Source organism: Hansschlegelia sp. (genome assembly GCF_035538955.1).
Taxonomy (GTDB): domain Bacteria; phylum Pseudomonadota; class Alphaproteobacteria; order Rhizobiales; family Methylopilaceae; genus Methylopila.
The window spans coordinates 1-56,207 of record NZ_DATLJK010000002.1; the positions used below are offsets into that span (position 1 = coordinate 1).

Annotated in this window: 52 protein-coding genes and 1 tRNA gene (1 of these 53 running past the window's edge); 25 read left to right on the forward strand and 28 right to left on the reverse strand. The window is 68.5% G+C overall.

What is annotated here, in order from left to right:
• Positions 1-205 precede the first annotated feature (205 nt).
• Together VM780_RS00430 and pgm are read left to right on the forward strand one after the other, a co-directional pair.
• Complete coding sequence (locus tag VM780_RS00430) at positions 206-733, forward strand: retropepsin-like aspartic protease family protein (protein WP_325443974.1); 528 nt, start codon at positions 206-208, stop codon at positions 731-733.
• Between the two features lie 68 nt (positions 734-801).
• Positions 802-2,451 carry a phosphoglucomutase (alpha-D-glucose-1,6-bisphosphate-dependent) gene (gene pgm, locus VM780_RS00435; protein WP_325443976.1) on the forward strand — a complete coding sequence of 550 codons (1,650 nt, stop codon included), beginning with the start codon at positions 802-804 and terminating at the stop codon, positions 2,449-2,451.
• A gap of 124 nt (positions 2,452-2,575) precedes the next feature.
• Here pgm and VM780_RS00440 read toward each other — a convergent pair whose 3' ends face one another.
• Entirely contained in the window at positions 2,576-5,773 is a 3,198-nt protein-coding gene (locus tag VM780_RS00440; RefSeq protein ID WP_325443978.1) for a multidrug efflux RND transporter permease subunit, read from the reverse strand.
• A 3-nt stretch (positions 5,774-5,776) separates the two neighbouring features.
• The gene (locus VM780_RS00445) at positions 5,777-6,979 is read right to left on the reverse strand and encodes an efflux RND transporter periplasmic adaptor subunit (RefSeq protein WP_325443980.1); all 1,203 of its coding nucleotides are present in this window, start codon (positions 6,977-6,979) and stop codon (positions 5,777-5,779) included.
• Between the two features lie 295 nt (positions 6,980-7,274).
• On the opposite strand from VM780_RS00445, the gene cysG reads away from it, so the two are divergent.
• The 5 genes from cysG to VM780_RS00470 are packed head-to-tail and all read left to right on the forward strand — an operon-like array spanning position 7,275 to position 12,051.
• Positions 7,275-8,693 carry a siroheme synthase CysG gene (gene cysG, locus VM780_RS00450; protein ID WP_325443982.1) on the forward strand — a complete coding sequence of 473 codons (1,419 nt, stop codon included), beginning with the start codon at positions 7,275-7,277 and terminating at the stop codon, positions 8,691-8,693.
• Positions 8,694-8,703: 10 nt separating this feature from the next.
• Entirely contained in the window at positions 8,704-9,039 is a 336-nt protein-coding gene (locus VM780_RS00455) for a DUF2849 domain-containing protein (protein ID WP_325443984.1), read from the forward strand.
• A gap of 12 nt (positions 9,040-9,051) precedes the next feature.
• Positions 9,052-10,713: a nitrite/sulfite reductase gene (locus VM780_RS00460; RefSeq protein ID WP_325443986.1), complete on the forward strand. Its 1,662-nt coding sequence runs from the start codon at positions 9,052-9,054 to the stop codon at positions 10,711-10,713.
• On the forward strand, positions 10,700-11,467 hold the full coding sequence (locus tag VM780_RS00465) for a phosphoadenylyl-sulfate reductase (protein WP_325443988.1): 768 nt from the start codon (positions 10,700-10,702) through the stop codon (positions 11,465-11,467). The genes VM780_RS00460 and VM780_RS00465 overlap by 14 nt, the downstream gene beginning before the upstream one ends.
• Complete coding sequence (locus VM780_RS00470) at positions 11,464-12,051, forward strand: DUF934 domain-containing protein (RefSeq protein WP_325443990.1); 588 nt, start codon at positions 11,464-11,466, stop codon at positions 12,049-12,051. Before VM780_RS00465 ends, VM780_RS00470 begins: the two co-directional genes overlap by 4 nt.
• 3 nt (positions 12,052-12,054) lie before the next feature.
• On the opposite strand, the gene VM780_RS00475 is transcribed toward VM780_RS00470, so the two are convergent.
• The gene (locus tag VM780_RS00475; protein ID WP_325443992.1) at positions 12,055-13,119 is read right to left on the reverse strand and encodes a dipeptidase; all 1,065 of its coding nucleotides are present in this window, start codon (positions 13,117-13,119) and stop codon (positions 12,055-12,057) included.
• 57 nt (positions 13,120-13,176) lie between these two features.
• A complete protein-coding gene (locus VM780_RS00480; RefSeq protein WP_325443994.1) occupies positions 13,177-14,178 on the reverse strand; it encodes an adenosine kinase in 1,002 nt (333 codons plus the stop codon).
• Positions 14,179-14,280: 102 nt separating this feature from the next.
• On the opposite strand from VM780_RS00480, the gene trpS reads away from it, so the two are divergent.
• Together trpS and VM780_RS00490 are read left to right on the forward strand one after the other, a co-directional pair.
• Positions 14,281-15,321, forward strand: a complete 1,041-nt coding sequence (gene trpS / locus VM780_RS00485) for a tryptophan--tRNA ligase (protein WP_325443996.1) — start codon at positions 14,281-14,283, stop codon at positions 15,319-15,321.
• A 74-nt stretch (positions 15,322-15,395) separates the two neighbouring features.
• Positions 15,396-15,953, forward strand: a complete 558-nt coding sequence (locus VM780_RS00490; protein ID WP_325443998.1) for a NifU family protein — start codon at positions 15,396-15,398, stop codon at positions 15,951-15,953.
• Positions 15,954-15,998: 45 nt separating this feature from the next.
• Here the strand turns inward: VM780_RS00490 and VM780_RS00495 are convergent, their stop codons facing one another.
• On the reverse strand, positions 15,999-16,628 hold the full coding sequence (locus VM780_RS00495) for a CAP domain-containing protein (RefSeq protein WP_325444000.1): 630 nt from the start codon (positions 16,626-16,628) through the stop codon (positions 15,999-16,001).
• A gap of 44 nt (positions 16,629-16,672) precedes the next feature.
• Positions 16,673-19,126, reverse strand: a complete 2,454-nt coding sequence (locus tag VM780_RS00500) for a DUF3772 domain-containing protein (RefSeq protein WP_325444002.1) — start codon at positions 19,124-19,126, stop codon at positions 16,673-16,675.
• Positions 19,127-19,411: 285 nt separating this feature from the next.
• Between VM780_RS00500 and VM780_RS00505 the strand changes: the two genes are divergently transcribed.
• The 9 genes from VM780_RS00505 (at position 19,412) to VM780_RS00545 (ending at position 29,499) form a co-directional block, all read left to right on the forward strand.
• Entirely contained in the window at positions 19,412-21,343 is a 1,932-nt protein-coding gene (locus VM780_RS00505; protein ID WP_325444004.1) for a PAS domain-containing sensor histidine kinase, read from the forward strand.
• Positions 21,340-21,714: a response regulator gene (locus tag VM780_RS00510; protein ID WP_325444006.1), complete on the forward strand. Its 375-nt coding sequence runs from the start codon at positions 21,340-21,342 to the stop codon at positions 21,712-21,714. Before VM780_RS00505 ends, VM780_RS00510 begins: the two co-directional genes overlap by 4 nt.
• A gap of 4 nt (positions 21,715-21,718) precedes the next feature.
• A complete protein-coding gene (locus tag VM780_RS00515) occupies positions 21,719-22,138 on the forward strand; it encodes a VOC family protein (RefSeq protein ID WP_325444008.1) in 420 nt (139 codons plus the stop codon).
• An 83-nt stretch (positions 22,139-22,221) separates the two neighbouring features.
• Positions 22,222-24,015: an acyl-CoA dehydrogenase C-terminal domain-containing protein gene (locus tag VM780_RS00520; protein ID WP_325444010.1), complete on the forward strand. Its 1,794-nt coding sequence runs from the start codon at positions 22,222-22,224 to the stop codon at positions 24,013-24,015.
• 56 nt (positions 24,016-24,071) lie between these two features.
• On the forward strand, positions 24,072-25,280 hold the full coding sequence (locus VM780_RS00525; RefSeq protein ID WP_325444012.1) for an acetyl-CoA C-acetyltransferase: 1,209 nt from the start codon (positions 24,072-24,074) through the stop codon (positions 25,278-25,280).
• Positions 25,281-25,325: 45 nt separating this feature from the next.
• Positions 25,326-27,545: a 3-hydroxyacyl-CoA dehydrogenase NAD-binding domain-containing protein gene (locus tag VM780_RS00530; RefSeq protein ID WP_325444014.1), complete on the forward strand. Its 2,220-nt coding sequence runs from the start codon at positions 25,326-25,328 to the stop codon at positions 27,543-27,545.
• A gap of 96 nt (positions 27,546-27,641) precedes the next feature.
• The gene (locus tag VM780_RS00535) at positions 27,642-28,352 is read left to right on the forward strand and encodes a DUF6030 family protein (protein ID WP_325444016.1); all 711 of its coding nucleotides are present in this window, start codon (positions 27,642-27,644) and stop codon (positions 28,350-28,352) included.
• A gap of 27 nt (positions 28,353-28,379) precedes the next feature.
• Complete coding sequence (locus VM780_RS00540) at positions 28,380-29,003, forward strand: 2-hydroxychromene-2-carboxylate isomerase (protein ID WP_325444018.1); 624 nt, start codon at positions 28,380-28,382, stop codon at positions 29,001-29,003.
• Positions 29,004-29,046: 43 nt separating this feature from the next.
• A complete protein-coding gene (locus VM780_RS00545; RefSeq protein WP_325444020.1) occupies positions 29,047-29,499 on the forward strand; it encodes a hypothetical protein in 453 nt (150 codons plus the stop codon).
• A gap of 4 nt (positions 29,500-29,503) precedes the next feature.
• Here VM780_RS00545 and apaG read toward each other — a convergent pair whose 3' ends face one another.
• Positions 29,504-29,935 (reverse strand): Co2+/Mg2+ efflux protein ApaG, encoded by a 432-nt coding sequence (gene apaG, locus VM780_RS00550; protein ID WP_325444022.1) that lies wholly within the window; start codon positions 29,933-29,935, stop codon positions 29,504-29,506.
• A 302-nt stretch (positions 29,936-30,237) separates the two neighbouring features.
• On the opposite strand from apaG, the gene VM780_RS00555 reads away from it, so the two are divergent.
• From VM780_RS00555 to VM780_RS00565, 3 genes are all read left to right on the forward strand, one after another.
• A complete protein-coding gene (locus tag VM780_RS00555) occupies positions 30,238-31,368 on the forward strand; it encodes a TRAP transporter substrate-binding protein (protein WP_325444155.1) in 1,131 nt (376 codons plus the stop codon).
• Positions 31,369-31,437: 69 nt separating this feature from the next.
• Entirely contained in the window at positions 31,438-32,052 is a 615-nt protein-coding gene (locus tag VM780_RS00560; RefSeq protein WP_325444024.1) for a TRAP transporter small permease subunit, read from the forward strand.
• A 5-nt stretch (positions 32,053-32,057) separates the two neighbouring features.
• Complete coding sequence (locus VM780_RS00565) at positions 32,058-33,386, forward strand: TRAP transporter large permease subunit (RefSeq protein WP_325444157.1); 1,329 nt, start codon at positions 32,058-32,060, stop codon at positions 33,384-33,386.
• Positions 33,387-33,412: 26 nt separating this feature from the next.
• On the opposite strand, the gene VM780_RS00570 is transcribed toward VM780_RS00565, so the two are convergent.
• The 3 genes from VM780_RS00570 to VM780_RS00580 are packed head-to-tail and all read right to left on the reverse strand — an operon-like array spanning position 33,413 to position 36,552.
• Positions 33,413-34,423 carry an Hsp33 family molecular chaperone gene (locus tag VM780_RS00570; protein WP_325444026.1) on the reverse strand — a complete coding sequence of 337 codons (1,011 nt, stop codon included), beginning with the start codon at positions 34,421-34,423 and terminating at the stop codon, positions 33,413-33,415.
• A gap of 9 nt (positions 34,424-34,432) precedes the next feature.
• Entirely contained in the window at positions 34,433-35,365 is a 933-nt protein-coding gene (argF, locus tag VM780_RS00575) for an ornithine carbamoyltransferase (protein ID WP_325444028.1), read from the reverse strand.
• The gene (locus VM780_RS00580) at positions 35,362-36,552 is read right to left on the reverse strand and encodes an aspartate aminotransferase family protein (protein ID WP_325444159.1); all 1,191 of its coding nucleotides are present in this window, start codon (positions 36,550-36,552) and stop codon (positions 35,362-35,364) included. The genes argF and VM780_RS00580 overlap by 4 nt, the downstream gene beginning before the upstream one ends.
• A 431-nt stretch (positions 36,553-36,983) precedes the next feature.
• Here VM780_RS00580 and VM780_RS00585 point away from each other — a divergent pair, with 431 nt between their 5' ends.
• Positions 36,984-37,538: a GcrA family cell cycle regulator gene (locus VM780_RS00585; RefSeq protein WP_325444030.1), complete on the forward strand. Its 555-nt coding sequence runs from the start codon at positions 36,984-36,986 to the stop codon at positions 37,536-37,538.
• A 213-nt stretch (positions 37,539-37,751) separates the two neighbouring features.
• Positions 37,752-37,964 (forward strand): DUF378 domain-containing protein, encoded by a 213-nt coding sequence (locus tag VM780_RS00590; protein ID WP_325444032.1) that lies wholly within the window; start codon positions 37,752-37,754, stop codon positions 37,962-37,964.
• Between the two features lie 37 nt (positions 37,965-38,001).
• Here the strand turns inward: VM780_RS00590 and phoB are convergent, their stop codons facing one another.
• The 7 genes from phoB to VM780_RS00625 form a co-directional block, all read right to left on the reverse strand.
• Entirely contained in the window at positions 38,002-38,703 is a 702-nt protein-coding gene (gene phoB / locus VM780_RS00595; RefSeq protein ID WP_325444034.1) for a phosphate regulon transcriptional regulator PhoB, read from the reverse strand.
• An 11-nt stretch (positions 38,704-38,714) separates the two neighbouring features.
• On the reverse strand, positions 38,715-39,428 hold the full coding sequence (gene phoU / locus VM780_RS00600; protein WP_325444036.1) for a phosphate signaling complex protein PhoU: 714 nt from the start codon (positions 39,426-39,428) through the stop codon (positions 38,715-38,717).
• A 46-nt stretch (positions 39,429-39,474) separates the two neighbouring features.
• Positions 39,475-40,323, reverse strand: a complete 849-nt coding sequence (gene pstB, locus VM780_RS00605) for a phosphate ABC transporter ATP-binding protein PstB (RefSeq protein WP_325444038.1) — start codon at positions 40,321-40,323, stop codon at positions 39,475-39,477.
• On the reverse strand, positions 40,320-41,117 hold the full coding sequence (gene pstA, locus VM780_RS00610; RefSeq protein ID WP_325444040.1) for a phosphate ABC transporter permease PstA: 798 nt from the start codon (positions 41,115-41,117) through the stop codon (positions 40,320-40,322). Before pstA ends, pstB begins: the two co-directional genes overlap by 4 nt.
• Positions 41,118-41,195: 78 nt before the next feature.
• Positions 41,196-42,191: a phosphate ABC transporter permease subunit PstC gene (gene pstC / locus VM780_RS00615; RefSeq protein ID WP_325444042.1), complete on the reverse strand. Its 996-nt coding sequence runs from the start codon at positions 42,189-42,191 to the stop codon at positions 41,196-41,198.
• A gap of 79 nt (positions 42,192-42,270) precedes the next feature.
• Entirely contained in the window at positions 42,271-43,317 is a 1,047-nt protein-coding gene (pstS, locus tag VM780_RS00620; RefSeq protein WP_414652760.1) for a phosphate ABC transporter substrate-binding protein PstS, read from the reverse strand.
• 152 nt (positions 43,318-43,469) lie between these two features.
• Positions 43,470-44,786 carry an ATP-binding protein gene (locus VM780_RS00625; protein ID WP_325444044.1) on the reverse strand — a complete coding sequence of 439 codons (1,317 nt, stop codon included), beginning with the start codon at positions 44,784-44,786 and terminating at the stop codon, positions 43,470-43,472.
• 95 nt (positions 44,787-44,881) lie between these two features.
• On the opposite strand from VM780_RS00625, the gene ppk2 reads away from it, so the two are divergent.
• Positions 44,882-45,865, forward strand: a complete 984-nt coding sequence (ppk2, locus tag VM780_RS00630; protein WP_325444046.1) for a polyphosphate kinase 2 — start codon at positions 44,882-44,884, stop codon at positions 45,863-45,865.
• Here ppk2 and VM780_RS00635 read toward each other — a convergent pair.
• From VM780_RS00635 to VM780_RS00660, 6 genes are all read right to left on the reverse strand, one after another.
• The gene (locus VM780_RS00635) at positions 45,862-46,743 is read right to left on the reverse strand and encodes an NAD(P)-dependent oxidoreductase (protein ID WP_325444048.1); all 882 of its coding nucleotides are present in this window, start codon (positions 46,741-46,743) and stop codon (positions 45,862-45,864) included. The genes ppk2 and VM780_RS00635 overlap by 4 nt on opposite strands.
• Before the next feature lie 102 nt (positions 46,744-46,845).
• Complete coding sequence (locus tag VM780_RS00640; protein WP_325444051.1) at positions 46,846-48,318, reverse strand: M48 family metalloprotease; 1,473 nt, start codon at positions 48,316-48,318, stop codon at positions 46,846-46,848.
• Entirely contained in the window at positions 48,315-49,124 is an 810-nt protein-coding gene (locus tag VM780_RS00645; RefSeq protein WP_325444053.1) for a thermonuclease family protein, read from the reverse strand. The genes VM780_RS00640 and VM780_RS00645 overlap by 4 nt, the downstream gene beginning before the upstream one ends.
• 82 nt (positions 49,125-49,206) lie before the next feature.
• Positions 49,207-50,094, reverse strand: a complete 888-nt coding sequence (locus tag VM780_RS00650) for a cation diffusion facilitator family transporter (protein ID WP_325444055.1) — start codon at positions 50,092-50,094, stop codon at positions 49,207-49,209.
• Positions 50,095-50,276: 182 nt separating this feature from the next.
• The gene (locus VM780_RS00655; RefSeq protein ID WP_325444057.1) at positions 50,277-50,510 is read right to left on the reverse strand and encodes a hypothetical protein; all 234 of its coding nucleotides are present in this window, start codon (positions 50,508-50,510) and stop codon (positions 50,277-50,279) included.
• Between the two features lie 352 nt (positions 50,511-50,862).
• On the reverse strand, positions 50,863-51,303 hold the full coding sequence (locus VM780_RS00660) for an adenylyltransferase/cytidyltransferase family protein (protein ID WP_325444059.1): 441 nt from the start codon (positions 51,301-51,303) through the stop codon (positions 50,863-50,865).
• Between the two features lie 356 nt (positions 51,304-51,659).
• Here VM780_RS00660 and VM780_RS00665 point away from each other — a divergent pair.
• A tRNA-Arg gene (locus tag VM780_RS00665) sits at positions 51,660-51,736 on the forward strand.
• A gap of 94 nt (positions 51,737-51,830) precedes the next feature.
• Here the strand turns inward: VM780_RS00665 and VM780_RS00670 are convergent.
• The 5 genes from VM780_RS00670 to VM780_RS00690 all read right to left on the reverse strand — a co-directional run.
• Complete coding sequence (locus VM780_RS00670) at positions 51,831-53,378, reverse strand: gamma-glutamyltransferase family protein (RefSeq protein WP_325444163.1); 1,548 nt, start codon at positions 53,376-53,378, stop codon at positions 51,831-51,833.
• A 190-nt stretch (positions 53,379-53,568) separates the two neighbouring features.
• Positions 53,569-54,096: a DUF1097 domain-containing protein gene (locus VM780_RS00675; RefSeq protein WP_325444061.1), complete on the reverse strand. Its 528-nt coding sequence runs from the start codon at positions 54,094-54,096 to the stop codon at positions 53,569-53,571.
• A gap of 14 nt (positions 54,097-54,110) precedes the next feature.
• On the reverse strand, positions 54,111-55,403 hold the full coding sequence (locus VM780_RS00680; RefSeq protein ID WP_325444063.1) for an amidohydrolase family protein: 1,293 nt from the start codon (positions 55,401-55,403) through the stop codon (positions 54,111-54,113).
• 138 nt (positions 55,404-55,541) lie between these two features.
• Positions 55,542-56,171: a response regulator transcription factor gene (locus VM780_RS00685; protein ID WP_325444065.1), complete on the reverse strand. Its 630-nt coding sequence runs from the start codon at positions 56,169-56,171 to the stop codon at positions 55,542-55,544.
• Positions 56,168-56,207, reverse strand: the end of a protein-coding gene (locus VM780_RS00690) for a PAS domain-containing sensor histidine kinase (RefSeq protein ID WP_325444067.1). It continues 1,037 nt past the right edge of the window; 40 of the gene's 1,077 nt are visible here — the last part of the coding sequence; its start codon lies off the right edge, out of view; its stop codon occupies positions 56,168-56,170. The genes VM780_RS00685 and VM780_RS00690 overlap by 4 nt, the downstream gene beginning before the upstream one ends.

A 56,207-nucleotide genomic window follows, 5' to 3' on the forward strand; every position in this document is an offset into this window, starting at 1 on the left:
ACTTCACCGGCGTCTCCTCCCCCTACGAACGGCCCGAAAACCCCGACCTCGCCCTCGACACCACCGCCAACACCCCCGAACAACTCGCCGACCACGTCATCAGCCTCATCACCCGAAAAGGCCTCATAGACCCGACTTGACCGCGCCTTCACCACGCTTCCGCCGCGTCGGCGCGCATTAACCGGCGGCCCACGGACCGTGCGGCATGATCCGCACGGACTCCAGGGCGGATGCGGAAGTGATCAAGATCATCCTGCTGGCGGCCTTCGCCGTGATCGGGGCCGTCTACATGGCGTCGGGGCTGACCGCCCTCCGGCAGCCGAACCCGCCCGGCCCGGCCAAGGCCCGGGTTGAGGAGACCGGCGGCGCGGTGACGCTTCAGGCCGATCCCGACGGCCATTTCCGGGTCGACGCCACGATCGGCGGCCGTCGCGTCCCGATGCTGGTTGACACGGGCGCGACCGTGGTGGCGCTCTCCTACGAACAGGGCGAGGCGCTTGGTCTGATCGCCGGCGGGGATCGTTTCGACGCGCGGGTCTCGACCGCGAACGGGGCGGTCGGCGCGAAGCGCGTGGTGCTGCGGGACGTCCGCGTCGGCCCGGTGAGGGTTCCGGATGTCTCGGCTGTGGTGCTCACCCGCGGCGCCATGGACGAAAATCTGCTCGGCATGAGCTTCCTCGGGCGTCTTCGGCGGGTCGAAAGCGCGCGCGACCGGCTCACGCTCGAGCGCTAGAACGGCGACTTGGCGGCCTTGCGGCTCGCCCCATTTCCGCACCGCGTCAGCGTCCAGAGGGGGAATACGTGTCAGCAGATGTGAGTCCGCGCGCAGGCAAGCCGGTCGAGCCCTCGCAGCTCGTCGACGTGCCCGCGCTGGTGACCGCCTACTTCACCGGCCGCCCCGACATGACCGACCCCTCCCAGCGGGTCGCGTTCGGCACCTCGGGGCACCGCGGCACCTCCTTCGCGTCGAATTTCACGGAATCGCACATCGTCGCGGTCGCGCAGGCGATCTGCCTGTACCGCCAGAAGGCTGGGGTCGACGGGCCGATGTTCGTCGGCAAGGACACGCACGCGCTGTCCGAGGCGGCGTTCGCAAGCGCGCTGGAGGTGTTTGCCGCGAACGGCGTCGAAGTCAGGATTTCCGCCAATGCGCGCTTCACGCCGACGCCGGTCGTCTCGCACGCGATCCTGACCCACAACCGCGGCCGTGAGCGCGGACTCGCGGACGGCGTCGTCATCACGCCCTCGCACAATCCGCCCGAGGATGGCGGCTTCAAATACAACCCGCCGAATGGCGGCCCGGCCGGGAGCGACGCCACGGGCTGGATCGAGAAGACGGCGAACGCGCTGATCGAGGACGGGCTGCGCGATGTCCGCCGCATCCCGCTGCGGAAGGCGCTGGCGGCGGACAGCACGCAGCGCCACGACTTCGTCGCCGCTTACGCAGGCGACCTCTCGAATGTTGTGGACATGGAGGCGATCCGCGCGGAGGGCGTACGGATCGGCATTGATCCGCTCGGGGGCTCGAGCCTCGAGTTCTGGGCGCCGATCATCGACCGCTATGGCCTCGACGCCACCATCGTGAACGACGCGGTCGACCCGACCTTCCGGTTCATGACGGCCGACTGGGACGGCAAGGTCCGGATGGACTGTTCCTCGCCTTATGCCATGGCGAAGCTGATCGAGTTGCAGGACCGCTTCGACGTCGCCTTCGCGAACGACCCGGACGCCGACCGCCACGGCATTGTCGCGCCATCCTGCGGGCTGCTGAACTCGAACCATTATCTCGCGGCCGCGATCTCCTACCTTTATGCGCACCGGCCGGACTGGAAAGGCCGGCCGGCGATCGGCAAGACGCTGGTGTCGAGCAGCGTGATCGACCGGCTCGCCGCCTCGCTTGGCCTCGAGGTCAAGGAAGTGCCGGTCGGCTTCAAATGGTTCGTCGACGGGCTGTTCGACGGGACGCTCGGCTTCGCCGGAGAGGAGAGCGCCGGCGCCTCCTTCCTGCGGCGGGACGGCGCCGTCTGGACCACCGACAAGGACGGCATGATCATGGGTCTGCTCGCCGCCGAGATGACCGCGGTGATGGGACGCGATCCGGGCGAAATCTATCACGGGCTGACCGAGCGGCTCGGCTCGCCGCTCTATGGCAGGATCGACGCGCCCGCGACCCCGAAGCAGAAGTCGCTGCTGAAAAGCCTGTCGCCCGATCAGATCGAGGGCGACGAACTGGCGGGCGAGCCGATCCGGGAGCGCCTGACCCGCGCGCCCGGCAATGGCGAACCGATCGGCGGGATCAAGGTCGTGACCGAGAACGGCTGGTTCGCGGCCCGTCCCTCGGGCACTGAAAACGTCAACAAGATCTATGCGGAGAGCTTCCTGGGCCCGGAGCATTTGCGGCGGATCGAGGCCGAGGCGCAGGAAATCGTGGGCCGCGCCCTGAAGGGCTGAGCCGCCGCGGCTTCCACGCTGACCACGGCTCGGACGAAACCGCCGGCGCCGATCAGCTTCCTCAAAAAAAGGAGCGGCGCGCAGAATGCGGCCGCTCCTTTTTCATGACCTGAGGCGGTCCGGATCAGGCCGGATGCGGCGCGGCCTCGCCGCGCGGCTTGTCCTCTCCGGGAGGCGCGCCGTCCTCGCCCGCCTTCTTGCGCCTGAAGCGGTTCACCAGGAGCCGGATGGCGACATAGAACACCGGCGTCAGGAACAGGCCGAGGATCGTCACGCCGACCATGCCGGCGAGCACCGCGGTGCCGATCGCCTGGCGGAGCTCGGAGGCCGCCCCGGTCGCGAAGGCGAGCGGCACCACGCCGAGCGAGAAGGCGAGCGAGGTCATGATGATCGGCCGCAGCCGGTCGCGGCAGGCGTCGATCGCCGCCTGGGCCGGGCTCTCGCCCTCCTCCTCGCGCTGGCGCGCAAACTCCACGATCAGGATGGCGTTCTTCGCCGCAAGTCCGATCAGCACGATGAAGCCGATCTGCGTCAGGATGTTGTTGTCCGACGCCCGGGCATGCACGCCGAGCAGCGCCGCGAGCAGCGACAGCGGCGTGATCAGGATGATCGCGAGCGGCAGAGCCCAGCTCTCATACTGCGCGGCCAGGAACAGGAAGACGAACAGGATCGCGAGGCCGAACACGAAGATGGCCGTGTTGCCGGCGAGCTTCTCCTGATAGGCGAGATCGACCCATTCGAACTGCACGCCCGGCGGCATCGACTGGGCGAACAGGCCTTCCATGTAGGCGATCGCCTGGCCGGTCGAGACTCCGGGCGCGGCGTTCCCCTGCACGGCGATGGCGTTGTAGATATTCTCGCGCTCGACCGTGTACGGCCCGGTCTGGTCGCGGGCCGTGATCAGCGTGCCGAGCGGCACCAACGCGCCGTTCGTCGCCCGCACCTTGAACTGATAGACGTCCGACAGCTTGACGCGGAAAGGCGCGTCGGCCTGGGCGTTGACCTGGAAGGTGCGGCCGAGCGCCGTGAAGTCGTTCACGTAAGCTGTGCCGAGCAGGGTCTGCAACGCGCCGAAGATGCTCTGGATCGGGACGTTCAGCTGCTGCGCCTTGACGCGGTCGATGTCGAGATAGACCTGCGGCGCCCGCGTGTTGAAGGCGGTGAACACGCCGGTCACCTGTCCGCTGGCATTGGCCTTGCCGATCATGCCGTTGACGGCGGCCTCGAGCGCCGGGAAGCCGATGCCGGTGCGGTCCTGGACGTACATCTTGAAGCCGCCACCCTGGCCGATGCCGCGCACCGTCGGCGGCAGGATCGCGATCACGAAGGCGTCCTGGATGGCGCCGAGCCGTTTTTGCGCCTCGGCGAGGATCGCGGGCGCGCGCTGGCTGGCGCCGTGCTTGTTCCGCTCCTCGAAGGCGTCAAAGATGATGAAGCTGGTCGCCGCGTTGGAGGCGGCCGAATAGGTCGCGCCGCTGAAACCCGCGATCGTCACCGCGTTCTTCACGCCCGGGACGCTGCGCGCGATCTTGCTCGCCCGCCGCGCCACCTCGTCGGTCCGCTGCAGGTTCGCGCCTTCCGGGAGCTGAGCGATCAGGATCGCATAGCCCTGGTCGGCCTGCGGGATGAAGCCGCGCGGCACGATCGAGAACATGTAAACCGCGCCGCCGATCAGCACGCCGTAGATCAGCAGGAACACAGCGCGGTGGCCGACGATCCAGCCCACGGTGCGGGAATAGCCGTGCGCGCCGCGGTCGAAATTGCGGTTGAAGAGGTCCGCCGCCCGCTGGCCGAGGCCGCGCCGCCCGCCATGCTGATGCGGCTTGAGCAGGATCGCGCACAGCGCGGGCGACAGCGTCAGCGAGACGATCGCCGACAGCACCGTCGCGGTCGCGATGGTCAAGGCGAACTGCTTGTAGAAGATGCCGGAGATGCCGGGGATGAAGGCGGTGGGCACGAACACCGCGCACAGCACGAGCGCGATCGCGACCACGGCCGTGCCGACCTCGTCCATCGTGGCGTGGGCGGCTTCGCGCGGGGTTTTGCCGAGCGCGATGTTTCGTTCGACGTTCTCGACGACCACGATCGCGTCGTCGACCACGATGCCGATCGCCAGGATCAGGCCGAACAGCGTGAGCAGGTTCAGCGAGAAGCCGAACGCCGACATGACGAAGAAGGTGGCGATCAGCGAGACCGGGATCGCCGCCACCGGCACGATCGCGGCTCGCCAGGATTGCAGGAAGACGAACACCACGATGACGACCAGCGCCACCGCCTCGTAGATCGTCTCCTCGACCGCCTCGATCGACTCGTTGATGAACTCGGTGGGGTTGTACTCGATGCGGTATTCGAGATCGGCCGGGAACGCCTTCTTGAGCGTCTCCATCGCGGCCTTGATCTGTTCGGCGGCCTCGGTGGCGTTGGTGCCGGGCCGCTGGAACACGCCCATGCCGACCGTCGGATCGTCGCCGAGATAGGAGTTCGACGAGTAGGTGCGGGCGGCGAGCTCGACCCGCGCGACGTCGCCGACGCGCAGCAGGCGGCCATCGGAGGTGGCGCGGACGATGATCTGCTTGAACTGCTCCGGGTCCTGGAAACGGCCCTGAGTGGTGACGGTGATCTGGCTGGCCGTTCCGGGCGGCGAAGGCGGCGCGCCGAGCGAACCGCCAGAGACCTGCACGTTCTGCTCCGAGATCGCGGCGACGACGTCGCCGGCCGCCAGCCCGTAGGCCGCGAGCCGGTTGGGGTCGAGCCAGACGCGCAGGGAGAGCTCGCGCTCGCCGAAGATCCGGATGTCGCCGACGCCCTCGATGCGCTTCAGCGCGTCGATCACGTTCACGGACGCGTAGTTCGACATGTAGATCGTGTCGAGCGTCCGCTTCGGGGAGATCAGGTTCACGACCATCAGGAAGTCCGATGACCGCTTGTTGACCTGGACGCCGTTGCGGCGGACCGCCTCAGGCAGGCGGGGATCCGCCTGGCTGACGCGGTTCTGCACCTGAACCTGCGCGATGTCCTGATCGGTGCCCGGCTGGAACGTCACGGTCAGCTGCAGCTGGCCGTCGCCCGTGGCGAGCGAGTTCATGTAGATCATGCCCTCGACGCCGTTGATCTGCTGCTCGAGCGGCGCGGCGACGGTTTCGGCGATCGTCTCGGCGTTGGCGCCGGGATACTGCGCCGACACCGCGATCGTGGGCGGCGCGATCTCGGGATACTGCGCGATCGGCAGACCGAGCAGACCGACGAAGCCCACGATGACGAGCACGATCGAGACGACCGACGCGAAGATCGGCCGGTCGACGAAGAAATGTCCGAACCCCATGGCTTACTTCCCCGCCGCCGGCTTCGCCGCCGGATCCGGAGGGCTGGCTGGCTTGGTCGGATCGACCGTCTGCGGGATCACCTCCGAGCCCGGACGGGCGCGCATCAATCCGTTGACGATGACCTGATCGTCGGGCGACAGGCCGCTCTTGATGACGCGCAGGCCGTCGTCGAGCTGCCCGAGCTCCACCACCTTCGGCGCAACCTTGTTGTCGGGCCCAACCGTCATGACGATCTTGCGGATCTGGTCCGACAGGATGGCCTCGTCGGGCACCAGCAGCGCGTCATAGGGCTTGGACGCCTGCATGCGCAGCCGACCGAAGACTCCCGAGACGAGCGCGCCGTCCTTGTTCGGGATCGTGGCGCGCAGCCGAAGCGTGCCAGTCTGCTGGTCGAGCTGGTTGTCCGCGAAATCGATCCGGCCGTCGATGTTGAACTTGTCGGAGTTCGGCAACGCGATCTTGACCGGAGCGCCGCCATCGGCGTCGTCCACCAGATTGGCGCGGATGTAGCCGACGTAGCGCAGGAAGCTCTGCTCATCGACGTCGAAATAGAAGTAGATCGGCCGCGTGTTGACGATGGTCGTCAGCAGCGTCGCGCCCGCTCCGGCCGAGATCAGATTGCCTTCCGTGACCAGCTTGCGGCCGATGCGCCCGTCAATCGGCGAGCGCACGTCGGTCCACTCGAGATTGAGCTTGGCGGTGGCGAGCGCGGCCAGGGCGGACTGCAGCGAGGCCTGCGCCTCGAGATAAGCCTGGTTGCGCTGCTGCGCGACCTGATCGCTGATGTTGCCCGTCTTGAGCAGATCCTTGGCGCGGTCGACGTCCGCCTTGGTCAGATCGATGCGCGTGCGGGTGGTGGCGACGGTCGCCTGCGCCTGGTCGAGCGCGTTCTGATAGGGCCGCGGATCGATCTTGAAGAGCAGATCGCCCTTCTTGACGTCCGCGCCATCCCGGAACGCGACCTCTATCAACTGGCCGCTCACCTGGGCGCGCACCTCGACGAGGCCGGACGCCTCGAACCGGCCGGTGAACTCGGCTTTGTCCGTGACCTGCCGCTTGATGGGCTTGGCGACGGACACCGGCAGCGGACCGGGCGCTCCCTGCGCCAGGGCCTGCGATCCCGCCGCCGCGCCGCCCGCGACGATCGAAAGCGCCACGATCGCGCGAAAGACGGCCGGGACGGACAGCTCGGAGATGAGGGACATGGGCCACCTGCGCGAAATGACGCGCGCCGCGCACGGCGCACGTGAAGCATCAATTCCGGACGTCCCCGGCCGCAGTTGATAGAGGGCGATGCGCCAAACGGCAACCGGCGAACGCTGGTTCTGCTCAGGACCCGCCTCACCGATGCGTGTGCCCGTACGGACATGCCGCCGACCTGCGTCGGGAGCTCCAAACCGAGACAGCGGCAGCGCTTATGACAGTTTCATTTTGTAATTTATTTCTCCATCGCACTTCCTTATGTGGAATTCAGACGCAGCGTCCTCTCGGAGCGCCCTGTTGCCGCGCCTTTCATCCTTTCCAGCGTTTCACCGCGTCGAGGGCCGCAAGGTCCTGATCGTCGGCTCCGGACCTGCGGCCGCGGCCAAGACGCGCCTTCTGGGCGAGACCTCCGCCCGCATCGTGGTTGTGTCCGGCACGCCCGGCGCGGAGCTGCTCGCCGACGTCGAGCGACTGGACGCGAGCCTGCTCGTGGAGGCCTTCAACCCAGGCCATCTTGAGGGCGCAGCGCTCGCCTTCGCGGCGACCGAGGATGAGGCGGAGGACCGGCGGATCGCCGCGGCCGCGCGGACCGCAGGCGTTCCGGTCAATGTCGTGGACCGGCCGGAGCTCTGCGATTTCATCACCCCCGCGATCGTCAACCGGGCGCCGCTCGCCGTGGCGATCGGCACCGAAGGCGCGGCGCCTGTTCTGGCCCGTCACGTCCGCGCGAAGATCGAAGCGCTGCTCGCGCCTGACCTCGGGCGTCTCGCCGGTCTCGCGGAAGGGCTGCGCGGCACCGTCGCCCGGCTGCTGCCCGCTGGCGAGGCGCGCCGGCGATTCTGGGCGCGGATGTTCGACGGTCCGGTGGCCGCGCGGGCGCTTTCCGGCGACATCGCGGGCGCGCGTTCGGCTGCGATGCGGATGATGGCGGAGGAGCCGGACGCCTCCGGGTTCGTCTGGCTGGTCGGCGCTGGTCCCGGGGCCACGGACCTCCTGACGCTGCGCGCCCAGCGGGTGCTGCAGGAGGCCGACGTCATCGTCTACGACGCCCTGGTTCCCGAGGAAGTCGTCGCCATGGGACGCCGCGACGCCGAGCGCATTTCGGTCGGCAAGCGCAAGGGGCGGCACGAAGTCCCTCAGGCGGAGATTTCCGCGATCCTGGTGCGCGAGGGCAAGGCGGGCCGCCGTGTGGTCCGCCTGAAGAGCGGCGATCCGCTGATCTTCGGCCGCGCCGGTGAGGAGATGGCGGCGCTCGCCGACGCCGGCGTTCCGTATGAGGTGGTTCCGGGCGTGACGGCCGCGTTCGCCGCCGCGGCGTCGGCGCGTGCGCCCCTCACGCTGCGCGGGATCGCGTCGAGCCTGGTGTTCGCGACCGGACACGACGCCGACGGCCGGACCTTGCCGGACTGGGCCGGGCTCGCCCTGCAGGGCGCCACCGTCGCCGTCTATATGGGCCGTTCGGTCGCCGCCGCCGTGGCGGATCGACTGATCGAGGCGGGACTGTCGGCGGAGACGCCGGTCGCCGCCGTCGAGAACGCCGCCCAGGCGGATGAGCGGGTCTTCTTCGGCGATCTCAGCGAATTGTCCATGCTTGCGGCCCGCCCCGACGTCGACGGTCCGGTCCTGATCCTCATCGGCCGCGCTCTCGCGCAGGCTCGCCCGGCGGCCGCCGACGCGCTGTCGCCCAAGGCGCGCCGGACGACAGAAGCCGCCTGAAGGAATTCCCATGTCCGCTCCGATTCAAAAGTCCGGCGCCAAGACCCGGGCCGAGACGCAGGTCGTCACCGCCAATCGGCTCGACGACGGCGTCGTCGTCTATCTCGATCCCTCCGGCGGATGGACCGAACGCCTCGACCGCGCCGCGCCGCTCGCGGGTCCGGCGGCGCTGGCCGCCGGCCTCGACGCCGGCAAGCGCGCTGAAGCCCAGCAGATCGTCGTCGAGTCCTACGCGATCGACGTCGCGCGCGAAGCCGCCGGCCTTCGCCCCCTGCGCCTGAGAGAACAGATCCGCGCCTTCGGTCCGACCGTCCTTCAGGACCCGTCGTCGACCGCCCGCGCCTGAGGAGCCATCCCGATGTATCGCTACGACGAGTTCGACCACGGCTTCGTCAAAGCCCGCGTCGCGCAATTCCGCGACCAGGTCGAGCGCCGCCTCTCCGGCGAGCTCACTGAGGAGCAGTTCAAGCCGTTGCGGCTGATGAACGGCGTCTATCTGCAGCTCCATGCCTACATGCTGCGGATTTCGGTGCCGTACGGCACGCTGTCGTCGCGCCAGATGCGGATGCTCGCCCATATCGCGCGCACTTATGACCGCGGCTACGGCCACTTCACGACCCGCCAGAACATCCAGTTCAACTGGCCGGCCCTGAAGGACATTCCGGCGATCCTGGACGACCTCGCCTCGGTCGAGATGCACGCGCTGCAGTCCTCGGGCAACTGCATCCGCAACGTCACCGCGGACCATTTCGCTGGCGCGGCGGCCGACGAAGTCGCGGATCCGCGCCCTTACGCCGAAATTCTGCGGCAATGGTCCTCCGTCCACCCGGAGTTCTCCTACCTGCCGCGCAAGTTCAAGCTCGCGCTGATCGGCGCCGAGGAGGACCGCGCCGCGATCCAGTTCCACGACATCGGCCTGCAGCTAAAGCGCGACGACGCCGGCGCGCTCGGCTTCGCCGTCTATGTCGGCGGCGGCCAGGGCCGCACCCCGATGATCGCCCACAAGGTCCGCGACTTCCTGCCGGAACAGGATCTGCTCGCCTATGTCGAGGCGATCATGCGCGTCTACAACCTGAACGGGCGTCGGGACAACAAGTACAAGGCGCGGATCAAGATCCTCGTCCATGAGACGGGCGCGGAGGAGATCACCCGGCAGATCGAGGCCGAGTTCCAGGAGGTCCTGAAGACCGACATCCTGCGACTGCCTGAGGAGGAGATCCGTAGGATCGCAGCCTATTTCGCGCCTCCTGCCCTGCCCGACCGGCCGGCGCGCTCGAGCGCGCTCGAGGCCGCGCGCGCCGACAGCCGCGACTTGGCGGAGTTCGTCGACCGCAACGTGACGGCCCACAAGATCTCCGGCTATGGCCTGGTCACCATCTCGCTGAAGCCGGTCGGCGGCGTGCCGGGCGACGCCAGCGACCTCCAGATGGAGGCGATCGCCGACCTCGCGGAGCGCTACTCGCACAGCGAGATCCGGGTCAGCCACGAGCAGAACCTCGTGTTGCCGCATGTCGCGCTCGACGACCTTCCGGCGCTCTATGCCGGCCTCAAAGAGATCGGGCTCGCCGACGGCAATGCGGGGCTCGTGACCGACATCATCTGCTGCCCCGGGCTCGATTACTGCGCGCTCGCCAACGCTCGCTCGATTCCGGTCGCGCAGGAGCTGTCGCGCCGCTTCGGCGCGCCCGAGCGGCAGAAGGAGATCGGCGAGCTCAAGATCAAGATCTCGGGCTGCATCAACGCCTGCGGCCATCACCACGCGGGCCATATCGGCCTGCTTGGCGTCGATCGGAAGGGCGAGGAGGTCTACCAGATCACCCTCGGCGGCTCGGGCGACGAGACCGCCGCGGTCGGCACGCTGATCGGCCCCGGCTTCGCGTCCGAGGACGTCGGCGGCGCGGTCGAGACCGTGGTCGACACCTATCTGAAGCTGCGCGAAGGCCCGCAGGAGAGCTTCCTGGCCGCTGTTCGTCGGGTTGGTCAGAAGCCGTTCAAAGAGGCGCTGTATGGAACGGCCTGACCTCCCGCTGCCGCAGGTCAGCAAGACCCGCGCCGCCGAGCGCGCGACCTCTCTCGCCGCGCATCTGGACCGCCGTCACCGGGGCCAGAGCGCGGAGGCGGTTTTGCGCGCCGCGATCGACAGCCTGTTCCGCGGCCGTATCGCGCTCGTCTCGAGCTTCGGAGCCGACTCAGCGGTGCTGCTGCATCTGGTCGGCTCGGTGAACCCGGCGACGCCGGTGATCTTCATCGACACCGGGCAACTGTTCGAGGAGACGCTCGCCTACCGCGACGAGCTCGTCGGCCGGATCGGCCTCACCGACGTTCGCACCACCTTGCCGAGACCGGAACGGCTCGCCCGGCTCGACCCGGAGAATTTCCTCTGGCAGACTAATCCGGACCTCTGCTGCCGCATCCGCAAGGTCGAGCCGCTGGCCGCGGCGCTCGGCGATTTTCCGGCCTGGATCTCAGGGCGGAAGCGCTTCCAGAACGCCATGCGGGCGAATCTGCCGCTGTTTGAAGGCGACGGCGCGCGCCTCAAGGTCAACCCGCTCGCCGACTGGACGATGGATGACATCGAGGCGTACCGGCGCGACCACGATCTGCCGGCGCACCCGCTGGTGAAGCACGGTTACCTGTCGATCGGCTGCATGCCCTGCACGAGCCGGGTCAAGCCGGGCGAGGACCCCCGCGCCGGACGCTGGCGCGGTTTGCAGAAGACCGAATGCGGCATCCATGTCCGCGAGACGCTCGAACAGGAAGGAAGCGGGATATGAACGCGCTGGCGCGACTGCCCGCCGAGCCTGCCGACGCGCTCCCGGCGGGGACCGATCAAGCCCAATCCCATGGCCCTGCGCTGTGGCGCAACGGCCGCTTCGAAGCCGACGAGTGGGCGCGCGCTCCGGAAGGCGAGGCCGTGCCTGAAGGTCCAGCGCTCCTGCCGCTCGTGCGCTTCCTCGCCGAGCGCGACGCGCTGTCCGCCCGCAATGCGCCGCTCGGGGTCGTCATCCAGCCGAACGAAGCGGTCGAGGAGCTCGCGCCCCATCTCGACCGCGTCTCGCTGGTCGCGCTCGTGTTCCCGAAATTCGCCGACGGTCGCGCGAGCTCGATGGCGCGGCTGCTGCGTGAGCGCTACGGCTTCACCGGGGAACTGCGCGCCACCGGGGACGTGCTGATCGATCAGATGCCGCTGATGCAGCGCTGCGGCTTCGACGCCTTCGAGGTCGTCAACGAGCCCACCCGGCGTCAGCTCGCCGCCGGCAAGTGGCCGGACGTGCCCTATTACCTGCAGCCGACCGGCGCGCCGGCGCAGCTTGAGGTTCCGGCGGGCACGCGGCCGTGGGCGCGGCGGCCGGCCTGAGGGTCAGCCGCCCCAGATCCGCTCCAGCACGGCGAGCCAGTTCCGCCAGGCGATTTTTTCAAGCGTCGCCTCGTCATAGCCGTGCCGGCGCAGCGCCTCGATCAGGCGCGGCAGCCCGGCGACGTCGCGCAGTTCGAACGGCACGATCGCGCCGTCGAAGTCCGATCCGAAGCCGACATGATCGACGCCGAGCCGTCCGATCAGATGATCGAGGTGGCGCGCCATCGTCTCGAGCGGCGTATCGGCCCGCATCCTGCCGTCGTCGCGCAGGAAGCAGGTCGCGAAATTGAGCCCGACCAGCCCGCCGGTGTCGCGGATCGCGTCGAGCTGCCGGTCGGTGAGGTTGCGGGCGTGCGGCGTCAGGGCATGCGCGTTGGAGTGGGTCGCCACCAGCGGCGCGCGCGACAGCCGCGCCACATCCCAGAACCCCGCCTCGTTGAGATGCGACAGGTCGAGCACGATCCTGAGCGCGTCGCACTCACGCACGAGGTCCTGCCCCGCCTGGCTGAGACCGGGGCCGGTATCGGGCGAGGACGGGAAGCGGAACGGCGCGCCGTATCCGAAGACGTTCGGCCGGCTCCACACCGGCCCGAGCGAACGCAGCCCGGCCGCGTGCAGCACGTGAAGCGCGTCCAGGTTGGGCCCGATAGCCTCCGCGCCCTCGATGTGCAGCACCGCCGCGAGCGCGCCGCTGTCCTTGGCCAGCCGAATGTCGGCGACGCTCCGGCAAACCGCGACCTCGCCTTCTGAAGCGCGCTCGATCCGCAGCAGGATCGCAGCCATCGCCAGCGTGGCGGCCTGGGCTTCGGCGAGCGGCAGCGGATCGGGCGTCGGGACGTCGTATTCCGCCGCCCGCATCAGCGCGAGATAGTCGACCCCGAGCTGCCGCGACGGCGTGAAAGCGGCGAACAGGCCTCCGAACAGGCCGCCTTCGCGCGCCCGCGGCAAGTCGAGATGCCCGCCAGCCCCGCCGTCTAGAAAGGCGCGCACGCCGCCGTCGACATGGGCGAGTTCGCGCAGGCGCAGCAGGGCGTCGTTATGTCCGTCGAAAACCGGAAGCGGCGTCATGAGCCCAGGATGCTCGGGTCCTCGCGCACGGCGCAACCGGCTCCGCCGCGGACGGCCTCAGAGCAGCCCGCGACCCTGGGCGAGGCTGCGCAGATCGACCTGCGGACGCGCGCCGACATGGCTGATCACCTCGGCGGCCGCGAGCGAGCCCAGTTCAGCGGAGCGCTTCAGGTCAAAATCGTTGGTGTAGCCGTAGAGAAAGCCGGCCGCGAACAGGTCGCCCGCGCCCGTCTTGTCGACGATCTCGCCATCGACCGGCGCGGCCGGCACGCGGATGCGCTCCGTCCCCTCGACGATCACGCAACCGTCGGCGCCGAGCGTGACGGCGGCGAGTTTTGCGTCCCGTGCGACCGCCTCGACGGCCGCCTCGACGTCGCCCGTCTCGTAGAGCGCCTTCAGCTCGCTGTCGTTGGCGAACAGGATGTCGACGTCGCCGTCGCGCAGCAGCGCGAGGAACTCGGCGCGGTAACGGTCGACGCAGAACGAATCCGAGAGCGATAGCGCCACCTTGCGGCCGGCCTCATGCGCCAGCGCAGCCGCCTTGCGAAACGCTTCCTTGGCGGCCGGCGGATCCCACAGATAGCCCTCGAGGTAGACGACCTTCGAGCCTTTGACTGCGGCCTCGTCGATGTCGTCGACGCTGAGCGCCTGGCAGGCGCCCAGATAGGTGCTCATCGTGCGCTCGCCGTCCGGCGTGACCAGCACGAAGCAGCGCGCGGTGGAGACGCCGTCACCCGCGGGCGGCGTCTCGAAGTCGACGCCGATCGCGGTGATGTCGTGGCGGAAGACGTCGCCGAGCGCGTCGGCCTTGACGCGGCCCACAAAAGCGGCCCGGCCGCCGAACGAACCAAGGCCCGCAAGGGTGTTGGCCGCCGAACCTCCCGAGGCCTCGATCGCCGGACCCATCATGCCATAGAGCGCCTCGGCGCGGGCTTCGTCGATCAGGCTCATGGAGCCTTTGGACAGGCCCTCGCGCGCCAAAAAGGCCTCGTCGGTGCGGGCGATCACGTCGACGATCGCATTGCCGATGCCGAGGACGTCGTACTTGGCTGGCGTCATCCGGAAAATCCCTGACGGCGAATGTGGCTGGAGGCGCGGCCCCTTGCGTGGCCGTCAGGCGGACGCCATAACGCGCCGTCATTCACGAGGCAATCGAAGACGATGGCGAGCGTTCCCCAGCGGGTGTTTTCCGGCGTGCAGCCCACGGGGAACCTGCACCTCGGCAACTACCTCGGCGCGATCAAGCGCTTCGTCGAGCTGCAGGACCGCTTCGACTGCATCTACTGCGTGGTGGACCTGCACGCGATCACGGTCTGGCAGGATCCGGTCGAGCTGAAGCGCTCGATCCGCGAAGTCGCGGCGGCGTTCCTGGCGGCGGGCGTCGATGGCGAGAAGCACATCGTCTTCAACCAGAGCCAGGTTTCCGGCCACGCCGAGCTCGCCTGGATCTTCAACTGCGTCGCCCGGCTCGGCTGGCTGAACCGCATGACGCAGTTCAAGGAGAAGGCCGGCAAGGACCGCGAGAACGCCTCCGTCGGCCTCTACGCCTACCCGAACCTGATGGCGGCCGACATCCTGGTCTACCGCGCCACGCATGTGCCTGTCGGCGAGGACCAGAAGCAGCATCTCGAGCTCGCCCGCGACATCGCGCAGAAGTTCAACAACGACTTCGCCGACTCGATCGCCGCGAACGGGCAGGACGAAAGGTTCTTTCCGCTGCCGGAGCCGCTGATCGCGGGGCCCGCGACCCGCGTCATGTCCCTGCGCGACGGCTCGAAGAAGATGTCGAAGTCGGAGCCGTCGGACGCGTCCCGCATCAATCTGACGGACGACGCCGACCAGATCGCGTCGAAAATCCGCAAGGCGAAGACCGATCCGCTGCCGCTCCCCGAAACGGTCGAGGGACTGAAGGACCGGCCTGAGGCGGACAATCTCGTCGGCATCTATGCCGCGCTGGCGGACAGCGACGCCGCTTCGGTGCTCGGCCAGTATGGCGGCGCGCAGTTCTCCGTCTTCAAGCAGGCGCTGGTGGACCTCACGGTCGACCGGCTCGCGCCGATCAATGCCGAGATGAAGCGCCTTGTGGCCGATCCCGGCCATATCGACCGCGTCCTCTGCCATGGGGCCGAGCGGGCGGACGCGATCGCCCAGACCACCATGGCGGCGGTCAAGGACATCGTCGGCTTCGTCCGCCGCCCCTGAGGCTCCGGGCCGAGCCTGATTGACCCCCGGCGCCAGAACCCCCATGTCTCAGGCAACTTCGAGAGGTTCCAGACATGTTTATCCAGACCGAAGCGACGCCTAATCCGGCGACGCTGAAGTTCCTGCCGGGGCGCGACGTGCTCCCCGGTTCGACGCTCGAGATGAAAGAGCCTGCCGAAGCCGCGCGCTCGCCGCTCGCGCAGAAGCTGTTCGCGATCGAGGGCGTGGCGGGCGTGTTCTACGGCTCCGACTTCATCACCGTGACGAAGTCGGCCGGCGAGTGGCAGCATCTCAAGCCGGCCATCCTGGGCGCGATCATGGAGCACTACCTCTCCGACGCGCCGCTGCTCTCCGAGGGCGGCGAGGCCGAAGCGGCGGGCGAGGAGTTCTTCGAGGACGCCGACGCCGAGACGGTCGACACGATCAAGGAACTGATCGAGACGCGCGTCCGCCCCGCGGTCGCGATGGACGGCGGCGACATCACCTTCCGCGGCTTTCGGGAAGGCGTGGTCTACCTGAACATGAAAGGATCATGCTCGGGCTGCCCGTCCTCGACCGCGACCCTCAAGCAGGGCATCGAGAACCTGCTTCGCCACTTCGTCCCGGAAGTCCAGGAAGTCCGGCCGGTCTGACGCGTTTGGGATTTCCCCTCCGGCAAGCCGGAGGGGTCGCCCGCATCAGCGGATGCCGGGGATGTAGATTCCGCCCGGCGCGCCGATCGGGAATGGCGGGATCGCGCGGTTGACCTGCGCGGCCGTAACCTCGGGCCGCGGATCGTTCGGATCTGCCAGCACCATCGCCCAGAAAACCTCGTAACGGGTGCCCGGAGCCCGCGCGGCCGCGATGCCGATGCGCGACGCCTTGGGCTGCAGCATGTTCTTCATGTGCGGCGGCGAGGAGCGCCAGCCTGTAAAGGCGTCCGCCAGCGTGTCGTGGCCCGCGCCGATGTTCTCCCACATGCCGCCGTTCCGGTAGCCGGACGCGGCGATCCGCGCCTTGAGAGAGCCGGCCGAGGTCTCGTGGCTGAGCTTGTTGTCGCGCGCCATTGCGCTCGCCTGCGCCTCGGCCATGCGGTTCAGCGCCGGATCGAGCGTCACCGGGCCGAGGCCGCGGCCGCGGCGAAACTCGCTGACCATCTCGGCCGCGGCCTGTCGGTCAAGCGTGGCGCCGGGCTTTGACTGGCTCTGATAGAGGCCGGGGGTCGCCGTGGGCGGGTTCGGAGCCGTGGAGGTGCAGCCCGCAAGCGCGAGCGCGATGCAGGCGACGCCGAAGAGCGCGCGGCGCGTGGAGCGATACGGCATGGACATGAAGTCTCCGAATGAACGCGAGCGACACTGCGCAGCCCGCGCGGTTAACTCCGGGTTGCCGCCGCGCCCGGATCGCGCCTAATCTCTGTCGGCGTAGCCGCTGCGCCGCGCAGCGCCTCCGCCACGCGAGTTACGGCCTCGACCATTGTCCGGTCCGGCGGCCCGCCGAGGGCGATGCCCTGAGCGGATAACGCCTTGACCAACGCGAAGTTGAGATCGCTCTTCACGCTGCCGGCGGTGCGGGGACTGGCGACGTTGCAGAACAGTGAGAAGGTGTTCTCGGCCTTGCCCAGCGTGATGAACTGGAACAGCGGCTCCGGGAACTCGATCACCGCCGGATGCGCCTTGGCCGTCTCGATCGCCACCCGCCGCACGAGGTCGGGATCGATGGCCGACGAGACCACGAGATCGATCTGGACTCGTCCGAGCGGACTGCCATGCGTGACGTTCTTCACGCTCTTGGTGATGAATTCGGAGTTCGGCACGATCAGCGTGGAGCGGTCGAACAGCTCGATCTCGGTCGAGCGCACCGAGATGCGGCGCACATTGCCCTGATCCGATCCGATCACCACCCAGTCGCCGGCCTTGATCGGGCGCTCGGCGAGCAGGATCAGTCCGGACACGAAATTGGAGATGATCGCCTGCAGGCCGAAGCCGATGCCGACCGAGAGCGCGCCGGCGACGATCGCGAGCTTGTCGAGGCTGAAGCCCAGATAGCCGAACGCGGCGACGATGACGATGAGCCCGCCGAGATAGCCGACGCCGGTGCTGATCGAAGCCTTCAGGCCCTCGTCCATGCGGCTCTTCGGCAGCAGGTCGCTGTTGAGCCAGCGCTGCACGGCCCGCGTGAGCGCGTAGCCGAGACCGACCAGCAGCAGCGCGCCGAGTACGCCTGTGAGCGAAAGCGTGATGCCGCCGAGCTGCACGCCCGTTATCGCGTAGCGGAGCCAGCCGAAGACGTCGGTGGACTCCACGCCCCAGGGGGCCAGGACGGAGACGGCGGCGACGCAGATCAGCGCGACGCGGGCCACCCCCGACAGCACGACTCCGACCTGCTCGAGCGACTCCGGCCGCACGCCGACAGCCGCGGCCGTAGACCGGCCGAAGCCGGTTCGGCTCGACAGCGCCGTCGTCAGCAGATCGTCGACAAAGATCAGCAGCAGCCAGCAAAGCGAAATGACGGCCGCCGCCCAGACGAGCTGGTTTGCGAGAAACTGCCCGAGCGCGACATAGCCGAGGGCCACTGCGCCGAGCACGACACCGATCGCGAGCCAAGCCGCAAGCCGCGTGACGGACAGCAGAGGATGGGAGACCGCTTCCGGAGCGTCGGAGGCTCGGTCCTCTATCAGACGCGCAGCCCGCATCCTGCGAAGCGCGACAGCAAACACGCCGGCCACCAGCACAGCGAAGAAGCCGCTGGAGGCGATCGTGAACGGCAGGCTCGCCACGATCGTCTCGTTGAAATGATCGGCGAAGCGGCCGAGCACGAACGCCAGCATGCACCAGAGCGGCTGGTTCTTGATCTCGCTGACGGCAGGCTCGGAGAGCCGCGCGAGGCGCCAGCTCGGCCGGCCGGGAGCGAGCACGGCGCGGATCATCCCCTGCGCAAATCCCAAAAGCCCCGCGGCCCAGATCAGCGAATGAATGAGCGGCTCGATCTTGATCGTCATCCAGCCGGCGCTCTTCAGCCCGATATAGACGCACACGGCCGCGAGCAGTGGAGCGAGCGTGGTGGCGACCAGTCGGAACAGCGCGGTGGCCGAGATCTTCAGCCGCGTCTTCGGCGCTTGCCTGACCACGAGGCGCTCGCCAAGCGCGCCAATCCACCTGCGTCCCGGAAACAGCAGGATCACCGCGGCCAGCACCGCCGCCGCCATGATGCCGACGGAGCCCGGATCGGCGTTGCGGGAGATCGCGCTCGCCCAGTCCGACGCGAGATACTGCATCCGGCCGAGGTCATGCGGCGCAGAGGCCACGACCGCCGTCCAGAGGCCGGGATCGAGCAGCGAGTTCGAGCGCTCGAACAGGCGCTGCGCAAGCAGCGTCCTGCGCCGCTGCGTGATCTGGTCGCCGACCTGAGCGGCTTCGACCTGCAACAGCCGTCCCCGCTTGATGGCGTCGTCGATCTTCTGACGGGCCGCCGTCTGCGCTTCGCGCTCACGGGCGACGTCGGGGCTTTCCGCGGGCGCTCCTTCGGCGGGCTTCGGACCCATCTGGGCGAGCCGCTGGTCTGCGGCGTCGAGCTGCGGGCTCAGCTCCGTTATTGCGGAGTCGACCGACAGGACCAGCGGATCGATCCTTGACCGCAGCGTCGCGAGATCGGCGTCCTTGATGTTGGGGTCCGCGAGTCTCGCCTCGATCCGGTCGAGGTCTGCGCGGGCTGCATCGATCGCTCCGGGCTCGCTGTTCTGCGCGCGCGCGAAGCCTGCGGCCGCGATCGACGCGACCAGCGCGACGGCGATGCAGAGCGCGCGGATGCGGAGGAGCTTTGAGGTCATGGCCCCGAGGGTGCGTGATTCGGATCGCTGGCGCGCTTCTTTCGGCGACGAATGCGGCCAAGCCCGGGCGGGCTCACGCTGACGTCCCCCGGTTAGGAGACACGGTATGTGAAAAATTGACCGTATCGACGCCACGTCTCCTTTCGGGACCTGTCTAAACGAAAATTCGCTCCCATAACCCAACCAACGCGGCGCCATCGGCGCCGATCTGCGTTTGACGGCCGCCCCGCAGACGGTCGTCCGCGTCTCGGATGGGGAACCGAGCTGTTCAGCGGCGGCGGAGAAATGGCGAGGCGCCTGGAGGCGTTCGACTGGAGCGCGTCGGCGCTCGGGTCGCCGTCTGCGTGGCCGGGCGAGCTCAAGGCGGCGCTCGGCATCTGCCTGCATTCAAGCGTGCCGACTGCGATCTATTGGGGCCGCGAGCTGCAGCTCCTTTACAACGACGCCTGGATGCCCGTAGCCGGCGAACGCCACCCGCAGGCGATCGGCCGTCCCGCGGCCGAGGTCTGGCGCGACATCTGGCCGATCGTGGGCCCGCAACTCGCTCAGGTGATCGAAACCGGCAAAGGCTTCTCGACCTCCGACCAGATGCTGCCGATGGTGCGCGACGGCGTAGCGGTCGAGTCCTACTGGAACTACAGCTTTACGCCGATTTTCGACGCCGCCGGACGTGTCGCGGGGGTGTTCAACCAGGGCGAGGAAACAACGGCGCGCGTCCTGGCGCAGCGGTCTCAGAACTTCGTCCTGGAGCTGCGCGATCGGCTGCGCGACCTCACCTCCGGCGACTCCGGCGCCGCCGCCGGCCTAACGATCATTCTGGAGCGGCTCGGCCGGCATCTCGGCCTCGCCCGCGTCGGCTATTCGGTGATCGAGGGCGAGGTCGCGCGCGTCGCCGGAAGCTGGCGCGAGCCCCGGATGGTCGATGTCGCCGCCGAGCAGTTCAAGCTGGCAGAGTTCGGCGAGACCGCCATGGCGGAGATGCTGTCCGGGCGCACGATCTTCAGCGCCGACGTCGCGGCGGACGCACGGTTTTCGGAGGCTGCGGTCGCAAATCTGCGCCGCTTCGGAGTTCGCGCCAATGCGATCGCGCCGGTCGTGCGGGACGGGCGCGCCATCGCGTTCCTGTTCATGGACGACGACAAGCCGCGGCGCTGGTCGCCCCATGAGCTCGATCTCGCCCGTGAGACGGCGGAGCGCATCTGGGTGGCGCTCGACCGCGCCGAGACGATGGCGCGCCTGCGCGAGAACGAGCGGCGCTTCGCGGCGATCTTCGGCGGCGCGGGCGTCGGGCTCTCGGAAGTCGACGCCCACGGGGCTTTCATCAGGATCAATGAGAGCATGGCGCGCATCCTCGGCCGCTCTCTCGACGAGGCTCCGGGGCTCACGATCAACGAGGTGACCCATCCGGACGACCTCGCCCTGACATACAGGAAGCTCGCAGAGGCGCGCGAAACCGGCGAACCCTATTCGATCGAGAAACGCTATCTGCGCCCTGACGGCTCGCATGTGTGGGCGCTGACCAACGTCACGCGCCTGCTGGACGACGCAGGGCGCGTCAGCGGCTTTTTCAGCGTCACCACGGATGTCGGGGAACGCAAGGAGCAGGAGCGCATCCGCGCCTGGCTTCTGGCCGAGCTGAACCACCGCGTGAAGAACAACCTCGCCACGGTTCAGGCGCTCGCTCATCAGACCCGCGCGACGACCGTGTCGGTGGACGAGTTCGAGCGGGTGTTCAACGCGCGGCTGATGGCGTTGTCCCGCGCGCACAATCTGCTGATGCGCGAAACCTGGACTTCCGCTCCCCTTGCTGATCTGGTCGGCGCGACTCTCGCGCCGTACGGTCTCGACGGTCCGGATCGGGTCGCGAGCGGAGGTCCCGACGTCCGGCTGGCGCCTACGGCGGCGGTGACTTTCAGTCTGGCGCTGCACGAATTGGCGACGAACGCCGCCAAGTTCGGCGCGCTGTCCCGGCCGGAAGGCCGAGTTTCGGTCACTTGGAGCGTCGAAGAGTTGGCCGGTCGCACGGGCGTCAGGATCGCCTGGCGCGAGGGCGGCGGCCCGTCTGTCGAGGCGCCGCGGCGCCGGGGCTTCGGCCTGCGGCTGATAGAACGCGGCGCGCCCAGCGAACTGGGGGGCGAGGCGCGGCTCGAATTCGCGCCGGACGGCGTCGCATGCGTGTTCCAGTTTCCCTTGTCGCAGAAAGTCATGCTCCCATGACGGAAAACCTGAACGGCCTTCGTATTCTGCTCGTCGAGGACGAGGCGATGATCTCAATGCTGTTCGAGGACATGCTGATCGACAGCGGCGCGACCGTGGTCGGCCCGGCGAGCGCCGTCGCGTCGGCGCTGCAGGCGATCTCGACCGAAGAGATCGACGGGGCGCTGCTTGACGTCAATCTCGGCGGCGAGCAGAGCTTCGCCGTCGCGGACGCATTGGCGGAACGGAACATCCCGTTCGTGTTCGTGACCGGTTATGGCGCCGCCGGCGTGCGCGACCGCTATCCGGAGGCTCCGACATTGCAGAAACCGTTCGTGACCGACGATTTGCAGCGGGCGCTCGTGCAGCTCGCTTCGGCCGCGCGGGCCTGAGACGATGCGCCCGTTCCACCTCGCCTTCCCGGTCTCCGATCTCGATGCGACCCGACGTTTCTACGGCGACGTCATGGGCTGCCGCATCGGCCGGGAAAGCCCCGGCGCCTGGATCGATTTCGACCTTTTCGGCCACCAGCTGTCGGCCCATCTGCGCCCGTCGAGTTCCTCGCCCGAGGCGACCGGCGGCGTCGACGGCGACGCCGTGCCGATCCCGCATTTCGGCGTCATCCTGCGGATGGACGACTGGCGCAGCCTGGCGCAGCGGCTCGAGGCCGACCCCACGACCAACTGGCGGCTGCGGCCGAAGGTCAGGTTCGAGGGCGAGCCCGGCGAGCAGGCCACGATGTTCGTTCTCGATCCGTCGGGCAACGCGCTCGAATTCAAGGCCTTCGCAGACGACGCGGCGATCTTCGCCGCCTAATCTGGAGGCCCCCGGCAGGCAAGCTTGCGGCCGCGCCAGCCCCGGCTATTGTGCATACACACAAAACGAGCGCGAGGCTGGGAATGCCGACCTACAGAGCGCCCGTCGAGGACACGCTGTTCCTGCTGTTCGACGTGCTCGGCTATGAGCGGCACGCCAACCTGCCCGGCTTCGCCGACGCCGGCCGCGAGGTGGTCGAGGCGATCCTGGCGGAAGGGGCCAGGCTGTGTGAGCGGACGCTGCAGCCGACTAACCAGACAGGCGACCTGCAGGGCTGCACGCGGCGTCCCGACGGGAGCGTGACGACGCCGGCTGGCTTCAAAGAGGCCTACCGGGCGTTCGCGGAAGGCGGCTGGATCGGCCTCTCAGCGGAACCGGACCATGGCGGCCAGGGGCTGCCGCATGTGCTGACCGTCGCCATCAACGAATTCGCCTCATCGGCGAATATGGCGCTCGCCATGTACCCCGGGCTCACGCAGGGCGCGATCGCGGCGCTGACGCTGCACGGCTCGGAAGAGCAGAAGAAGGCCTATCTGCCGAAGATGGTCGCCGGCGAGTGGACCGGCACCATGAACCTGACCGAGCCGCATTGCGGCACCGATCTCGGGCTCATCCGCACCCGCGCGACGCCGGCGGGCGACGGCTCGTATCGGATCACCGGCTCCAAGATCTTCATCTCTTCCGGCGAGCACGACCTCACCGAGAACATCGTGCATCTGGTGCTCGCGCGGATCGACGGCGCGCCGGAGGGCACGAAGGGAATCTCGCTGTTCGTGGCGCCGAAGATGCTGCTGAACCCGGACGGGACGCTCGGCGCGCGCAACGCGATCTCCTGCGGCTCGATCGAGCGCAAGATGGGCATTCACGGCAACGCCACCTGCGTGATGAACTATGACGGCGCGACGGGCTGGCTCGTCGGCGAGGAGAACCGCGGTCTCGCGGCCATGTTCACGATGATGAACGAGGCGCGGCTCGGGGTCGGCGTTCAGGGCCTGGCGCAATCCGAAGTCGCCTACCAGAACGCCGCCGCCTACGCCAAGGAGCGACTGCAGGGTCGCGCGCTGACCGGCGCGAAGGAGCCGTCGCGGCCGGCCGATCCGATCATCGTTCACCCCGACGTGCGCCGGACCCTGCTGTCGATCAGGGCGTTCAACGAGGCGGCGCGCGCGCTCATCCTCTGGACAGCCCTCAAGGGCGACGTCGCCCGGGTCAGCGAGGACGAGCGCGAAAGGCGCGAGGGCGACGACCACATGGGCCTGATGACGCCCGTCATCAAAGGCGTGATCAGCGATCTCGGCTTCGACAACGCCGTCAAGGCCCAGCAGATGCTCGGCGGCCATGGCTACGTCGCCGAGTGGGGCATGGAGCAGTTCGTCCGCGACGCCCGCATCGCGATGATCTACGAGGGCGCGAACGGCGTGCAGGCGATGGACCTCGTCGGTCGCAAGCTGCCGCGCGACGGCGGCCGCGCCGTCATGGCGTTTTTCAAGGAAGTCGACGGCTTTCTCGCGGAGAACGCCGAGAGCGAGGCGCTCAAGCACTTCACCGCCCCTCTCAAACGGGCGCGCGAAGACCTGCAGAAGGCGACCATGTGGTTCATGGCCAACGCCATGGGCAAGCCCGACAACGCCGGCGCCGGCGCGACCGACTACATGCATCTCTTCGGCCTGGTGGCGCTCGGCTATATGTGGGCGCGCATCGCCCAGACGGCGCTGGCGAAGAAAGCCGAAGGCAACGGCGTCGCCGAGCAGATGGAGGCAAGGCTCTTGGCCGGCCGCTTTTTCATGGAGCGGGCGCTGCCCGAGACCGCAACGCGGCTCGCGCGGATCTCGGCCGGCGCCGATACGATCATGGCGCTGCCGGCGGAGATGTTTTGAGCGGACGCGAGGCGCGGCGTCGCGCCCCGGCATGACGAGCCCGACGGGAGAAGACGATGGCCGACGCCTTCATCTATGACGCGGTGCGCACGCCGCGCGGTCGCGGCAAGCCGGACGGAGCGCTTCACGAGGTCTCGACGCTGGGCCTCGCTGTGACGGCGCTCAAGGCGCTCGCCGCGCGCAACGGACTCGAGACCGGCCGGATTGACGACGTGGTGCTGGGCTGCGTGGACCCCGTCGGTGAGGCCGGCGGCGACATCGCCCGGGCCGCCGCGCTCGCGGCCGATTACGGCGTCCAGGTTCCGGGCGTGCAGATCAACAGGTTCTGCGCGTCGGGCCTCGACGCCGTGAACTTCGCGGCCGCGCAGGTGATGGCTGGCCAGCACGACTTGGTGGTCGGCGGCGGAGTCGAGAGCATGAGCCGCGTCGGGCTCGGGGCCTCGGGCGGCGCCTGGCCGATGGACCCGGCGATCGCGGTGAAGTCCTATTTTATGCCGCAGGGCGTCTCGGCCGACCTGATCGCCACCAAATACGGCTTCTCGCGCGACGACGTCGACGCCTATGCGGTCGAGAGCCAGAAGCGCTCGGCGGCCGCCTGGGAGGCCGGCCGGTTCGCGAACTCAGTCGTGCCGGTCAAGGACGTCAACGAGATCATCCTGCTCGACCGCGACGAGCACATGCGGCCCGAGACCACGATGCAGTCGCTCGGGAGCCTGAAGCCGTCCTTCGTGGAGATGGGCGAGATGGGCGGTTTCGACGCCGTCGCGGTCTACGCCCATCCGGAAGTGGAGCGCGTCGAGCATGTCCACCACGCTGGCAACTCGTCCGGCATCGTCGACGGCGCCGCGGCGGTTCTGGTCGGCTCCAGGGAAGCCGGCGAGGCCGCTGGCCTGAAGCCCCGCGCCCGCATCAGGGCCTTCGCCAACATAGGCTCAGATCCGGCGCTGATGCTGACCGGGCCGATCGACGTCACAAAGAAGGCGCTGACGCGCGCCGGCATGTCGCTTGCCGACATCGACCTGTTCGAAGTCAACGAGGCGTTCGCGGCCGTGGTGCTGCGCTATCTGCAGGCCTTCGAGCTCGACCCGGCCAAAGTGAACCCGAACGGCGGCGCCATCGCCATGGGCCATCCGCTCGGGGCGACCGGCGCGATGATCCTGGGCGCCGCGATCGATGAGCTCGAACGGTCAGACAAGGAGACGGCGCTCGTGACGCTCTGCATCGGCGCCGGCATGGGCACGGCGACGATCATCGAGCGGGTGTGAGATGACCGCCAGCACAGGTCGAGCCTAGAGGAATCGGAGCCCAGCATGAGCGCACCCAGCTTCCACACCGAGCTCGACGGCGACGGAATTCTCTCGGTCGTCTGGGACATGGCCGGGCGCTCGATGAACGTGCTGACGGCGGAGGCCATCGCGGAGCTTGCGGCGGTCGTCGACCGGGTGATCTCGGACGACGCGGCCAAAGCCGTCCTGGTCTCGTCCGGCAAGAAGGCGTTTTCGGGCGGCGCCGACCTGACGATGCTGGAGGGCATCGCGCGTCTCTACGCGCGCGAGAAAGCGCGCCATGGCGAGGCGGCGGCCGCGAAGGCCGTGTTCGAGGAAAGCCGCCAGCTCAGTCTGCTCTACCGCCGCATCGAGACCAGCGGAAAGCCGTGGGCGGTGGCCATCAACGGCGTCTGCCTCGGCGGCGCCTTCGAGCTCGCACTCGCCTGCCACTATCGCGTCGCGTCGGACGATCCCTCGACCCGCGTCGGCTTGCCGGAGGTGAAGGTCGGCCTGTTCCCCGGCGCCGGCGGCACGATGCGAATCGCGCGGATGATGCCGCCGCAGGACGCGCTGCAGATGCTGATGAAGGGCGAACAGATCCGCCCCGATCGGGCGCGCGCCATGCGGCTCGTGGACGAGGTCGCGCCGAAGGACGAGATCGTCGAGCGCGCCAGAGCCTGGCTTCTGAGCGGGCCGAAGGCTGTGAAGCCATGGGACGAGAAGGGCTTCAAGCTGCCGGGCGGACCGGTCTGGTCGAAGGCCGGCTTCATGACGTTTCCGCCGGCGAACGCCATCTACCGCCGGGAGACGCAGGACAACTATCCCGCGATCCGCGCCATGCTGCAGGCCGTGTTCGACGGGCTTCAGCTGCCGATGGACCTCGCGCTGACGGTCGAGAGCCGGCTGTTCGCGATGGTGCTGCGCAGCCCCGAGGCGGCGGCGATGATCCGCACGCTGTTCGTTTCCATGCAGGAGCTGAACAAGGGCGCACGCCGGCCGAAGGGCGTTCCGGAAACCAAGCTGAGAAAGATCGGCGTCGTCGGCGCCGGCTTCATGGGCGCAGGCGTCGGCTACGTCTCCGCGCAGGCCGGGCTCGAGGTCGTGCTGATCGATCAGACCCAGGAGGCGGCCGACAAGGGCAAGGCGTTCGCGCAGAAGCTGATTTCGGGGCAGGTCGCGAAAGGCCGCGCCACCGGCGCCGAGCGCGACGCGCTGCTCGGCCGCATCACGGCGACCTCGGACTATGCGGCCCTCGCGGACTGCGACCTGGTGATCGAAGCGGTCTTCGAGGACCCGCGGGTGAAGGCCGAGGTCATCGGCAAGGTCGAAGCCGTGCTGAGAGACGACGCGATCTTCGCCTCCAATACCTCCACGCTGCCGATCTCAAGTCTCGCCAAGGCGTCGCGCCGTCCCGAGAATTTCGTCGGCATCCACTTCTTCTCGCCGGTCGAGAAAATGATGCTGGTCGAGGTGATCGTCGGCGCCCAGACCGGCGAGGCCGCGCTGGCCGCCGCGCTCGACTATGTCCGCGCGATCAGGAAGACGCCGATCGTCGTGCGGGATTCCCGCGGCTTCTTCGCCAACCGCTGCGTCATCGCCTACATGCTCGAGGGGCATCTGATGCTCACCGAGGGCGTGCCCCCGGCGATGATCGAGAACCTCGCCAAACAGGCCGGCATGCCGGTCGGGCCGCTTTCGCTGAACGACGAGGTCGCGCTCGATCTCGGCCTCAAGATCGTCCGCGCGACCGAAGCCCAGCTCGGGCCGCAGGCCGTGAACCCGGCCCAGAAGGCGCTGCTTGAGACGCTCGTCGAGAAGGAGGGCCGCCTCGGACGCAAGAACGGCAAGGGCTTCTACGACTATCCGGAGGGCGGCAAGAAGCGGCTCTGGCCGGGCCTCGTCGATCTCCAGACGAAAAGGCTCGATCCGGAGACGCTCGACGTCGGCGAACTCCGCAACCGGATGCTCGTCGTCCAGGCGCTCGAGGCCGCCCGCACCGTCGAGGAGGGCGTGATCACGGACGTGCGCGAGGCCGATGTGGGCGCCATCCTCGGCTTCGGCTTCGCGCCCTTCACCGGGGGGCCGCTGTCCTGGATCGACGGCATGGGCGCCGCGCGGTTCGTGGAGCTCGCCCGCAGCCTCGAGGCCAAGCACGGCGAACGGTTCCGGCCCAACGCCCTGCTGGTGGAGCTCGCCGAAGCCGGCGAGACGTTCTACGGCCGCTTCGCCGGCGCCGGAGAACACGCCGTCGCGGCCGCGTGAACGGAGCCGTCTTGCGCGGCGAACGGCGCGTCCGATAAGCCACGCCGCACGCCTGAGCCGCGCCTGTCCGCCGCGGTTTCCTGGGCAGGACGGGACATGACGGCACGCAGGCTTCTCCCCATGATCGCCGCCGGGACGGCCCTGCTGGCGGCGGCGACGATCCTGGCCGCGCTGGGCTGGCAGGCGGTCCGCATGTGGCGCGCCGCTCCGACGCCGGCGGACCAGTCCGCGGCCGCTCCCGAGGCGCCGGATCCTCTTGCGGCGCGTCAACCGATCGCGGCGTCCGAACTGCTCGCGCACGAGCCGGACGTCCCATCGCAGTTCGTGCTGCTTCCGACCGTGAAGCCTGCCGCGTTCTGCAAGGCGCTCGGCCCGATGGGGCTTTCGAACCCGACGTTCCAGGGCGCCGTATGGCCGGTGCGGAGCTGGACCTGCGTGGCCGATCTCCTCAAGCCGGTCGCGGGCGACGAAGCGGCGGTCTCAAGCCTGTTCGTCTCGGCTCGCGGCGACGATCCTGACCGCCTCGAGACGCTGCGCATCAAACTCAACCTCCTCGACCCGACCACGGCGCCGGTTGCGAAGGCCATCGCCAGGGACCTGTTGCGGAAGATGTTCTGGGGACTTGGCTTCCCCGCGCCGGAGGCGGCGCTGGAGGCGGTCGATCAGTTGCGCGAGGGCGCTTTCGAAGAGGGCGGCGTCCGCTATGACCTGCAGCGAGAATTCGGCGCGCCGCGCTTCAACCTCATCATCACCTTCCCGCAGCGCCTCGGCGCCGGGGGCGAGGATCGTTTCCTGCCACCGCGCTGAGCGCGGCCACGACCGGAGACCGCAAGAATGCCGCGCTCAGTCGATGTCTACTTCTCGATCGCGTCGCCATGGAGTCATCTCGGTCACGCGCCCTTCATGGAGCTCGTCGCGAAGCACGGGCTGACTGTCCGCTGGCGGCCGATGGCGCTCCCTCCCCTGTTCGCGGCTACGGGCGGCGTTCCCCTGCCTCAGCGATCGCCGCAGCGGCAGCGCTACCGTTTCGTGGAGCTGCAGCGCTGGGCCGAGAAGCGCGGCCGCGACATCAACTTCCGGCCGAAGCACTGGCCCTTCAACGCGCAGCTTGCGGATGGGGCGGCGCTCGCGCTGGTCGGCATCGGCGAGGACCCGGCCGGCTTCATTGGCGCGGCCATGCGGGGCGTCTGGGAACAGGAGCGTGACCTCGCAGATCCGGCGACGGTGCATGAGCTTCTGGTCGCGCACGGCCTCGATGCGGATTCGGCGCTGGCGGCCGCGACCTCCGAGCCCATCACCGCGGCCTACGAGGCGAACCGGCTGGAGGCTGAGCGGACAGGCGTGTTCGGGGCCCCGGCCTATGTGCTCGACGGCGAGGTGTTCTGGGGTCAGGATCGGCTCGATCTGCTCGACGAGGCGCTCGCCTCCGGCCGCCCGCCTTATGTCGCGGATTTCTGATCCCGGCGCGGCTCGTCGCGGACCGACGCCAAGGAGACAATCGATGCGCGCGTTCGCCCTCGCCGCCCTGTTTCCCTCCGCGCTTCTGCTGACCGCGGCCGCGCCGGAATCTCAGCCTGCCGGCCGCTATCAGCTTCAGCCAACCGACGGTGGCTTCCTGCGGCTCGACCGGGACACGGGCGCCACCGCGTTCTGCTCGCCCTCGGGCGAAGGCTATGCCTGCCGGGCTGCATCCGAGGAGCCGGCGGCGAACGGCGCCGAGGTGGCGCGGCTCGAGAAGCGCCTGGCGGCGCTGGAAGAGCAGGTGCGGGCGCTCACGCGGCCCGCGGCGGCGGCGCCCAAGGACGGCCCGGCCGAAAGCGACGGTTCGCTGCGTCTGCCGAGCGACGAAGAAATCGGCAAGGTCACGAGCTTCCTCGAACGCGCCTTGCGGCGGCTGAAGGAGCTGGGAGAGCAGATGCAGAAGGAGGAGCCGTCGCAGCGCGAGCGGCTTTAGGGCGTCAGTGCAGCGTGCGCACCGCGTGAGGGCTCTCAAGCGCAAAGGCCGGGATCGCGACCACGAAGGGCTGATCGTTCTCGGTCAGCATGTGGTAGTCGCCCACCATGATGCCTGACGGGGTCGGCAGCGGCGCGCCGCTCGTATAGGTGAAGGACTGGCCGGGCCGTAGCGTCGGCTGCTCGCCGACCACGCCGGGGCCCCGCACCTCCTCGGTGCGCCCATGGCCGTCAGTGATGCGCCAGTGCCGGGCGATCAGGCGGACCGTCTCCTCGCCCTCATTCACGATCTCGACCGTGTAGGCGAAGACGTAGCGTTCCTCGTCTGGCTCGGATTCGGACGCCAGGAAGCGGGGCGAGACCGTGACCCGGATCGCGCGCGTCGTGGCGGTCCAGGAATGCGTTTCTTCGGGCGTCGACGCGGTCGGCTCAGTCATGAGCGCAGGATAAGCGCTCCGCCACGGCGGCCGTCAAGCGGCCGCTTCGGCGGCCGCGGCGGCCATCGAGCGCAACCAGAAGTGAACGCGCCCCACGGCGGCGGCAGGGCGCGTTCCAAGATTCAGCTTGATCGGCGCCATTGCGTCACATTTACTGAGCCCCGGCCCGCGTCCCAAAGAAAAAATCACTAAAGACGGGCCAAGGGGAAACGACAGCGCGTCCGCCAAGAAGATGCGCAACGCTTCCGCGCGTCCGAGTCAAAGACCGGGCGGCGCGACAGGGGAGGATTTACGTGAAAGACCTGCCAGAAAAACCAGAGCGGCCGAAATCCGCCAGGAACAGTCTCGGTCGTCGAGGCTTCCTCGTCGGCGCGGCTGCCGCCGGCGCAGGGTCGGTGGCCGCTCCGGCCGTCGTGCGCGCCCAGGCCGCTGTTCGGCTGAAGTTCCAGTCAACCTGGCCGAACAAGGACATCTTCCACGAGTTCGCAACCGATTTCGTGAAGCGCGTCAACGAGATGGGTTCCGGGCGGATCCAGGTCGAGCTGCTCCAGGCGGGCGCGGTCGTGCCGGCTTTCCAGCTCATCGACGCGGTATCGACCGGCGTGCTCGACGGCGGCCACGGCGTCGCGGCCTACTGGTACGGCAAGAACAAGGCCTTCTCGCTGTTCGGCACCGCCCCGCCCTTCGGCTGGAACGCCAATCAGCTGCTCGCCTGGATCAAGTATGGCGGCGGCCAGCAGCTTTACGATGAACTCGTCCAGGGCGTGCTCAAGCTCAACGTGCAGGGCTTCCTCTCGGGGCCGATGCCGACCCAGCCGCTCGGCTGGTTCAAGAAAGAGATCACCAGCCCCGACGACCTGAAGGGCATAAAGTACCGGACCGTCGGCCTCGGCGCCGACCTGTTCAAGGAGCTCGGCTCGGCCGTCACCATTCTGCCGGGCGGCGAGATCGTGCCGGCGATCGACCGCGGGCTGATCGACGGCGCGGAGTTCAACAATCCGTCGTCGGACAGGGTGCTCGGCTTCCCGGACGTGTCGAAGATCTACATGGTCCAGAGCTACCATCAGGCGCTCGAGTGCTTCGAGATCCTGTTCAACAAGCGCAAGTTCGACGCCCTGCCGGCCGAAGTGCAGGCGATCGTCCGCTACGCCGCCGAGGCCGCCTCGGCCGACATGTCCTGGAAGGCGCAGGACCGCTACTCCAAGGATCTGGAGGCGATCAAGGCCGCAGGCGTCAAGGTCATCCCGACCCCGAAATCCGTGCTGGAGGCGCAGCTCGCCGCCTGGGACAAGGTGATCGCCCACACGCAGGACCCGTTCTTCCAGAAGGTGATCGAGAGCCAGAAGAGCTTCGCCAAGCGCGTCGTCGGCATGACGCGCGAGATGGAGGCGCCGCGGGACCTCGCCTACGAGCACTTCTTCTCGCAGGCGTGACGCCTGTAACGGCGGCCGGCCTACGGGCCGGCCGCTCCGCCTCGCGTCGCCATTCCGGAAACCCTCCCCATGCAATTCTATCTACTGGCCGTCGACCGCTTCAATGCGGCCGTCGGCAAGCTGTTCGCATGGTCGATCGTCGTTCTGACGCTCGTGATCACCTACGAGGTCGTGTCACGACGCCTGCTCGGCGCGCCGACGACCTGGGCTTTCGACGCAAGCTACATGCTTTACGGCCTGCTGTTCATGTCGGCCGGGGCGTACACGCTGTCGCGCAACGGCCATGTCCGCGGCGACTTCCTGTACCGCCAGTGGCGTCCGCGCACCCAGGCGGGCCTGGATCTCGTGCTCTACATTCTCTTCTTCTTCCCCGGCATTCTCGCGATGGTCTACGCCGGCTGGGTCTTTTTCGAGCTGTCCTACGAGACCAACGAGACGAGCTCGTTCTCGCCCGACGGGCTTCTGCTCTGGCCGTTCAAGCTGATCATCCCGATCACCGGCGTCCTGATGGCGATGCAGGGCGTGGTGGAGGTCCTGCGCTGCGTGGTCTGCCTCCGGAGCGGCGAATGGCCGCAGCGGCAGAGTGACGTCGAGGAAACCGAGCAACTCATTCTCGCCGAGGCCGCCGCAAACCGGGTCGAGATCGACCAGGACAAGATCTCCGTCGACGAGGCCAAGCTGTGAGCGCCATGATCACCGATCCCATGATGGGCGTGATCATGCTCGCCCTGTTCGTCGTGCTGCTTCTTCTGGGATTTCCGATCGCCTTCACGCTGATGGCGCTCGGCGTCGCGTTCGGCTACTACGCGATGGGGGACACGGTCTTTCAGCTGTTCGTTCAGCGCACTTACAGCGTGATGTCGAGCGACGTGCTGATCTCGGTGCCGCTGTTCCTGTTCATGGGCTATCTGGTCGAGCGCGCCAACATTCTCGACCGGCTGTTCCGCTCGATCCAGCTCGCGGCCGGCGGGCTGCCAGGCTCCCTCGCGCTCGCGACGCTTCTCACCTGCGCCCTGTTTGCGACCGCCACCGGCATTGTCGGCGCGGTGGTGACCCTGATGGGGCTGCTCGCCTTCCCGGCGATGCTGCGCGCCGGCTACGACACCAAGCTGTCGGCCGGCGTCGTCTGTGCGGGCGGCTGCCTTGGCATCCTGATCCCGCCGAGCGTGATGCTGATCCTTTACGGCGCGACCGCCGGGGTCTCGGTCGTAAAGCTCTACGCGGCCGCCTTCTTTCCCGGGCTGATGCTCGCCGGGCTCTACATGCTCTATGTCATCGTCCGAGTGGTGCTGAACCCGTCGCTCGCGCCGAAGCTGCCGCCGGAGCAGCGGGCCGGCTCCTACCTCACGGTGCTATGGGCGCTCGCGACCTCGTTCCTGCCGCTCGCGCTGCTGATCTCGGGCGTGCTCGGCGCGATCATCGGCGGTTACGCGACGCCGTCCGAAGCCGCTGCGATCGGCGCGATGGGCGCCATGCTGCTCGCCGTCGCGTATCGCCAGCTGACTTATGAGAAACTGCGGGAGTCGGTGTACCTCACCGCCCGCGCCTCCGCGATGGTGTGCTGGCTGTTCGTCGGCTCGTTCGTGTTCTCGGCCGTCTTCGCCTATCTGGGCGGCCAGTCGGTCGTCGAGAACTTCATCGTCGGGCTGGACCTCACCCCGGTCCAGTTCCTGATCCTGACGCAGGTCATCATCTTCGTGCTCGGCTGGCCGCTCGAGTGGACGGAGATCATCGTGATCTTCCTGCCCATCTTCCTGCCGCTGCTCAATCACTTCAACATCGACCCGCTGTTCTTCGGCGTGCTGGTCGCGCTCAATATCCAGACGTCGTTCCTGTCGCCGCCGGTGGCAATGGCGCCCTTCTACCTCAAGGGCGTGGCGCCAAAACACGTGACGATCAACGAGATCTTCGCCGGCGTGATGCCGTTCCTGTTCATCGTGATGTTCGCGATGGCGCTGTACTACACCTTCCCGCAGATCGGCCTGTGGCTGCCGAACAAGCTTTACGGCGGCGGCTAGAGGCCGGGGCCGCGCGCCGCCGGATGTCAGCCGGCGGCGCTGTCGTCGAAGTCCTGTTCCTCGAGCGCCGTGACCTGCTCGGCCGAGAAGGTGTAGCGCGTCGAGCAGAAGTCGCAGGTGACCTCGATCGAGCCGTCATCGGTCAGCATGTCGCGCCGCTCCTCGGCCGAGAAGCTCTTCAGCATGCCGAGCACCCGGTCACGTGAACAGCGGCAGGCTTCGCGGACGCCGCGGCTTTCGAAAACGCGGATCTCGCGCTCGTTGAACAGCCGGATCAGCAGCCGCTCGGGGGCGAGCGTGGGATCGATCAGCTCGTGATCCTCCACCGTGCCGACCAGCGACTGGGCCTCCACCCAGGCGTCGTCCTCCTCCGTCTCGGAGAACGCCGCGCCCTCGGGCGCGTCGCCGGGATCGAGATCCGGCAGCCGCATGCGCTCGGGCGCCTCGGGAAGGAACTGGACCAGCAGTCCGCCCGCGCGCCACGTATGGTTCGGGCCGGCGCCGTCGCCAGCCGACAGGGTCTCGGCGACCGCGAGCCGCACCCGGGTCGGGATCTGCTCTGACTGCCGGAAATAAGCGTGCGCGGCGTCCTCGAGCGAACCGCCCTCGAGCGCGACCACGCCCTGGTAGCGCGACATCTGCGGCCCCTGGTCGATCGTCAGCGCCATATGGCCCTGCCCGAGCAACGCCCCGGTGGATCCGCGCTCGGGCACACGCTCGGCGTCGAACCGCGCGCAGGCGCGCACTTTGTCCGGGGCCTCGAAATCGACCACCAGCATGCCGATCGGCCCATCAGACTGCGTCTGGAGCTGAAAACGCCCGTCGATCTTGAGCGCCGAGCCCAGCAGCACGGTCAGCGCCACCGCCTCGCCCAACACCTTGGACACCGCGGGCGGATAGGCGTGGCGCTCGATCACGCGGTCGATCGCCGGCCCGAGCCGGACGACGCGACCGCGCACGTCGAGTTCCTCGATCTGGAACGGCAGGATGCGATCGTCGCCGTCCTCCCGGATGGCGGCGGAGTCAGTTTTGGTCATGCTCGACTGTTACGCCCCGACGGCGCCGAAGCACCAGGCCAGAACGCCCTTCTGCGCGTGAAGGCGGTTCTCCGCCTCGTCAAAGACAGCCGACTGCGGTCCGTCGATGACCTCGTCGGTCACCTCCTCGCCGCGATGCGCCGGCAGGCAATGCAGGAATATGGCGTCGGGAGCGGCCTTTTTCATCAGCCCCTCGTTCACCTGGAACGGCCGCAGCAGATTATGACGCCGCTCGCCGTCGCGGTCGCCCATCGAGACCCAGCTGTCGGTGACGACGGCGTCGGCGCCGTCCACCGCCGTGTCGGCGTCATGACCAAGCGCGATCTTGGCGCCTTCCTGGCGCGCCCAGTCCAGGATCTGGGCGCCCGGGCTAAGCTCCGCGGGGGTCGCGATCCTGAGATTGAAGTCGAAGCGCGCCGCGGCGTGGATCCAGGAGGCGAGCACATTGTTGGAGTCGCCCGTCCAGGCGACGGTGCGGCCGCGGATCGGCCCCTTGCGTTCCTCGAAGGTCATCACATCGGCCATCACCTGACAGGGGTGCGAAACCTTGGTCAGGCCGTTGATGACCGGCACGGTGGCGTGCCTCGCGAGTTCGAGCAGCGCGTCGTGCTTCAGCATGCGGATCATGATCGCGTCGACGAAGCGCGAAAGCACGCGCGCGGTGTCGGCGATCGCCTCACGTTCGCCGAGCTCGATCTCCTTGCCCGTCACCATCACGGGCTCGCCGCCGAGTTCCCTGATGCCCACGTCGAACGACATGCGGGTCCTGAGCGAAGGCTGCTCGAACACCATCGCGACGAACTTGCCCGCGAGCGGCTTGTCCTGAGCGTCGGCCGGCGTACGCCGGCGCGCCTTGATCGCGGCGCCTGCGTCGAGGATCTGGCGGAGCGTCGTTCCTGGCAAGTCGCTGAGATCGAGGAAATTCCGGACCGCGGCGCTCATTCGGCCGCTCCCCGCGCCAGCAGGCCGGCTTTGCGTTCGATCGCCGACAGCCCCCGATCGATCCGTTCGACCGCCTCCCCGATTTCCTTCTCGGTGACGACGAGTGGCGGCAGCAGGCGAACGACATTGTCGCCGGCGCCCACCGTCAGCAGCCGCTCGTCCCTGAGCGCCGCCACCACGTCCGTGTTCGGCACGAGGCAGCGCAGGCCGAGCAGGAGCCCCTCGCCCCTCACCTCTCCGACGGTCATGGGATGCGCGTCGATAACCTGCGCGAGACGCTGGCGGAACAGCAGCCCCATGCGCGCGACGTGATCCAGGAAGCCCGGCTCGAGCACCACGTCCAGCACCGCATTGCCGACCGCCATTGCGAGTGGGTTGCCGCCGAAGGTCGAGCCATGCACGCCGGCCGTCATGCCGTCGGCCGCCTCCTGCGTGGCGAGGCAGGCCCCCAGCGGGAAGCCGCCGCCGATGCCCTTGGCGATCGCCATTACGTCGGGCCGCACGCCCGCATGCTCATAGGCGAACAGCTTGCCCGTGCGCCCGACGCCGGACTGGACCTCGTCGACGACGAGCAGGAGGCCTTCACGGTCGCAGATCTCCCGCAACGCGCGCAGCGCGGCGGGCGGGAACACCCGAACGCCGCCCTCGCCCTGCAGGGGCTCCACCAGCACGCCCGCGGTCTCGGGGCCGATCGCCGCCTCGACCGCCGCAATGTCGGCGAACGGAACCTGGTCGAAGCCCTCGACCTTCGGCCCGAAGCCTTCGAGATATTTGGCCTGCCCGCCGGCTGCGATCGTCGCGAGGGTCCGGCCGTGGAAGGCGCCCTCGAAGGTGATCAGGCGGTAGCGTTCCGGCTGGCCATTGGCGTGGAAGTGCTTCCGCGCGAGCTTGATCGAGGCCTCCAGGGCCTCGGCGCCCGAGTTGGTGAAGAACACGACGTCCGCGAAGGTCCGCTCCACCAGCCGCCGCGCCAGCCGCTCGCCCTCCGGAATGGCGTAGAGGTTGGAGACATGCCACAGCTTCTCGGCCTGCGCCTTCAGCGCCTCGACGAGATGCGGATGGGCGTGGCCAAGGGAGTTCACGGCGATGCCGGCGGCGAAATCGAGATAGCGCTCGCCGCCTTCCGTCACGAGCCAACAGCCTTCGCCTCGCTCGAAGGCGAGGCCGGCGCGGGCGAAGACGGGCATCAACGCGGAAGCGGCGGTCACGGCGGAACCCTTTTCGGCGTTCCGGCGCACTGCGCGGATCGCTCCGATAGCCGCCGGAAAAAGAAAAAGAGCCGCCCCAGCCGAGCGGCTCTTCGATCGGCGCGATAATATAAAGAGCGCCTGCTCTGTCAATCGCCGCGAGCGGCGGAATGCTTGGTTCTGAGGGCTTTCCGCGGCAGTGGACCGGCTGTGGACAACCCGCCGGCATCCGGCTGGGGAAAACCCCACTGTTGCATTCCGGACTCTTTACGGTGAGTCGCGGCATATCGTACTTTAAGAACCGTTAAGGCACGACATCTCGTGCTCACCTTCGTCTTCCAAGTGGATGAGGCGGCCACGCCGTCGGGCGCAGAAACGCGTCGCGACGGACGCCGCCGGATTCCGCGGAGTCGACGGCACTGGAGGATCCGATGCAGTGGACCGATGAGCGGGTCGAGCTTCTGAAGAAGCGCTGGGCCGAAGGCCTGAGCGCGAGCCAGATCGCGGCGGAGTTGGGCGGCGTCACGCGGAACGCGGTGATCGGTAAGGTTCATCGCCTCGGGCTCTCCGGCCGGGCAAAGGCTGCGCCGAGCGGCGTCGCCCGCCTCCGGGCCAAGCCTGCCGCCGCGCCCCGGCGCGTCGCCACCGCCACGCCCGCGCCGAGCCAGCAGAGCTACGGCGTGCGCGGCAACGTGGCGCTCGCGGCCGCGCCCGTCTCGGCGCCGCGGTCGGTCGCCGCGCCCCGCCTCGTGCCTCTCGAGATCGTGGAGAGCGCCGCGCTGGTCTGCGAGCGGGTCACCATCATGGAGCTCCGCGAAAACATGTGCCGCTGGCCGCTCGGCGATCCGAGCCAGCCCGAGTTCCGCTTCTGCGGCGGGCGCTCCTCGCCCGGCGACGCCTATTGCGGCCACCACGCCGCGATCGCCTATCAGCCCGCGCATGACCGGCGCCGCGACCGCCGCCCGGCCCCGGCTCTCACGCACTGAACCCTGCGTCACGCGGAGCGGTCCTGCCGAGGCCGCTCCGCCGCGCATTTTTCCACGACACGCTGTCTCCAATGTGATCCACGCCGGCTTTCCGGCGTAGGAACGAACACGTCTTGCCATTGTTGTCGGTGAACGCGACGTCGCGAAACGCCGCGTCTAGGTTCATCACGACTTCGGCAGAACCTGCTTCGTACTCGCTTTGGAGAGTCTCAAATGCGCGCGATACGTCTGATCGCACTCGTTCTGCTCATCGTCGGCGGCCTGAACTGGGGTCTGGTCGGCCTGTTTGACTTCGATCTTGTCGCGGCGATCTTCGGCGCCGGCTCGGCGCTCGCCAGGATCGTCTATGTCCTCGTCGGCATCTCGGCGATCATCAGCATCGCGCCGCTCGTCTCGGAGGCGAGCGCAGACCGCCGCCTCGCCTGAGGGCGACTCTTGCGCCGGTCCCCTCGGGGACCGGCGGCTATTGCTGGCGGGCGAAGGTCTCGTCAAACGAGTAGCCGGCGCCGCGCACCGTCCGGATCGGGTCCGGCTTGCGGCCGCGGTTGATGGCCTTGCGCAACCGGCCGACATGGACGTCCACCGTCCGCTCGTCGACATAGACGTCGCGGCCCCAGACTCCGTCGAGCAGCTGCTCGCGCGTGAAGACGCGGCCGGCGGACTGCATCAGGAATTCGAGCAGGCGGAACTCGGTCGGCCCGAGATGGACCTCCCGGGCGTGACGGCGGACGCGGCGGTTCTCGCGGTCGAGCTCGATGTCGCCCGCCTTCAGCGTCCGCGAGACGTGCTCGGGCTTGACGCGGCGGAGCAGCGCGCGGACGCGGGCGAGAAGTTCAGGCACCGAGAACGGCTTCACCACATAGTCGTCCGCGCCGGTCGCGAGGCCTCGTATCCGCTCCCCCTCCTCGCCGCGCGCCGTAAGCATGATGATGGGGAGCAACTCGGTCTCCCGCCGGGTCCGCAACCGGCGGCAGATCTCAATCCCCGAGACGCCCGGCAGCATCCAGTCGAGCAGCAGCAGATCGGGCGGCGACTCCCGCAGCCGGATCTCGGCCTCGTCGCCGCGCACGACGGCCTCGACCTCGTAGCCCTCGGCTTCGAGGTTGTATCGGAGGAGCGTCGTCAGGGCCTCTTCGTCCTCGACGATCATGACGCGTGGCTTCATCGGGGCGCCCGTCAGTGTCCGAAGTCCATCGCCGTCGCGCTGGTCAGATCGGCCTTCGGCCGTTCGTCGGTCAGCGGCACGCCGTGGACGAGGTAGTAGACCGTCTCAGCCACGTTGGTGGCGTGGTCTCCGATCCGTTCGATGTTCTTCGCGCAGAACAGGAGATGGGCGCAGAAGCCGATGTTGCGCGGGTCTTCCATCATGTAGGTGAGGAGTTCGCGGAACAGCGAGTTGTACAGCGCGTCGATCTCGCCGTCGCGATTCCAGACTTCGATCGCCTTGGTCTCGTCCCGCCGCGTATAGGCGTCGAGCACGTCTTTGAGCTGCGCGAGCGTGAGATCCGAGATGTGCGCCACGCCGCCGGCGAGCTTCGGCGGCTGGAACTGTCCTTCGAGCGCGACCACCCGCTTGGCGATGTTCTTCGCGAGATCGCCGATCCGCTCCAGATCATTGGCGATGCGCAGGGCGGCGACGACTTCCCGCAGGTCGATCGCCACCGGCGCGCGCCGCGCGATCGTGCGGATCGCGTTCTCCTCGACCTCGTTCTGCAGGCGGTCGATGGAGCGGTCCCACTCGATCACCCGTTTGGCGAGCGGCGTGTCCCGCCGCAGCAGGGCGTCGATCGACTCCGCGACGAGTTTCTCGCAGAGGCCGCCCATCTCGGCGAGCTTGTCGCCGAGCTCCTTGAGATCGGCGTCGAACGCGCTGACGATATGGTCGGTCATGGCCTTTGTGCCTTCATCTACGTTGAAGCCGAGACGTCTCAACATCTCAGCCGAAGCGGCCCGTGATGTAGTCCTGCGTGCGTCGGTCATGAGGGCTCATGAAGATCTGTTCGGTCTCGCCGAATTCGACGAGTTCGCCGAGATACATGAACGCGGTGTACTCGGACGTGCGCGACGCCTGCTGCATGTTGTGGGTGACGATCGCGATCGTGTAGTCCGCCTTGAGCTCGTCGATCAGTTCCTCGATCTTCGCCGTCGAGATCGGATCGAGCGCCGAGCACGGCTCGTCGAGCAGGATCACCTCCGGCCGCACCGCGATGGTGCGGGCGATGCACAGGCGCTGCTGCTGCCCGCCCGAGAGACTGAGGCCGCTGGCGTCGAGCTTGTCCTTGGCCTCGTTCCACAGCGCGGCGCGCCTGAGCGCCGCCTCGACGCGGCCGTCGAGCTCAGACTTCGAGATCGACTCGTAGAGCCGGACGCCGAAGGCGATGTTGTCGTAGATCGACATCGGGAACGGGGTGGGCTTCTGGAACACCATGCCGACCCGGGAGCGCAGCAGGTTGAGATCGAGCTTGTGGGACAGGATGTCGATCCCGTCGAGCAGCACCTCGCCCTCGGCGCGCTGCTTCGGATAGAGGTCGTACATCCGGTTCAGGACCCGCAGCAGCGTGGACTTGCCGCAGCCCGACGGTCCGATGAACGCGGTGACCTTGCGCTCGTAGATCGGCAGGTCGATGCCTTTGAGGGCCAGCGAGTCCCCATAGAAGAATTTGAGATCGCGGATCGAGATCTTCTCGGCCTGGCCGGCCCCCACATGAACCTTCCGCTGGTCGGCCGGCCGGGCGGCGGACACGGGGGGGATCGTGGTCGCGCGCGCGACGTCAGTGCTGGTCATTTCCGACTCCCGGCTGCGAGTACGCGGGCCGCGATCGACAGCGCGAGAACCGCGAAGGTGACGAGGAGCGCGCCCGTCCAGGCGAGCTGCTGCCAGTCAGTGTAGGGGCTGAGGGCGAACTGGAAGATCACGACCGGCAGGCTCGACATCGGAGCGTTGAGGTCCGAACTCCAGAACTGGTTGTTGAGCGCGGTGAAGAGCAGCGGCGCCGTCTCGCCGGAGACGCGGGCGATCGCGAGCAGCACGCCCGTGATCATGCCGGCGCGCGCAGCCCGGTAGGCGATCCGCTGGATCACGATCGCCCGGGGCAGGCCGAGCGCCGAGGCCGCTTCGCGGAGCTGATTGGGCACCAGGTTCAGCATGTCCTCGGTGGTGCGCACCACCACCGGCACCACCAGGATCGCGAGGGCGAGCGCGCCGGCGATGCCGGAGAAATGGCCCATTCGGATCACCACCACCTCGTAGACGAACAGGCCGACGACGATCGACGGCGCGCTCAGCAGGATGTCGTTGATGAACCGAACCGTCATCGTCAGGCGGTTGTGGCGGCCATATTCGGCCATGTAGGTGCCGGCGAGGATGCCGATCGGGGTTCCGAGCGCGACGCCGATCGCCGTCATGATCAGGCTGCCGACGATCGCGTTGAGAAGACCGCCCTGGGACCCGGGCGGCGGCGTCGACTGCGTGAAAACGTCAAGCGACAGGCCGCCGACGCCCTTGAAGACCAGCGTGCTCAGGATCGCGAGCAGCCAAAGCAGCCCGAACGCGGCCGCGGCGAGCGACAGGCTCATCATGACAAGGTTTAGCCGACGCCGGCGCATATAGCGCGGGCGGCTTGCGGAGTGGGCGACGGGCGCCATGAGCGACATCGGTCAGGACCCCTGCTGGCGCTCGAGGCGCAGCAGCATGAGCCGCGCGATCGCAAGCACGATGAAGGTGATGATGAACAGGATGAGGCCGAGCGCGATCAGCGACGAGGTGTAGAGGTCGCCGACCGCCTCGGTGAACTCGTTCGCAATTGACGCCGAGATCGTGGTGCCGGGAGCCAGAATGGAGCCGGAAATCCGGTGCGCGTTGCCGATGACGAAGGTCACCGCCATGGTCTCCCCGAGCGCGCGGCCGAGCCCGAGCATGACGCCGCCGACCAGACCGACGCGGGTGTAGGGGATCACGATGCGGCGGATCACCTCCCAGCGCGTGCAGCCGATGCCGTAGGCGGCTTCCTTCAGCACCGCCGGCACGGTCTCGAACACGTCGCGGGACACGGACGTCACGAACGGCAGGACCATGATGGCGAGGATCAGGCCAGCGGTCAGGATGCCGATGCCGTAGGGCGGCCCGGCGAATATCGTCGAGAGAACCGGGACCGAGCCGAAGGTCGTGATCAGGAATGGCTGGAGCGTCGCCTGCAGGAAGGGGGCAAACACGAACAGGCCCCAGATGCCGTAGATGATGCTCGGGATGCCGGCGAGGAGCTCGATCGCCACGCCCACCGGCCGGCGCAGGACGGGCGGGCAGAGCTCGGTCAGGAAGATCGCGATGCCGAGGCCGACCGGGACCGCGATCAGCATCGCGATCAGCGACGTCGCCAGCGTGCCGTAGATGGGCGCAAGCGCGCCGAACTTCTCGGTGACCGGGTTCCAGCTCTCGGTGGTGAAGAAGTCGATGCCGAAGGTCGACAGCGCCAGCCAGGCGCCGATGACCAGTGCCAGGATGACGCCGCCCAGGATGCCGAGCACCGTTACCGCCGAGGCGCGCGTCAGGTGACGGAAGACGTTGTCCTTCAGGCGGAAGGAGCGCAGGCGGCCCGCCCGCGCGGCGTCCGGCTGGAGCAACAGTGTCGGCGCTTGCAGCGACGCGTCGGTCATGCGGGCGGTCTCGGAGAGGAAGGACGAGAAGCGGGCGGAGGCGCCTGGAAGGCGCCCCCGCGACGAGGCTGCGGAAGCCTCAGTTGGTGGCGGAATACAGCGCCCGGCCGTCAGCGCCCTTGATCTCCTTCGCCCAGACGCTCTGGACGTCGGCGACGACCTTCTCGGGCATCGGGATGTAATCCAGCGCCTCGGCCATCGGCGCGCCGCTCTTGTAGGCCCAGGCGAAGAACTTGAGCGCCTCGCTGGCGGCCGCCGGGTCCTGCGGCTGCTTGTGGATCAGGATGAAGGTGGCGGCCGTGATCGGCCAGCTGTCGGCGCCCGGCTCGTCCGTCAGGATGACGCCGAAGCCCGGCTGCGACATCCAGTCGGCGTTGGCCGCCGCGGCCTGGAACGACTTCGTGACGGGCTCGACCGCCTTGCCGTCCTTGTTGATCATCTTGGCGTGGGCGAGCTTGTTCTGCTTGGCGTAGGCGTATTCGACGTAGCCGATGGCGCCCTTGGTCTGAGCGACATAGTTGGCGACGCCCTCATTGCCCTTGCCGCCGAGGCCCGCCGGCCATTCGACCGCGGTGGCGGAGCCGACCTTGTCCTTCCAGTCCGGCGAGACCTTCGACAGGTAGTTGGTGAAGTTGAAGGTCGTGCCCGAGCCGTCGGAGCGATGCACGATCGCAATCGCGCTCGACGGCAGCTTGGCGTCCGGATTGAGCTTCTTGATCGCCGGGTCATCCCAGCTCGTGATCTGCCCCAGGAAGATCTTCGCAAGCGTCGGACCGTCGAGGGTCAGGTCGCCGGGGCCGACGCCCTCGACGTTCACCACCGGCACGATGCCGCCCATCACCATCGGGAACTGGACCAGGCCGGCCTTGTCGAGCTGGTCGCCCTTGAGCGGCGCGTCGGTGGCGCCGAAGGTCACGGTCTTGGCCTGGATCTGCTTGATGCCGCCGCCGGAGCCGATGGACTGGTAGTTCAGCCCGACGCCGGTCTCCTTCTTATAGGCCTCGGCCCATTTGGCGTAGACCGGATACGGGAAGGTCGCGCCGGCGCCGGAGATGTCGAGCGCCAAGGCGGGGGTGGCCATCAGCATCGTAGCGGCGACCGCTCCGAAAATTCGATTGAGCTTCACGATCTGCTCCTGCTGCCTTCGTCGATGAGATCTTGCCGACGGCCGCGTGGATGGTCCGCGATCGAGGCTGCCGGAGGTCTATCCCTCCCGCGCAACTCTTCTATGACGCCGACATGACAGCTGGATGACGGCCAGGACCCCGCAGAATGAGGCTATCCGGCCTGTTTGAGCGGGAGCTCCGCCGCGTCCTGCGGTTCGTCTTCCGCCCGCTCGAGCGCGACCGTGAAGCTTGCCCCCTGGCCCGGAACGCTGTCGATGAGCAGGCGGCCGCCGTGACGCTGCACGATGTGCTTGACGAGGGCGAGCCCGAGCCCGGTGCCGCCCTTGTCGCGGCTCTCCGCGACGTCGACGCGATAGAACCGCTCCGTCAGGCGCGGCAGGTGCTCCGGCGCGACGCCGGGCCCATAGTCGCGCACCACCAGCAGGGCGCCACCCCCGGCGCCGCGCCGCACGGCCACGTCGACCCTGCCGCCGGACTGGCCGTATTTGATGGCGTTCTCGGTCAGGTTTTCGGCGACCCTGATGAGCTCGTCGCGGTCGCCATGGACGAACACGCTTTCAGGATCGACCGTCAGCTGGAGCTCGACGCCGCGCTCCTTCGCCAGAGGACCGAGCGCATCCGTCACCCCGCGCGCGAGCGCCGAAAGGTCGACGAGCGCGCGCGGCCGGACATGCGCCTTGAGCTCGATCCGCGACAGCGACAGCAGATCGTCGATCAGCCGCGCCATGCGGTTGGCCTGCGCGCGCATGATCGCCAGGAAGCGCTCCCGCGCGTCCGGATCGTTGCGCGCGGGCCCCTGCAGCGTCTCGATGAAGCCGAGGAGAGACGCGAGCGGCGTGCGCAGCTCGTGGCTGGCGTTGGCGACGAAATCGCCGCGCATCCGCTCCGAGCGCCGCTGTTCGGTAAGGTCGCGCAGCGTGACGATGATGACGGACGGCCCGAGCGAGCCGACCCGGCCGGCTGCGACATGCGCCTCGCGCCAGCGCTCCACCGGCACGCGCTCCACATAGGACACCACCTGCGGTTCGGCGGACTTCGAGACGGCCCGCACGGCGTCGAGGACCTCCGGCGCCCGGAGCGCGAAGGAGACCGGCTCCCCGGCGCGAATCTCTCCGAGTGCCGCCATCGCGTGCTCGTTGAACGCGAGAACGAGGCCGCGGCGGTCAAGGACCAGCACCGGTTCGGGCAAACCCGACAGGATCGCCTTGGTCTCCAGCGAGACCAGCCCCGCGACGGCGGCGCCGTCAGCCGCCGCGACGAGCCGGCGGCGGCGGGGCGCCACGACGGCGGCGAGCGCCATGAAGGCGACGGCGAGCAGAGCCTCCCACGGGCCAAGACGCCCGAACGCTAAGCCGCCGACGATCAGAAGGGCCGCGGCGCCCAGGGTCCAGCGGGCGTCGATCAGTCGTTCGAGCGGCGGCTCGGCGAGGACCACCGGTGTCCGTACGGGCTCGGATGAGTCGCTCATGCCGCAGCAAAACCTATCGAGTCGAGCAGTCGTGGAGAGTCGACACTCGACAGCACCTGCATGACAGTGCCGCGACATCCGGCGGCGGGAGCATCATGGCCGAGAAACACACATCCGCGAAGAGCCACCGCAAGGAAGCCAAGTCCGGCAAAGGCGCCGCGGCGTCCGATCCGACGATCGCGCTTGCTCCGCCGGGGACCGAAGAAGCCCCGGTGGTGACGGTCGGCGGCGTGGAGGTCGATCTCGACGACGACCAGCTCCCGAAGGCGATCGCCGACGCCGCGTTCGCCAGCGGCGGCTATCCGTATGACCGTAAGCTCGACGACGAGGTCTACAAGCGGACGCTTCGCGAGCTCCAGATCGAGCTGCTGAAGCTGCAGGCGTGGGTCCGGCGCACCGGCGAGCGCATCGTAATCGTGTTCGAGGGTCGCGACGCCGCCGGCAAGGGCGGCGTGATCGATCGGTTCACCCAGCACCTCAACCCGAGGAACGTGCGAACCGTCGCGCTCGACAAGCCGTCCTCGACGGAAGCCGGCCAATGGTACTTCCAGCGCTACCTCAGCCATATGCCGACCGCGGGCGAGATCGTGCTGTTCGACCGCTCCTGGTACAATCGCGCCGTCATCGAACTCGTGATGGGCTTCGCCACCCCCGCCCAGACAGCGCACTTCCTGCACGAAGCGCCGCAGATCGAACGGCTTCTGGTCCAGGACGGAATCCGGCTGTTCAAGTTCTGGCTGACCATCGGCCGCGAAATGCAGATCAAGCGCCTTCACGCGCGTCGCCATGATCCGCTCAAGCGCTGGAAGCTGTCGCCGATCGACTATGCCGGCCTCAACCTCTGGGAGGCCTATACGGTCGCGGCGGAGCGCATGCTCCGGGCCAGCCACACCGACCTCGCGCCCTGGACCGTGGTGAAGGCGAACGACAAGGCGCGCATGCGCCTGGCCTGCATCCGCGCCGTGCTGCTGGCGATCCCCTATGAGGGGCGCGATCTGGCCGTCATCGGCGGCAATGACGAACGCATCCTGATGGGCGCTCCGGCCTTCCTGGCCGAAGGCGGAGAGCCCGACGACTAATCCAGCGGCCGTCCCGCGCGCCGGAACGCGCCCGCGGCGAGCGCCGACCAGTCCTTGTCGCCGTCGCCCTGCGCGATCGCCTCGATGAAGCCGTCGCGCAGCACGGAGGCGATCGGCAGCGGCGTCTGGCGCGCCTCGCCGGCGGCGAGCGCGAGGCGCACGTCCTTCAGCCCGAGCGGCAGCTTGAAGGCCGCCGGCGAAAACTTCCGGTCGGCGATCAGGCCGCTATAGGTCTTGTAGGCCGGCGCGGCGAACAGCGTGCCGGTCATGATCTCGAACAGGCGCGAAGGCTCGACGCCGTAGCCGTCCACCAGAGCGCCGGCCTCGCCGAGCGTCTCGATCATGCTCGCCAGCGCGAAATTGCAGGCGAGCTTCACCACATTGGCGTTGCTGGCGCGGTCGCCGAGCGGCCAGACCTGCTTTGCAAAGAGCTCGAGCAGCGGCGTCGCCTTGGCGACGGCCGCGGGCTCGCCGGCGCACAGCACGTTGAGCTGGCCGGCCGCCGCGACATCGGGCCGCCCGAGAACGGGCGCCGCCACATAGCCTAGGCCGTGTTCGCGATGCAGCTGCTCCATACGGTCGGCGAAGGCGACGGAGACGGTCGACAGGTTGACGTGCACTCCGCCCGCAGCCGCCTGTCCGAGCGCGCCTGACGCGACCACCACCTCTTCGATCACATCGTCCTGGCTGAGCATCGAGAAGACGATTTCGGCCCGGAACGCCTCGGCCGGATCCGCTGCTTTCCGCGCGCCGGCCTCGACCAGCGCGTCCACGGCGGCGGAGGACCGGTTCCAGACGACGACCTCGCGCCCGCTCTTCAGCAGATTTCGGGCGACGCCCTCGCCCATATTGCCGAGACCGATGATGCCGACGTTCATGATCGCCTCCTGTTGTCGCGCCTCAACGTCTGGTCGCCGCAGCGGTTCAGTCGGCCCTCATGCGGCCTGAGCGCCTCAGCTCCGCGCAGGAGGCCGAAAGCTCTACTCGTCGATCACCTTGAGCCGCGTTCCCGGCCGGATCGGCTCGCCGGGCGCCAGGCCGTTCAGCACCGCAAAACGCTCAGCGGCGCGATCCTGGAACGCCATGCGGCTCGCGAGCGTCGCCTCGGTGTCTCCCGGGCGGGCGCGGACGACGTCGAGCCGCAGCGGCCGCGCCGCGTCGCTCTCGGCTTGCGACAGCCGGCGGAAGCTCTGGATGGATTGCCGGAAGCCGTTGTCGACCTCGGGCGTCAGGTCACGCGCCGCGAAGATCAGGCGATACACGTCCGGACCGTAGTGGATCGCCGCGAACCGGAAGGTCCAGTCGCGGCCGCGCGCGATCAGGGTCACGGCCTCCATGCCGTTGATCTCGAGCTTCTCGACCGGCCCCGGGGCGGCGCCGTCCACCCAGTTCTCGGAGATGTAGCCTTCCAGCGTTTGTCCCGCGGCGAGCTTGGCGGCGTCCATTCGCAGCGCGCGGCCATCAGGGGCGACGCCCAGCAGCGCCTCGGCGCCGTTCTCGAACGTGAAGCCCTCGGGCGCGAAGAAGCTGAAGCCCAGCCGCGGATGCAGGAACTGGCGGCCGCGGGCGAAGCCTTGGCTGGGGTCGTCGCCATAGACCATGCCGTCGATCGCCGTCAGATAAGCGTCGCGGTCGCGCTCGCCGACGCCCGGCGCGCCGATCTGCCGGGCGGATGCGACCGCGAGCTGGACGCGCTCGGGCGTCGAGGGATGCGTCGAGAGGAAGTCCAGCCCAGGCTGCGACGGCTTCTGGCCGAGCGCGGCGCTGCGCAGATCCGCCTGACGCCCCATCGAGAGCAGGAAGCGCGAGGCGCCATACGGGTCAAAGCCGGCGCGGGCGATATTCTGCACGCCGATCCGATCCGCCTCGAGCTCCTGGGCGCGCGAGAAGCTGGCGAGCGAGAGCTTTCCGCGCGCCAGCGCCACCGCAGCGCCTTCCTGGTCCTGCAGCACGTCGGAGACGACGCGGCTCACCAGGACCGCCTTGCGCTCCTCGTCGGCGCGCTGCATCGCGTGCCGCGCCGAGACATGCGCCATCTCATGCGCGAGCACCGCCGCGAGCTCGGAAGAGTCGTTTGCGACCGCCAGCAGACCGCGCGTGACGTAAAGGCTCCCGTTCGGCAACGCGAAAGCGTTGATGAGCGGGGAGTTGAGCATGACGACCTTGTAGCGCAGGTCGGGACGCTCGGAGGCGGCCGTGAGCCGGTTGGCGATCGTGTTGAGATAGGAGCTCAGATCCGGCTTCTCGTAGACGCCGCCATAGGCGGCCGCGATCCGCGCCTGCTCCTGGCTGACCGCCGTCGGCGGCGGAGGAGCGACCTTGGGAGCGGCCGCCGGGACCAGCGGCTCGCGCGCGGTCTCCTCCGGCTTGACGGCCGCGCAGCCTGCTGCGAGCGCCGCCGCAAGCGCCGCGCCGAGCAGGCCGCGGATCATCCGAAGCGCGCGGATCCTCATCGATCGGGCGCCTCATCAAGGCGCTCGATCTGCTCCGAGCTGGTGACTTCGATGATCGGACCCTGCCGCGCTTCGACCACGCCGCGCGCCCTGACACGCGCCCCTGGCCGCAGATCGAGCGCCTGGATCCCGCCGAGCCTGCGCAGCGTCGCCTCCGAAACGGTGAGCGACAGCGCGTCGCGCCATCGTCTCCCGAAATTCACATAGAGCCGCCCGGCGGCGGTTCTGACGCTCGCGACCCGACCTTCGGCGACGACGAACCGTCCTTCGGCCGAGGCCACGGCCTTGCCGTCGGCCGCGTCCCGGACCTCGTAGTATGCTTCCGCCCACAAACCAAGGCGGGCGGCGCGCGCACGGTCTTCCGCGGCTCGCAGCGTGGCCGCGCAGTCACTGTTGTCGGCGGCCCAGCGCAACAAGCCGCGCGCCAGCAGATCGGTCGCGACGCCGGCCTGGTCGGTCGCGCCGACCTCCGCCAGGAAGCCACGCAGGCGGCCATAGCGGTCCGGAGAACGTCCCGAGAGCCGCAGTTCGATCCTGCGCCCGGCAAGCGCCCCGTCGAGCGCGCCGCGGGCCGCCGCGTCCAACGGCCAGGCCTGTGGCTCCGCGCCGAGCGGCGTCTTGGGCGCAGCGACGGCGGCGAGCCGCACCTCACGCCCATCGTCGAGCTGGACCGTGTCGCCGTCGATCGCCCGCCGCACCTGCACCGCCTCGGCGCGCGCCGCGAGCGAGCACGGCTCCAGCCCGAGAGCAGGCGCCGAGGTTACGCAGAACGCCATGGCGAGCGGGAGGCCTGACGGGTGGATCACATTCGTGGATTCATGACGTTGGCGTCAAAGCGGCTTCCCACGACCTTGCGCGCTTATGGTCGACGAGGCGTTAAGCGCCCCGTCAGAGCACGATGATTCCCGCGTGCTTGGCCTTGTCGTCAGGCTCGACATGGATCGTGACCACCATGTCGGAATCCTCATCATGCAGCGCGCGCTCGATCCGATCGCAGATTTCGTGCGCCTCGGTCACCCGCATATCTCCGGAGACGACGAGGTGGAAATCCACGAATGTCAGCCTGCCGGCGTGACGGGTCCTGAGATCGTGGGCCTCGATGGCGCCCTCCGCATTGGTGGCGATGACGCCCCGGATGCGATCCTGAGCGGCCGGCGACGCCGCTTCGTCCATCAGGCCGCCGACCGAGGTGCGCACGAGCTTCGCTCCCGACCAGAGCACGTTCAGCGCCACCGCGCAGGCGATGAGCGGATCAAGCCAGAGCTGGTCCGTCAGAAGCGCCGCCGCGATGCCGGCGAGGACGCCGACCGAGGAGACCACGTCGGCCAGTAGATGCTGCCCGTCGGCGGTGAGCGCCGGCGACTTCAGGGCTCTTCCGCGCCGGAGCAGAACGGCGCACCAGATCCCGTTGATCACGCTCGCCAGCAGGTTCGCCCCGAGGCCCGCGGCGGAGAACTCGATCACCCGTGGCGTGCGCCAGACGCTCCATGCCTCGTGCAGGATCGCCCCGGCGGCGATCACGATCAGGGCGCCCTCCGCCACGGCCGAGACATACTCGGCCTTGTGGTGGCCATAGGGATGGTTGCGGTCCGGCGGTGCGGCGGCGAGCCGGACGGCGACCAGCAGGGCGACCGCAGCCGCGACGTTCACCACGCTCTCCGCGGCGTCGGAGTAAAGCGCGGCCGAACCGGTCAGCAGATAGGCGACCGTCTTGAGCCCCAGCACCACGAGGCCGATCGCCAGAGTGGCGGTCGCGAGCCGCGCCGCTTCATCCATCTCGCGCCCCCGTTCGCGCCATTCGGACGAGAGCGACTAGCGGCGCCTCGGGCGGCCGGCAACCGTTATCTTCGCCGCTGCGAAGCAGTTGCAGAAGGCGCTCGACCGCGCAGCCTCAGGCGGCGAATTTCAGCAGCAGATCCGCGGCGTCCCTGGCTGCTCGCCGAGCGTCCGCACGGATCTCAGTTCTTGGGATCCGCGTCTCGCAGCCCGGCCGACGGCGGCGCAGCGTCTCGCAGGAACAGGATGGCCCCCTCAGTATTTGGGGAATCGGACATTTCCAGCTTGAGCAATGACGACGCGAACAGCCCTTCATATTCGTGCTGCGTGAGCAAATCCTTCGACGCCAGATGGATGCACAGCGCATCGAAGAGAACTTTCAGCGCGAGCACCGCGTCGCCGGACTCGTGACTCATCGAAAACTCCATCGAACGGTCTTGTGCATCCACAACCATTGGACGGAGGCCACCGGGTATCGTCAAGGCGTGAGTTCTCGTAACGCCCCGAAGCTGTCCTGCCGCCGAAACTCGCCGCAAGAGGTCAGCGAGGATCCATCGAGCGTTGCCAGGATCTCTGGATGGGCGTGCAGCCGGTCATGCCCCGACAGCGGCTGTCGGCGCAAGAGACGCCGCTGGGGATCCGGGCTTCGGCTGCGGCGGGTGAGCGCTGCGTCGATAAAGACCCGGGACCGCAGCGCGAGGCATGATCATATCGTCGGATCGATCCGTGGCGGGATGTGGCCACGAACGCGCGGACGTTCTGTCTTCGTTAGTTGTGGTCGACCCGCGCCTCTGCGGCCTTGAGGGCCACCATGCTGGTCCCGCGCTCCATGATCGTCTCGCGCAGGAAGGTCGTGCTGATGCCTTCCGTGCGAGGCAGGTACACGACCTTGCAGTGCGCCTTCATGGCGTCGAATTTGCCGACCCAGTCGCCGCCCATGCCCAGAACGTCGATGCCGAGCCGTCTGATGTCGTGCGGCTTCTGATCCCAGCTGTTTTCGGGCAGCACGCCCGTCACGCAGCGCAGCGCGGAGACCAGCCGGATCCGGTCCTCGAAGCTGACGACGCAGCGCTTGCCCTTCTGGTGATTGAATTCGTCTGTCGAGACCGCGACATAGAGCTCATCGCCGAGAGCCTTGAGCCGCTCAAGCAGGTTCAGGTGCCCGATGTGCAGCAGATCGAACGTTCCGTAGGTGAGAACTTTTACCACGGCCTCTCTCCGAAAGGTGGCGAGCCTCGCTGGCGAAATGCGCATTGCGGTATGCGAAGACATCTTCCCCGTAGGGAAGATTTCCAAGGTTCCGGAGAACCGCAGCGCGCCGGCCGACGCCGTGCGCACAAGCACTGTCCTCGTGACCATAATGTGACATCTACGTCATGCACAAGGTGTGCGTCGCACAAAAACGTCGGAGAAGAAGTTGATCTCTTGAAAACTGAGGCGGTCCGCCATTCCGCAGCGCACTCGGCGCGGCGACCGTCATCTCGATCTCGCGCTCGAAACTTTGCCGCCGCGCCGCTGCATGATACGGATTGGCCGCCTTGCTTGGGGCCCGTGCGCGGCGCTCCGTCCCGGTAGCTCAGCAGGATAGAGCAACGGTTTCCTAAACCGTAGGTCAGGGGTTCGAATCCCTTCCGGGACGCCAGGGCCCTTCCGGCCCGCTCAGCTCGTCTTAGGCACGCCGCTGTCACGCTCGTCCCAGGCGTGAACCGACGGGCGCTCAGATGCGAGGCGGCGCCTCAGATCCCGATGGCCTGCCCGTCACTGCGCGGGTCGTGCGCGCCGCGGACCAGGCCGTCGTCGCCGATGACGATTGCGCCGGCCTGTCCGGCGAGCGGGCTGTTCGCCGCGATCACGCTCGTCTCATGTCCCATCCGCTCGAGCGCCGCGACAGTGGCGGCGCCGACGCTCGCCTCGAGTTTCAGCGTGTCGCGGCTGTCCGAAAATGTGCGGCCGAGTAGGAAGCGCGGCCGGGCCAGCGCCTCGGCGGGGTCGAGGCCGTAGTCGATCAGGCGGGTCAGGACCGCCGCGAGCGTCTGCGGCTGACCGTCCGCGCCCTGCGTGCCGTACAGGATCCGGGGGCGGCCGTTCTTGAGCGCCATCCCGGGATTGAGCGTGTAAAATGGCCGCTTGCCCGGCGCGATGACGTTCGGGCTACGGGGATCTGCGCTGAAGGCCGCCCCGCGGTTCTGCCAGAGCACGCCGGTGTCGCCGACGACCACTCCGCTTCCCCAGTCGAAATAGGTGCTCTGCAGCACGCTGACGCTGCGGCCCTCGGCGTCGGTCGCGCCGAAGAACACGGTGTCGCCCGTCTTGAACGTCGCCGGCCACGGCAGGGCGCGCCTCCGGTCGATCGCCGCGGCCTTCCGGTCGAGCAGCTCGGCGTTGAGCCAGAGGCCCGTAGGCAGGTCCGCGAAGCGCGGATCGACGATCCGGCCGCGGTCGAGAAAGGCCTGCTTCACCGCCTCGACGCACAGATGATAAAAGTCCGGGCTTCCCTCGTCGACCGCGGCGAGGTCGAACCGGTTCAGAATCCCCATGATCGCGAGCGTCGTGATCCCCTGGGTCGGCGGCGGCGGCGCGAGCAGAGTGAGCCCGCGGTAGTCCAGCGCGACCGGCTCCTCGAGCAGCGCCCGGGTCGCCCGCAGGTCCTGCGCGGTCAGCGGCGAGCCCGCCTCGGCGAGCCCTTCGGCCAGACGGGAAGCGAGCTCGCCTTCGTAAAAATCGCGGGCGCCGTTCCGGGCGATCAGCCTGAGGCTTTCCGCCAGTTCCTTCTGCACGAAGGTCTGACCCGCTCGCGGCGGCGCTCCGCCGGGCATGAATGTCTTCTGGAAGCCGGGCCAGTCCGGCAGATCGGTCCTGCGGAAGTCGGTCCAGAACGCCTGCGAGGCCGACAGCGGGAAGCCGTCTTCGGCGAAACCGATCGCCGGCTCGATCAGCTCAGCGAGGCTTCTGCGCCCGCCCCAGTTGGCCTTGGAGAACTCGAGCGCGACCCGCCAGGCGTCGACCGCGCAGGCGGAGGAGGCAGTGGACGCCGCTCCGCGCAGCGGGATCGGGCGGTCATAAGCCGGAAGCCGGCCAGGCGCCTGGCCGATGCCCATCACGGTGGCGCGGCGACCGTCCCGATCCGCGATCATCCAGATCGCGTCGCCGCCGATCCCGCAGAAATGCGGATAGGTGACGGCGATCGCAGCCCCGATCGCGACCGCCGCCTCGATCGCGTCGCCGCCCTCCCGTAGCACCCGGGCGCCGGTCTCGCTCGCCAGCGTGTGCGGGCTCGTGACCATGCCCGCGCCGGAGGTTGCGAGCTGCGGCCGAACGATCGCCTCCGCCGGCGCCGGCACTTCGCGGAGAGGCGCTGCTCCGGCGCGCGAGGTCGCGCCCGCAGGCGCGCAGAGGATCGGATTGGACGGCATAGGCGCGGCCTTCACTTCATGTTGGGCATGGAGGCGCGGCTTCAGAAAGCCGCGCAGCTCCTCAGCTGCGCGCCGGAGCGGTCGCCGCCGCAGAATGCGGCGCAGGATGATGATGCGCCCCGAACTTGGCGGTCAGGATCGCGTAGATCGGCCCGAGCGCGTTCATCGCCGCGACCGCGGCGAGCGCGACGAACGGGTCCTTCGGCGCTGGCCCGAAGCCGCCGAAATAGGTCGCGAAGAACGACGCGAAGCCGAAGAACATGCCGGGAATGAAGCTAAGCGGCTCGAGCCGTCCCAGCGCCATCATCCCGCCGTTGAGGCAGAACAGGATCACGCAATGCGCGATGGTCAGCGGCGCGCCGGTGAGGTGCTGTGACGCGACCCCGAACAGCAGCACGATCAGGCAGGCCGTGACGTTGCCGATCGCCATCGTCGGCCAGATCTTGCGCAACACTTCGGGCTTGGGCCCGCCCGCGGCGAATGTGCCCGCCCACGCCACGAAGATCGCCCAGACCGGGAGATGCCAGGGGTAGAACAGCGTCGTCACTGCGAGCGTGGAGGAGACGATCTCGACAGGCAGTTTCCTCATGGCCGGATCCTCGTTCAGCGGGCCGCGGCTTGCGGCGTCCTCAGGGAATGGTTCTTGCCGCAGTCGCGGCAGATGCGGCTCTCCACCGTCGTGACGACCGTCACGCGGCCGCGCTTCAGCACCCACGACCGGACCGGAAGGTCGAGCAGCGCGTCTGCGACCGTCAGCGTGTCGAGGATCACGATGTCGGCCTGCTTGCCGACGGCGAGCCCGTAATCGTCCGAGACGCCGACGACCCGCGCGGCGTTCACGGTGCCCATCTTCAGAATCTCGGCCTGGTGCTCGGGCGTGCCGAACTGGACCAGATGGGCGAGCAGATTGCCGATCTGCAGCGGATCCGCCTTCCCGAACGGCGTGAAGGCGTTGCGGATGTTGTTCGACGAGTAGGCGACGTTGACGCCCGCCTCGTGCAGCGCGCGGACCGGCGTCAGCCCGCGGCGCGGCTTGGCCTCGTCCTTCCGGCCGCCGAGATAAACGTCCGTCGCAGGCAGCGTGACGATGTGGATCTCGGCCCGCCGCAGGAGATCGATGACCGGCTTGGCCTCCTCGGGCGCAAGCGCGCCGAGGCTCGTGACGTGGCCAAGCGCGACGCGCCCCTGGTAGCCGGTCTCGATCGTCTTTTCGGCGATGTAGCGGGCCGAGGCGAAGCGCTCGTCGCGGACGTCGTCGGCGAAGTCGACATGCATGTCGATCGGCAGGCCGCGGCGGGCCGCGAGATCGAAAACCTTGTCGATGTGGCTCTTGGTGTCGTCCCAGCTGAGCTCGTTGTAGGGGCAGCCGCCGACGACGTCCGCGCCCATGTCGAGCGCCGCCTCCATCAGCTCGTCGACCCCCTCGGTCTTGAGGATGCCCTCCTGAGGGAAGGCGACGATCTGCAGGTCGACGAGGTCGCGATACTCCTCGCGGAGCTCGACTGCGGTCTCGACGCCGATCAGGCCCTGGATCGGATCGACGTCCGGGTGGGCGCGGATGACGGTGGTGCCGTTACGCACCGCCATGTCGAGCACGCGGCGGGACCGCTCCAGGACGTCCTCCCGCTCCTGCTTCGCCTTGAGAATGCCGGTGACGCGGATCGCTTCCTCGAGCGTGCCGGTGCGCGCCGGCAGCCGGCGGTGCAGGAAGGCCTTCTCGAGATGCAGGTGCGGCTCGACGAAGCCGGGCAGCGCGGCGCGCCCCTCGGCGTCGATCTCCTCGGCGCCGTGACCTTCGATGGTCTCGGCGATCTCCACGATGCGGCCGTTCTCGACGCCGATGTCCACCAGCGGCTGTTCGTCGTCGATCCGGACGCGGCGCAGGACGATGTCCATCGGCGTCTCCTCCTGTGGCCGCCCTTCGCGGGACGGTCCTGCTTGTTATGGAGGACAGTGGCGCCTCGCCGAGAGCGCGCCAATCGGCGGCGTCCGGCCGGCCTCTAGGACTTTTCCGAGCTGCGGCGCAGCGGACCGTCAGTCGAGCCGTTTCGCGAGCGCGTAGCGCACGAGGTCGGTGGTGGTCTCGACGCCCATCTTGAGCAGCACGTTCGACTTGTGCGTGGAGGCCGTCTTGACGCTCAAGCCAAGGGAGCGCGCGATCGCCGAGACCGTCTTGCCGGCGACCAGCAGGTCGAAGATCTGGCGCTCACGAGCGGTCAGCCGCTCATGGGGACGAGGGTCCTCCGGCTGGAGCATCTGGCGGATCATCGCCTGCGAGGCGGCCGGGCTGACGGCGAGCTCGCCGGCGGCGGCCTTCCGGATGGCGTCGAACAGCTGGTCGGAGGCGCTCGCCTTGGTGACGTAGCCGACTGCGCCGGCCTTCAGCGCCTCGATCACATATTGCCGCTCCTCATGCATCGACAGCACGACCACGCGTTGGCCGCCGTCGAGCGCCGCCACCTCGCGGACCAGGCCGACGCCCTCGGCGCCGGGCATCGACAGATCGACCAGGACCACGTCGCATGGCGTCGCGGCGAGGCGGGCCAGAAGTTCGGCGCCGTTGGTGGCTTCGCCGACGATCACGAAGTCCGGCTGGTCGCACAGGATCTGCCGGAGGCCTTCCCGGAAGATGGCGTGGTCGTCGGCGATCCAGATCCGGATCATCGCCTGCTCCCTCTCGGCCGCCCACGCGACAGCGGC

Excerpts from the sequence above, each read along its gene's own strand:
- VM780_RS00655 (WP_325444057.1), bottom strand. The coding sequence starts at position 50,510 with ATGAGTCACGAGTCCGGCGACGCGGTGCTCGCGCTGAAAGTTCTCTTC.
- VM780_RS00680 (WP_325444063.1), bottom strand. The coding sequence starts at position 55,403 with ATGGACATCGTCCTGCGCCGCGTCCGGATCGACGACGAACAGCCGCTG.
- VM780_RS00440 (WP_325443978.1), bottom strand. The coding sequence starts at position 5,773 with ATGGGGTTCGGACATTTCTTCGTCGACCGGCCGATCTTCGCGTCGGTC.
- VM780_RS00625 (WP_325444044.1), bottom strand. The coding sequence starts at position 44,786 with ATGAGCGACTCATCCGAGCCCGTACGGACACCGGTGGTCCTCGCCGAG.
- VM780_RS00530 (WP_325444014.1), top strand. The coding sequence starts at position 25,326 with ATGAGCGCACCCAGCTTCCACACCGAGCTCGACGGCGACGGAATTCTC.
- VM780_RS00475 (WP_325443992.1), bottom strand. The coding sequence starts at position 13,119 with ATGACGCCGCTTCCGGTTTTCGACGGACATAACGACGCCCTGCTGCGC.
- ppk2 (WP_325444046.1), top strand. The coding sequence starts at position 44,882 with ATGGCCGAGAAACACACATCCGCGAAGAGCCACCGCAAGGAAGCCAAG.
- VM780_RS00650 (WP_325444055.1), bottom strand. The coding sequence starts at position 50,094 with ATGGATGAAGCGGCGCGGCTCGCGACCGCCACTCTGGCGATCGGCCTC.
- pstA (WP_325444040.1), bottom strand. The coding sequence starts at position 41,117 with ATGATGAGCCTGTCGCTCGCCGCGGCCGCGTTCGGGCTGCTTTGGCTG.
- VM780_RS00535 (WP_325444016.1), top strand. The coding sequence starts at position 27,642 with ATGACGGCACGCAGGCTTCTCCCCATGATCGCCGCCGGGACGGCCCTG.
- VM780_RS00560 (WP_325444024.1), top strand. The coding sequence starts at position 31,438 with ATGCAATTCTATCTACTGGCCGTCGACCGCTTCAATGCGGCCGTCGGC.
- VM780_RS00590 (WP_325444032.1), top strand. The coding sequence starts at position 37,752 with ATGCGCGCGATACGTCTGATCGCACTCGTTCTGCTCATCGTCGGCGGC.
- pstB (WP_325444038.1), bottom strand. The coding sequence starts at position 40,323 with ATGACCAGCACTGACGTCGCGCGCGCGACCACGATCCCCCCCGTGTCC.
- VM780_RS00445 (WP_325443980.1), bottom strand. The coding sequence starts at position 6,979 with ATGTCCCTCATCTCCGAGCTGTCCGTCCCGGCCGTCTTTCGCGCGATC.
- VM780_RS00480 (WP_325443994.1), bottom strand. The coding sequence starts at position 14,178 with ATGACGCCAGCCAAGTACGACGTCCTCGGCATCGGCAATGCGATCGTC.
- VM780_RS00465 (WP_325443988.1), top strand. The coding sequence starts at position 10,700 with ATGGAACGGCCTGACCTCCCGCTGCCGCAGGTCAGCAAGACCCGCGCC.
- argF (WP_325444028.1), bottom strand. The coding sequence starts at position 35,365 with ATGAGCGCCGCGGTCCGGAATTTCCTCGATCTCAGCGACTTGCCAGGA.
- VM780_RS00510 (WP_325444006.1), top strand. The coding sequence starts at position 21,340 with ATGACGGAAAACCTGAACGGCCTTCGTATTCTGCTCGTCGAGGACGAG.
- VM780_RS00670 (WP_325444163.1), bottom strand. The coding sequence starts at position 53,378 with ATGGTCACGAGCCCGCACACGCTGGCGAGCGAGACCGGCGCCCGGGTG.
- VM780_RS00520 (WP_325444010.1), top strand. The coding sequence starts at position 22,222 with ATGCCGACCTACAGAGCGCCCGTCGAGGACACGCTGTTCCTGCTGTTC.
- VM780_RS00570 (WP_325444026.1), bottom strand. The coding sequence starts at position 34,423 with ATGACCAAAACTGACTCCGCCGCCATCCGGGAGGACGGCGACGATCGC.
- VM780_RS00515 (WP_325444008.1), top strand. The coding sequence starts at position 21,719 with ATGCGCCCGTTCCACCTCGCCTTCCCGGTCTCCGATCTCGATGCGACC.
- VM780_RS00565 (WP_325444157.1), top strand. The coding sequence starts at position 32,058 with ATGATCACCGATCCCATGATGGGCGTGATCATGCTCGCCCTGTTCGTC.
- VM780_RS00430 (WP_325443974.1), top strand. The coding sequence starts at position 206 with ATGATCCGCACGGACTCCAGGGCGGATGCGGAAGTGATCAAGATCATC.
- VM780_RS00580 (WP_325444159.1), bottom strand. The coding sequence starts at position 36,552 with ATGCCCGTCTTCGCCCGCGCCGGCCTCGCCTTCGAGCGAGGCGAAGGC.
- VM780_RS00525 (WP_325444012.1), top strand. The coding sequence starts at position 24,072 with ATGGCCGACGCCTTCATCTATGACGCGGTGCGCACGCCGCGCGGTCGC.
- VM780_RS00685 (WP_325444065.1), bottom strand. The coding sequence starts at position 56,171 with ATGATCCGGATCTGGATCGCCGACGACCACGCCATCTTCCGGGAAGGC.
- VM780_RS00500 (WP_325444002.1), bottom strand. The coding sequence starts at position 19,126 with ATGACCTCAAAGCTCCTCCGCATCCGCGCGCTCTGCATCGCCGTCGCG.
- VM780_RS00640 (WP_325444051.1), bottom strand. The coding sequence starts at position 48,318 with ATGAGGATCCGCGCGCTTCGGATGATCCGCGGCCTGCTCGGCGCGGCG.
- VM780_RS00455 (WP_325443984.1), top strand. The coding sequence starts at position 8,704 with ATGTCCGCTCCGATTCAAAAGTCCGGCGCCAAGACCCGGGCCGAGACG.
- pstC (WP_325444042.1), bottom strand. The coding sequence starts at position 42,191 with ATGACCGACGCGTCGCTGCAAGCGCCGACACTGTTGCTCCAGCCGGAC.
- VM780_RS00585 (WP_325444030.1), top strand. The coding sequence starts at position 36,984 with ATGCAGTGGACCGATGAGCGGGTCGAGCTTCTGAAGAAGCGCTGGGCC.
- phoU (WP_325444036.1), bottom strand. The coding sequence starts at position 39,428 with ATGACCGACCATATCGTCAGCGCGTTCGACGCCGATCTCAAGGAGCTC.
- VM780_RS00490 (WP_325443998.1), top strand. The coding sequence starts at position 15,396 with ATGTTTATCCAGACCGAAGCGACGCCTAATCCGGCGACGCTGAAGTTC.
- VM780_RS00675 (WP_325444061.1), bottom strand. The coding sequence starts at position 54,096 with ATGAGGAAACTGCCTGTCGAGATCGTCTCCTCCACGCTCGCAGTGACG.
- phoB (WP_325444034.1), bottom strand. The coding sequence starts at position 38,703 with ATGAAGCCACGCGTCATGATCGTCGAGGACGAAGAGGCCCTGACGACG.
- VM780_RS00470 (WP_325443990.1), top strand. The coding sequence starts at position 11,464 with ATGAACGCGCTGGCGCGACTGCCCGCCGAGCCTGCCGACGCGCTCCCG.
- VM780_RS00540 (WP_325444018.1), top strand. The coding sequence starts at position 28,380 with ATGCCGCGCTCAGTCGATGTCTACTTCTCGATCGCGTCGCCATGGAGT.
- apaG (WP_325444022.1), bottom strand. The coding sequence starts at position 29,935 with ATGACTGAGCCGACCGCGTCGACGCCCGAAGAAACGCATTCCTGGACC.
- VM780_RS00505 (WP_325444004.1), top strand. The coding sequence starts at position 19,412 with ATGGCGAGGCGCCTGGAGGCGTTCGACTGGAGCGCGTCGGCGCTCGGG.
- VM780_RS00545 (WP_325444020.1), top strand. The coding sequence starts at position 29,047 with ATGCGCGCGTTCGCCCTCGCCGCCCTGTTTCCCTCCGCGCTTCTGCTG.
- VM780_RS00495 (WP_325444000.1), bottom strand. The coding sequence starts at position 16,628 with ATGTCCATGCCGTATCGCTCCACGCGCCGCGCGCTCTTCGGCGTCGCC.
- VM780_RS00635 (WP_325444048.1), bottom strand. The coding sequence starts at position 46,743 with ATGAACGTCGGCATCATCGGTCTCGGCAATATGGGCGAGGGCGTCGCC.
- trpS (WP_325443996.1), top strand. The coding sequence starts at position 14,281 with ATGGCGAGCGTTCCCCAGCGGGTGTTTTCCGGCGTGCAGCCCACGGGG.
- VM780_RS00460 (WP_325443986.1), top strand. The coding sequence starts at position 9,052 with ATGTATCGCTACGACGAGTTCGACCACGGCTTCGTCAAAGCCCGCGTC.